Consider the following 40,510-nt stretch of genomic DNA (forward strand, 5'->3'; position numbering starts at 1 on the left):
AGGATCTCCAACAAAAGTTAAGAGATCAACAACAAAAGAAGCAAAGGGAAAAGGCGAAGTTATAAGCCTAACTCCAAAGGAAGCAGCACAATGTGCAGTAGCAAAACTAAAGGAAAAGCACTACATCTAATAAAATAGGAGGGATAAAGAATGAATATAGCAGATTACAAAGGTGTTTGGGTATTCGCTGAACAAAGAGATGGCGAACTTCAAAAAGTTTCACTTGAACTTTTAGGAAAAGGAAGAGAAATTGCAGACAAACTAGGAGTAGAGTTAACAGCTCTTCTTTTAGGAAATAAAATAGATAGCATAGCAGAAGAATTAGTAGCATATGGAGCTGACAAAGTAATATATGCACAAAATCCACTACTAAGTCACTATACAACAGACGGATATACAAAAGTTATATGTGATCTTGTAGCTGAAGAAAAACCTGAAATAATTCTTGTAGGGGCAACATATATAGGAAGAGATTTAGGACCAAGAGTTGCAGCAAGACTAAGAACAGGACTTACAGCAGATTGTACAGCACTTGACGTAGAAGAAGGAACTAACAATCTACTAATGACAAGACCAGCTTTTGGTGGAAATCTTATGGCCACAATAGTTTGTGGAGAACATAGACCACAAATGTCTACAGTTAGACCTGGGGTTTTTGAAAAACTTAAAAAGGATGCAGGAAGAAAAGGCGAAATCAAAAAGATAGAAGCTAAATTAGAAATGTCAGATATAAGAACAAAGGTAGAAGACGTTGTAAAAATAACTAAGAATGTTATGGATATAGGAGAAGCTGAATTCCTAGTAGCAGGTGGTAGAGGAATAGGTTCAAAAGAAAACTTTAAAATGTTAGAAGAACTTGCAGAACTTCTTGGGGGAAATGTAGCAGGATCAAGAGCTGCTATAGACAACGGATGGATAGATAAAGATTACCAAGTAGGACAAACAGGAAAAACTGTAAGACCAATGGTTTATATAGCAGTAGGTATATCTGGAGCAATCCAACATTTAGCTGGAATGCAAGACTCAGATTATATAATTGCTATAAACAAAGATGAATCTGCTCCAATAATGCAAATTGCTGATTTAGGATTGGTTGGGGATTATAACAAAATAATACCTGAATTAATAGCTAAGTTAAAAGCAGAAAAAGAAGAAAATTAATATACTTAATATCTTAGGAGGGGAATAGTATGAAAAAAATATGTGTACTTGGTGCTGGAACAATGGGAGCTGGTATAGCTCAAGCATTTGCAGCAAAAGGATATGAAGTAGTTTTAAGAGATATAAAAGACGAATTTGTTGAAAGAGGAATAAAAGGAATAGAAAAAGGATTATCTAAACTTGTGTCAAAAGGAAGAATGGCTCAAGAAGATATGGATTCAATTCTTGGTAGAATAGAAGGAACAGTTGATTTAAATAAAGCTGCTGACTGCGATTTAGTTGTAGAAGCTGCTATAGAAAACATGGAGATAAAAAGAGAAATATTCGCTGAATTAGATAGAATATGCAAACCAGAAACTATATTATCTTCAAACACTTCATCATTATCTATAACTGAAATAGCAACAGCTACTAATAGACCAGATAAAGTTATAGGAATGCACTTTTTCAATCCTGCTCCAGTAATGAAGCTTATTGAAATAATAAGAGGAATGGCTACATCACAAGAAACTTTTGATGCGGTTAAAGAAGTTTCAGTAGCAATTGGAAAGGACCCAGTAGAAGTAGCAGAAGCTCCAGGTTTTGTTGTAAATAGAATACTAATTCCAATGATAAACGAAGCTATAGGAATTTATGCTGAGGGTATAGCAACAGCAGAAGATATTGATAAAGCTATGATGCTTGGTGCAAATCACCCAATGGGACCATTAGCATTAGGAGATCTTATAGGTTTAGATGTATGCCTTGCTATAATGGATGTTTTATACACAGAAACAGGAGACACTAAATATAGAGCACACTCATTATTAAGAAAATATGTAAGAGCTGGATGGTTAGGAAGAAAGACTAAAAAGGGATTCCACGACTATTCTAAATAATATAATAAAAGCCATTGGACCATTCCAGTGGCTTTTAATTTAAACTTTATTTAAGTTAAGTTATTAACAATATAGTTAGTTTTAATCATAAAAATAATATGGAAATAAATCTATAATTATAAGACTTAGGTATAATTGGTATAAAAGTAATCTTGATATATGTTAAAAATATATCAAGACTGTAAAGATTATATAGGGAGGATAAAAATATGAAAAGATTTACAATTCCAAGAGATATTTATTATGGTAAAGGGTCATTAGAGGTAATAAAATCTATTAAGGGAAATAAAGCCGTTATAGTAATTGGTGGCGGATCAATGAAAAGATTTGGTTTTTTAGATAAGGTTGAAAATTATCTAAAGGAAGCAGGTATAGAAACTAAATTAATAGAAGGTGTAGAGCCAGATCCTTCAGTAGAAACAGTTATGAAGGGTGCAGAAATCATGAGGGAATTTAAGCCAGATTGGATAATATCTATAGGTGGCGGATCACCAATTGATGCAGCTAAAGCTATGTGGCTTTTCTATGAACATCCTGATTTAACTTTTGAAGAAGCTGCACAAAAAGTACTTTGTCTTCCAGAATTGAGAAGTAAAGCTAAATTTATGGCTATCCCATCTACCAGTGGAACAGCTTCAGAAGTAACTGCTTTTTCAGTAATAACAGACTACAAAAAACAAATAAAATATCCCCTAGCAGATTTTAATTTAACACCAGATATAGCTATAGTAGATCCAGAATTGGCAGAAACAATGCCAGCTAAACTTACCGCTCATACAGGTATGGATGCCTTAACTCATGCAATAGAAGCTTATGTGGCTACAGAAAACACTAGCTTTACAGATCCACTAGCATTACAGGCAATATTAATGGTTAAAGATTATTTAATTAAATCCTATGAAGAAGACAAAGAAGCAAGAGAAAGAATGCATGAAGCTCAATGTCTTGCAGGAATGGCTTTTTCTAATGCATTACTCGGAATAACTCATAGTATGGCTCATAAAATTGGTGCTGTATTTGATATAACTCATGGTTGTGCTAATGCAATATTCTTACCTTATGTTATACAATTTAATAGTAAGGTTTGTGAAGAAAGATATGCAAATATTGCAAAGTATTTAGGATTAGAAGGAGAATCAGATAAAGATTTAGTAAATTCATTGATAAATTTCATTAGGGATTTAAATAAAAAATTAAGCATAGATAATTCATTAAAAGAATATGGAATAGATGAAAATGAATTTAAAGAAAAGGTTGAATACATGGCTCACAATGCTGTATTAGATGCTTGCACAGGAGCAAACCCAAGAAAAATAAATGAAGAAGAAATGAAGAACATGTATACTTATGCATTTAATGGAAAAGATATAGATTTTTAAATAAATAACAAATTGAAGAAAAAACTCTCTTAATTAAGATTAGGGGAGTTTTTAAGGAATTTAATGACAATATTATTGATGAGTTGATTATGTGTATTAAAGTTTTATATAATAAATATAGATGTTATGAGAATAATAATGAATATGGAGGAAAATAAATGTATAAAATATTAGATAAAAAATTATTAGCTCCAAATATTTACCTTATGGATGTGCATGTGCCAAGAATTGCCAAATCAGCTAAGCCAGGACAATTTGTAATAGTAAGAGTAGACGAAAAAAGTGAGAGAATTCCTCTTACTATATGTGATTACGATAAAGAAAAAGAAACAGTTACTATAGTATTTCAAGTAGTAGGTAATTCTACAAAAAAGATGGAAGAATTAGAAGTAGGAGATCATTTTGAAGGATTTGCAGGACCATTAGGTCAACCTTCAGAGTTAGTATATGAAAAAGAAGAGGACTTAAGAAAAAAGAACATATTGTATATAGCTGGAGGAGTAGGGTCAGCTCCAGTATATCCTCAAGTTAAATGGTTAAACTCCATAGGAGTAAAAGTAGATGTAATAATTGGTGCAAAAACTAAAGAAATGATAATTTTAGAAGAAGAGATGGAAAAGGAAGCTGGCAATTTATATATAGCTACCGATGATGGTTCTTATGGATACAAAGGATTAGTAACAGGTTTACTTAAGGATTTAGTAGAAAATAAAAATAAAAAATATGATTTAGTAGTAACAATAGGACCTATGATAATGATGAAATTTGCAACAAAAGCTACAAAGGAATATGGAATAAAAACTATAGCCAGTTTAAATACTTTAATGGTAGATGGAACAGGTATGTGTGGAGCTTGTAGAGTAACTGTTGATGGTAAAACTAAATTTACCTGTGTAGATGGACCAGAATTTGATGGGCACTTAGTAGATTTTGATGAGGCCCTAAGAAGACAAGGTATGTATAAAACAGAAGAAGGCAAAGAATTATTAGAAAGACAAGAAAGAGAAGAAGGACACGTATGTCACGTAGGATTAGGGGGAGATCATTAATGGATAGATTCAAAAGAACTCCTATAAAAGTTCAAGATGCCAAAAAGAGAATAAAAAACTTTAAAGAGGTTTGTCTTGGATATACAGAAGAAGAAGCGATTAAAGAAGCTTCAAGATGTCTTAATTGTAAAAATCCAATTTGTGTGCCAAATTGTCCAGTGGCAATAAATATACCTAAATTTATACAACATGTTAAAAATAGGGAATTTGAGGAAGCTGCAAAAGTTATTAACGAAGCAAGTTCTCTACCAGCTATATGTGGAAGAGTATGTCCTCAAGAAACTCAATGTGAAGGTAAATGTGTTTTAGGTGTAAAAGGAGAGCCAATAGCCATTGGAAAGCTAGAAAGATTTGTAGGAGATTGGTCTAGGGAAAATAACGTAGATTTATCTTTTAAAGGAAAAAAGAAAGATAAAAAAATTGCAGTTATAGGAGCAGGTCCCGCAGGATTAACCTGTGCAGGGGATTTAGCTAAACTTGGATATAATGTTACTATATTTGAAGCTTTACATGAACCAGGAGGAGTTTTAGTATATGGTATACCAGAATTTAGATTGCCAAAGGATACTGTAGTAAAACATGAAATAGATAATGTTAAAAAACTAGGAGTAGAAATTGAAACAGATGTAATAGTTGGAAGAACAATTACAGTGGATGAACTTTTAAATGAAGAAGGGTTTCATGCAGTATTTATAGGTTCAGGAGCAGGGCTACCTAAGTTCATGGGAATACCTGGAGAAAACTTAAATGGTGTATTTTCATCAAATGAATTTTTAACTAGAAATAATCTTATGAAGGCCTATAGAGAAGATTATGATACTCCTATAAAAGTAGGTGAAAAGTTAGCAGTAGTAGGTGGTGGAAATGTTGCTATGGATGCTGCTAGAACCGCTAAAAGACTTGGGGCAGAAGTTCATATAGTGTATAGAAGGTCAGAAGAAGAAATACCAGCAAGAAGAGAAGAAGTAGAGCATGCAAAAGAAGAGGGAATAATATTTAATCTACTTACCAATCCAACAGAAATAATAGGTGGAGAAGATGGATGGGTAAAGGCAATGAAGTGTATAAAAATGGAGTTAGGAGAACCTGATAAATCTGGCAGAAGAAGACCAGTAGAAATTGAGGGATCTGAATTTATTTTAGATGTAGACACTGTAATAATGGCATTAGGAACTTCACCAAATCCACTAATATCTGGTACAACAAAAGGACTGGAAACGGACAAATGGGGCTGCTTAGTAGCTAAGGATGAAAATGGAGAAACTACTAAAAGAGCGGTATTTGCAGGAGGAGATGTGGTAACTGGTGCTGCAACTGTAATACTAGCTATGGAAGCAGGAAAAAAAGCTGCTAAAGGAATAGATGAATTTTTGAGTGATAGTGAAAAAAAATAAAAAGATGATATAATAAGTGTGGAATAAATATAATTATTTCACACTTATTATATATGGGAGGATTTATTGTGGATTTTAAATGTATAAATAATTTTAATAAAGATGGTATAGAGGGAATAATTTTAAAAGGGATAGAAAACTTTGAATTAAATCATATATTTGATTGTGGGCAATGTTTTAGATGGAATAGACAAGAAAATGGAAATTATATAGGTGTAGCTTATGGAAAAGTAATAGAAGTAGAAAAAAAACAAGATGAGATAATTTTATATAACACAAATGAGAAAGAGTTTGAAGAAATTTGGAAGAACTATTTTGATTTAAACAGGGAATATTCTAAAATTAAAACTATACTAAGTGAGGATAAATTATTAAAAGAAGCTATAGATTATGGTTATGGAATAAGAATATTACAACAAGAGCCTTTTGAAATAATAATTTCATTCATAATTTCTGCTAATAATAGAATACCAATGATAAAGAAGGCTATTGAAAAAATAAGTAGAAAATGGGGAAAAAAGTTGGAGTATAAAGGTAAGGAATATTATGGTTTTCCCTCCATAGAAAAATTATATAATGCTTCTATAGAAGAAGTAGAAGAATGTGGAACTGGTTTTAGAAGTAAATATATTGTAGATACTGTATCTAAAATATATGAAAATATTACAACAGATAGTTTGGAATATAATGAACAGTTCGACATAAATTATATAAAAACGCTACAAGATGATGAATGTCATAGTGCGTTACAAAATTTTAAAGGCATAGGACCTAAGGTGGCAGATTGTATAATGCTTTTTTCAATGGGAAAAGATTCTGCATTTCCTGTAGATGTTTGGGTTAAAAGGGCTATGCAACATTTTTATTTAGCACCAGATGTGTCTTTAAAGAAAATAAGAGATTTTGCTAGAGAAAAATTTGGAGAGTTTTCTGGATTATCTCAACAATATTTATTTTATTATGCTAGAGAAAACAATATAATACCGTAAATAGATATAAAAAAGCGATTGAATGATATAGGTAGAGATAATTAACTTTAAACGGCTAATTTGTACTCTGATATAGAAAAATGTGTATTAATTTTTTTCAGATATCTGTTATAATGTATCTGTTAATAAATTAACAAGTAATTTTTATGTTTTTATCATAAAAATATTTGCTTTGTTAATTATATTTAGGAGGATTATATAGAATGATTGTTTTTGAGAATCAATTAAAAAAATTAAAGTACTTAGTATTAAAAGAAGTAGCTAAAATGACTTTGGAAGATAGATTAGGAGAGGAAGATATAGAAAGAATATCTTTTGATATAATAAAAGGTGATAAAGCTGAGTATAGATGTTGTGTCTATAAAGAAAGAGCCATAGTTTATGAAAGGGCAAAACTTGCAACAGGATGTTTACCAAATGGACAGGTAGCAGAAGAATTTGTACATGTTGAAGATGATGATCAAATAATATATGTAATAGATGCAGCCTGTGATAAATGTCCTATAAATAAATATGTTGTAACAGAAGCATGTAGAGGATGTTTACAACATAAATGTATGGAAGTATGTCCAGCAGGTTCTATAAACAGAGCAGCAGGAAAAGCATATATAAATCATGAGACCTGTAAAGAATGTGGATTGTGTGAGTCAGCATGTCCTTATAATGCCATAGCAGAGGTTATGAGACCTTGTAGAAGGGCTTGTCCAACAGGAGCGTTACAAATGAATTTAGAAGATAATAAGGCTACAATAAATAAAGAGGATTGTATAAACTGCGGATCATGTATGTCAGCATGTCCTTTTGGAGCTATATCTGATAAAAGCTATATAGTAGATATAACGAAAGCTCTAAAAAATAATAAAAAAGTTTATGCAATGGTAGCCCCTGCTATAACCGGACAATTTGGTAAAGATGTATCTGTAGGTAAAATGAAAAATGCTTTCAAAGCAATGGGATTTGAAGATATGCTAGAAGTAGCTTGTGGTGCAGATGCAGTTGCAGCTCATGAAAGTGAAGAATTTATAGAAAGACTTGAAAGTGGAAAAAAATATATGACAACTTCTTGTTGTCCAGGATTTTTAGGGTATATAGAAAAGAAGTTTCCAGATCAATTGGAGAATGTATCTAATACAGTATCTCCAATGGTAGCTATAGGAAGAATGATAAAGAAGGAATATGAAGATTCTGTAGTTGTATTTGTAGGACCTTGTACTGCAAAAAAAGCTGAAATAAAGAGAAAAGGGATTAAAGATGCAGTAGATTATGTGATGACTTTTGAAGAAATAGCTGCACTTATGGGTGCCTTTGAAATAGATCCAGCAGAGTGCGAAGAAGAAGACATAAATGATGGATCTAATTATGGAAGAGGTTTTGCACAAGGTGGAGGAGTAGTTTCTGCTATACAAAATTGTATAAAGGATAAAGAAGGCATTAAATTTAATCCTTTAAGAGTTAGTGGACCAGATCAAATCAAAAGAGCTATGATAATGGCCAAGGTAGGTAAATTATCCGAAAACTTTATTGAGGGAATGATGTGTGAAGGTGGTTGTATAGGAGGACCAGCTACTATGGTATCAGCAGTAAAAGCTAAAGCACCGCTTATGAAGTTTAGTAAATCATCTACAATAAAGGACGTTAAAGATAATGAAGTTTTAGATAAATATAAAGACATTAATATGGAAAGATAGAAGTTTTAATATCCCTAAGGAGAGAAAGTCTCCTTAGGGATAAATTTTTATTGACATTATTTTATTTAAAATGCAAAATATAAATAAGTAAAAATAAACTCGAAAAAGTAAATAAAAATTTTAATAAGAACAATAATAATAGAAAGAACATGTTCTGAGGGTGAGTATATGAAAAATTTTAAAAAAGATATAAGAACATGGCTAAAAAACAATAAAAATAATATTATTTTGTCTATAATCGGTGCTATATTTCTATATGGAGCATATGAATATTATTCACAATACTTCGGAGTTCTAAAAAATCCAGAAGAAATAAAAAGAATAATTATGTCTTATGGACATAATAGTATTATTGCTTTTATAGCTTTACAAGTGATACAGGTTGTATTTTTCTTTATACCAGGTGAAATAATACAAATAGCAGGAGGATATATCTTTGATGCTTTCTATGGAAGCTTATTTTCTATAATAGGCATAACTATAGGAGGAGGTATAGTTTTTTCTATTTCCAGATTTTTTGGAAAACCTTTTGTGGAAAAAATAATATCTAACAAACATATAAAATTTTTTAGTAAAGTATTAAATTCAGATAAAATTAACTACATTGTATTTATATTGTATTTGATCCCTGGTATACCTAAGGATGTATTGGCATATATATGTGGAATATCTAATGTTAAATTTAAAGATTTTTTAATCTATTCTTCTTTAGGAAGGTTACCTGGTATAGTTATTTCAACCTATTTTGGACAGAATATAAGTTCTAAGAATATTCCTGTATTAGTAGGTGTATCCATAGTAACAGTTATACTTATTATAATAGGAGTGGTAAAGGGAAGAAGTATAATCAATAATCTAAATAAAGAATGCGAGAAAAATAAAAAAAAGTTCTAGGTTTTATATAAGACTAGAGCTTTTTTTATATATTTTTCTACAAGTTATAGCAAAAATTATAACCATTATATTTATAAATATAGCCATATGAAGAAAAAATTCTTCAGGTAATATATTAATAATTGGATCTTTATTAATATCAAAAATCCAGAAATCATTATTAAAAAATATCTTATGAAAATAAGTAAAAACTTTATTAAAATTTAATACAAATGTGGTAATAAGAAGCAATGGTATAGTCAATAGTATATGAGAACTGTAATAAAATATATGAAAATTAGTATTTTTAAAGGAATAATAGGCAATAAAAGTGGATATAATTGCAGTTATATAAAACAACAATTTTATATTAGTAAATATATCCCTTACTTCATAAAAGTGCAGTATACCTTCTGTAGATGAAGGAAAAGAGGGTATATTAAAATCTATATTTTCAGCAGATGTAATAAAATCTATAAGATAATCATAGTTTAGCTTTATTTCATAATATGAAAGATTACTTGCATGTTCTAAGTTTAAAAATTTTATGTCCAAATAATATAAGTATTTAAAATTTACTACTATTTCTATAGATAATAAAATAAAAAATAAAGATAGAATAAAAGAAAATAAAATTTCTTTAAGTGTCTTTAAATTATTCATAATTAATACCTCTAAAATTAAATAAATATTTGTTACATTAAAGTATAGGGTATGTTAATAAGCTTTGTAAATGTATATATTTTGTAAAATAAATAAAATACATAGAAAAACATAGAAACATAGTAAGAAACTTAGATATAATCATATAATTGTGAGTAATGATTAATTAATGCAAAATAAGTTGTGGTTTTAAACTTGATATTATAAATACTATTAATTATCATAATAATTGTATTAGCACTCAATATGAGTGAGTGCTAATAATCGAAGGAGAAGAATTTTAATATTTTAAAATATATTAAGGAGGGGTTTAAATGAATATTAGACCACTTGGAGACAGAGTTGTTATTAAGGGAATTGAAATTGAAGAAACTACAAAAAGCGGAATAGTTTTACCAGGAACTGCAAAAGAAAAACCTCAAGAAGCTGAGGTAATAGCTGTAGGACCAGGAGGAATTGTTGATGGTAAAGAAGTAAAAATGGAAGTTAAAGTAGGAGACAGAGTTCTGTTTTCAAAATATGCAGGTAATGAAGTTAAAGTAGATGATGTAGAATATACAATATTAAGACAAGATGATATTTTAGCAGTATTAGAATAAGGGTTAAAAATTTATAAGGATAGATTTAGGAGGTATGGAAATGGCAAAAAGTATAATGTTTGGTGAAGACGCAAGAAGATCCATGCAAAAGGGTGTAGACATTCTTGCTGATACAGTAAAAGTTACTATGGGACCAAAGGGAAGAAATGTTGTTCTAGATAAAAAGTTTGGAGCACCACTTATAACTAATGATGGTGTTACAATAGCAAGAGAAATAGAACTTGAAGATGCTTATGAAAATATGGGAGCACAATTAGTAAAAGAAGTTGCTACTAAAACTAATGATGTAGCAGGAGATGGAACAACTACAGCAACTTTATTAGCACAAGCAATTATAAGAGAAGGACTTAAAAACGTTACAGGTGGAGCAAATCCAATGCTTGTAAGACGTGGAATACAAATGGCTGTTGAAGAAGCAGTTAAGGGTATAAAAGAAATTTCAAAACCAGTTGAAGGAAAAGAAGACATAGCAAGAGTTGCTGCTATATCAGCTGATGATAAAGAAATTGGTAAGCTTATAGCAGATGCTATGGAGAAGGTTGGTAATGAAGGAGTTATCACTGTAGAAGAATCTAATACTATGGGAACAGAATTAGACGTTGTTGAAGGAATGCAATTTGACAGAGGATATGTTAGCCCATATATGGTTACTGATACAGAAAAAATGGAAGCTTCATTAGATGATGCATACATTTTAATTACAGATAAAAAGATAACTAATATACAAGAAATACTTCCAGTACTTGAACAAATAGTTCAACAAGGAAAGAGATTATTAATCATATCCGAAGACATAGAAGGAGAAGCATTAGCAACATTAGTTGTAAATAAATTAAGAGGAACATTTACATGTGTAGCAGTTAAGGCACCAGGATTTGGAGATAGAAGAAAAGAAATGCTAGAAGATATAGCTACATTAACTGGTGGTCAAGTAATATCTGAAGAAATAGGAAGAGATCTAAAAGATGTAACAGTAGATATGCTTGGAAGAGCTGAGTCAGTAAAAATAACTAAAGAAACTACTACTATAGTTAATGGAAAAGGAAATAAAAAAGAAATTGAAGATAGAGTAAATCAAATAAAAGCTCAAATCGAAGAAACAACATCAGAATTCGATAGAGAAAAATTACAAGAAAGACTTGCAAAACTTGCAGGTGGAGTAGCAGTAATAAAGGTTGGAGCAGCTACAGAAACTGAATTAAAAGAAAGAAAACTAAGAATAGAAGATGCTCTAGCGGCTACAAAAGCAGCTGTTGAAGAAGGAATAATTCCGGGTGGTGGAACAGCTTATGCTATGGTTATAAAAGAAGTAGAGAAATTAAATTCAGAAACTCATGACATAAAATTAGGTATTGACATAGTTAAAAAATCATTAGAAGAACCAGTAAGACAAATTGCATGCAATGCAGGGGTTGAAGGTTCAATAGTTATAGAAAAAGTTAAACATAGTGAAGCTGGAATAGGTTATGATGCTTTAAATAATGAATATGTTAATATGATAAAAGCAGGAATAGTAGATCCTACAAAAGTTTCAAGATCAGCATTACAAAATGCAGCGTCAGTAGCATCAACATTCTTAACAACAGAAGCTGCTATAGCTGATATTCCAGAAAAAAATGATACACCAATGCCAGGAGCTCCTGGAATGATGGATGGAATGTATTAATAGAAAAAATATAAATCTGATAAAACTGTCAACAAATTTTATTTGTTGGCAGTTTTATTTTGAACTTAAATATTAGTAATTAAAATGAGAAAGTGGATATAATTATAGAAAATAAAAAGTTGGAGGTTAAAGTGCTGATGTATGTATTTATGTTTATATATGGAACAATAATAGGCAGCTTCTTAAATGTTTGCATAAATAGAATACCTAAAGGTAAAAGTATAGTATATCCAGGATCTTATTGTGAGAACTGCAAAAATAAAATAAAAGCTAGAGATAATATTCCTATTATAAGCTATATAAAATTAAAGGGTAAATGTAGATATTGTAATATAAAAATATCTATACAATATTTACTTATAGAAACTTTTACAGGAATTATGTTTCTAGGTTTACATAGCAAATACCAATTATCTTTTGAATTTATTAAATACTCTATATTTATATGTTTTTTAATAATCGTTTCCGTTATAGATTTTAAAACAATGTATGTTTACTTTAGCATTATACTTATAACAATATTTTTAAGAATAGGTATATTCTTTTTGGAAGGAGATAAAATAAATTTCATATTTTATAATTATTTTTTAGCAGGCTTTATACCAGCGATGATAATATGTATAATAATATTATTAACTAATGGAATGGGTTGGGGAGATGTAGAGGTTATTTTTATAGCAGGTCTTTTTTTAGGAATAAAATTATGTTTTTTATTAACTTTCCTTAGTTTTTTTATAGGAGCTATTATATCTGTTGTTTTAATCCTTACAAAAATAAAAAGTAGGAAAGATGCCGTAGCATTTGTGCCATACATAGCTCTTTCATCTATTATATGTATGTTTTATGGGGAAAATATTATTCACAGTATTTTTAGAATTATTTAAATTTGCTAAAAATAGGTTTTATAATTGACAAAACCTATTTTAATAAATAAAATAGTGTAAATAAGCAAAAGTTTTAAATATATTTTGGTATAAATATATAGAACTTTAGAATGTAAAATTTAAAAAATGTTTTTAATTAAGCTCTATAATAAATTATTGACTCATATATCCCCTTAATAAGGTAGGGAGTATCTACCAGAAGCCTTAAACTTCTGACTATGAGTGAATAAAGCATTGTCATAGTTAAACGTGCTTATTCACTTATGTTCAAGAAGTAAGCATGTTTTTTTGTACTTTAAAATCATTAAATATAAAAAGGAGTTGGATTAAATGGCTATAATATTAAAGAAAGGATATACTTTTGATGATGTTTTATTATTACCTAATAAATCAGAAGTATTACCTAAAGATGTTCTTTTAAATACTAATTTAACAAAAAAAATAAAACTAAACATACCTTTAATAAGTGCAGGCATGGATACTGTTACAGAATCTAGAATGGCTATTGCAATGGCAAGAGAAGGTGGTATAGGAATAATACATAAAAATATGTCAATTGAAAAGCAAGCTGAAGAAGTAGATAGAGTAAAAAGACAGGAAAATGGAGTAATTACAGATCCATTTCATTTATCACCAGATAAAAAATTACAAGACGCTCTTGATTTAATGAGTAAATATAGAATATCTGGTGTACCTATAACAGTTGAAGGAAAATTAGTCGGAATAATAACCAATAGAGATATAGTTTTTGAAGATGATTATAGTAAAAAGATATCAGAATTAATGACTGATGAAGACTTAATAACAGCTCCAGAAAATACTACAATAGACCAAGCAAGAGAAATTCTTAAAAAACATAAAATAGAAAAGCTTCCTCTTGTAGATGAAAATTTCAATTTAAAGGGTTTAATAACAATAAAAGATATAGACAAAATAAAAATGTATCCTAATAGTGCTAAAGATGATAAAGGAAGATTATTATGTGGTGCGGCAGTTGGTGTAACTGCAGATATGATCGAAAGAGTAGATGCTTTAGTTAAAGCACAAGTAGATGTTATAACTATTGATACAGCTCATGGTCACTCTAGGGGTGTATTAGAGGGAGTAAGAAAAATAAAAGAACTGTATCCAGAACTTCAAATTATAGCAGGAAATGTTGCCACACCAGAAGCTACAAGAGACTTAATATTAGCTGGTGCTGATTGTGTAAAGGTAGGTATAGGACCTGGATCTATATGTACAACTAGAGTAGTTGCAGGAGTTGGAGTACCACAATTAACAGCAGTAATGGATTGTGTTGAGGAAGCACAAAAGCATGGAGTACCTGTTATCGCAGATGGAGGAATAAAATATTCAGGAGATATAGTAAAGGCATTAGCAGCTGGAGCAAGTGTTTGCATGATGGGATCATTACTTGCAGGTTGTGCTGAATCTCCAGGAGAAACTGAAATATATCAAGGAAGAAGCTATAAGGTTTATAGAGGAATGGGATCCCTTGCATCTATGGCATGTGGAAGTAAAGATAGATATTTCCAAGAAGATAATAAAAAATTAGTTCCAGAAGGTGTAGAAGGCAGGGTTCCGTACAAAGGATATTTATCAGATACAGTATATCAACTAGTTGGTGGAATACGTTCAGGTATGGGATATTTAGGATCTAAGACATTGAAAGATTTATACGAAAGTGCAAGATTTATAGTGCAAACATCTGCAGGACTTAGAGAAAGTCATCCACATGATATTTCAATAACAAAAGAAGCACCAAATTACAGTACTAATGCATAATTAAAAAGTTTGGAGGTAATTAATTATTATTATGAAAAAAGAATTAGTTTTTATAATAGATTTCGGAGGACAATATAGTCAACTTATAGCAAGACGTGTAAGAGAAAATAATGTGTATTGTGAGATAATTCCATACAGTACTTCAATAGAAAAAATAAAGGAAAAGAATCCAAAGGGTATAATATTTAGTGGTGGTCCTAATAGTGTTTATGGAGAAAATTCTCCTAGAATAAGCAAAGAAATTTTTGAAATAGATGTACCAGTTTTAGGCATATGTTATGGTCAACAACTAGCATCATTTATTTTAGGTGGCAAAGTTGAAAGTGCTAAGGTAAGGGAATATGGAAAGACTGCCGTAAATTTAGATAATAAATGTGCTTTATTTGAAGGTATAGATAAAGTACAAGAATGTTGGATGAGTCATACAGACTACGTTTCAGAGATACCTTCAGGGTTTAATATAGTAGCCTATACAGATGGATGCAAAGTGGCAGCTATGGCAAATGAAGATAAAAAAATATATGGAGTTCAATTCCATCCAGAAGTAGAACACACTCCTTTTGGAAAGAAAATGTTGAAAAATTTTCTTTTTAATATATGTGAATTAAAGGGAGATTGGTCTGTAACTTCTTTTGCAGAAGAAAAGATAAAAGAAATTAGAGAACTTGTTGGGGACAAAAAAGTAATTTGTGCATTATCTGGTGGAGTAGATTCTTCTGTAGCAGCTGTAATAGTTCATAAAGCAATAGGAGATCAACTTACATGCATATTTGTAGACCATGGTTTACTTAGAAAAGATGAAGGAGACCAAGTTGAAAGTATATTTAAAGAAAAATTCCAAATGAATTTAATAAGGGTAAATGCTCAAGATAGATTCCTAGGAAAATTAAAAGGTGTAACAGAACCAGAAAGAAAGAGAAAAATAATTGGTGAAGAATTTATAAGAGTTTTTGAAGAAGAAGCTAACAAACTAGGGAAGATAGATTATTTAGTACAAGGAACTATATATCCTGATGTAGTAGAAAGTGGTACAGATACTTCTGCAACTATAAAAAGTCACCATAATGTAGGTGGATTACCAGAAGATATAGAATTTGAACTTATAGAACCATTAAGAGAGTTATTTAAAGATGAGGTTAGAAGAGTTGGAGAAGAATTGGGAATACCTCATAAATTAGTTTGGAGACAGCCTTTCCCAGGACCAGGTTTAGGAATAAGAGTTTTAGGCGAAGTAACAGAAGAAAAATTAGAAATTGTTAGAGAAGCAGATGCTATTTTTAGAGAGGAAATCGCAAATGCAGGATTAGACGAAAAGATATGGCAATACTTTGCATGTCTACCTAATATAAGATCCGTTGGAGTAATGGGAGATGAAAGAACTTACTCTCATACAATTGGACTAAGAGCAGTAAACTCCTCTGATGGAATGACTTCAGATTGGGCTAAAATACCTTATGAAGTTTTAGACAAAGTAAGTATAAGAATAGTAAATGAAGTTAAGGGAGTTAACAGAATTGTTTATGATATAACTTCAAAACCACCTTCAACTATCGAATGGGAATAGTAAACATAAAGCTGTATAAGCTTTATAAATAAAGGGGTTCATGAGTTGTAAAAAGTAAAACGTACTAAAAACGTACTAATATAAATCATCGAGTTTATTTGCAACAACATCACCTTTATTAGGATATAGGTGTGAGTACGTATCAAGAGTGGTCTGTACTTTCTCATGTCCTAATCTTTCAGAAATTAAAAGTGGGGTAAAGCCAAGTTCGATTAATAATGATGCATGTGAATGTCTTAAATCATGTATTCGGATTTGTTTTACCCCACTTTTTTTACATACTCTTTGCATTTCATTTTTAAGGAAAAATTTTGTAAAATTAAAAATTCTATCACTGTCTTTATAATCATATAGTTTGTTAACATATCCAATATGCAATGGTAAATCAAAATAATGTTAAAATATCACATAGAAAGTATATTGGATAGCATTTATTGTATTTAACATTATGTTTTATTAACTTATAATATATAATATAAGAAAAAATAAATAATATATTTTGTGGGTAATAAGGAGTGGTGGTGTTATATGTTATATCATGCTTCAGGTGAAACAGTTGAATTCCCTGAAATTAGAAAAAGTAAATATACTAAAGATTTTTCATGGGGATTTTATTGCACAAACAATTTTGAACAGGCAAAAAAATGGGCTAAAAGAAATAGAAAGTGTCCTACAATTAATTATTATACATATGTAGAAAATAATGATTTGAAGATATTAAGATTTGAAAAAATGAATGATGAATGGTTAAATTTTATTGCAAAATGTAGAAAAGGATTTGTACATGATTATGATATTGTTGAAGGACCTATGGTTGATGATACAGTATGGAACTTTGTAAATGACTTTTTAGAAGGAGAAATTTCAAGAGATGTATTTTGGGAACTAGCAAAATTTAAATATCCTACGCATCAAATAAGTTTTCATACTTTAAAAGCTATTGACTGTCTTAAGTTTGAAAGAGGTGAAATTATTAATGAATGATACCCAAAAAAATGATTTGTTTTATGTATGTTGTCTTATAGAATTTATAGGTAGAAAAACTAAAAATAGAAGATCGATAATTGTTCAAAAATTAGGCAAGAAAGAGCTAATCAGACAATTAGATATCGCTGAGGCTAATCATTGCCTATCATTTGAGCAAGTTTCAGATGAAATAATAGAATATTTTAATATACAAGAAGGCGATTTTCATACCGTTGAATCATGTAAATATAATGTTCCAAGTGTTCAAGCAATAGGCAAAGTGTATCATAGGTTAATAATAAGTATAATTTCAGAACAAGATAATTTGGTGGATGTTTTATTTGAAGTGTTTAATTCATTTATAAGTGACGAAATATCAGATTTCAATTCATCTGTTTATTATAGTAATCCAGAGTATTTAAAGTATTCTTATTTAGAGGGAAGGTTATTGGACTAATATTTAAGAGAGATATTAACAGGTGCTCAAAAGTATAAAAAATGCAACTTAATTTCAAGTTGCATTTTTTATATACTTTTCTATTGAAATTCATTTATCTGTAGAAAGAGAGTAGAGGGGTGCTTCGAAAAATCTCTTAAATATTAGGAGATTAGTTGACTTTTAAACTAAATTTAAGATATACTAATACATATAGTTCAAAAGTAAACTAAATTGAAAGAAGGTTTTTAAATGTGTTTTTACGGGGAAGAATCTAATATTTTTTATATTTATTTTCAAATAATAAAAAAATATAAAAAATATATGGAAAAATCATTATCAGGCTTTAATTTAATACCAGCAGAAATAGATATATTAAGCTTTTTGGTCAACAATATAGAAAAGGATATTACTGCAAGTGAAATTAGCATGTGCAGGGGAATCTCTAAAGGATTAGTATCTCGAGCCGTTCATTCACTAAAAACAAAAAATGTAATTGAATTAAAAGAGAATCCCCAAGATGGTAGATCGGTATATATTAAAATTGTAGATGAAGAAGATAGTTTAATCAAAAAAGTAAAAGAAATAAATGAAAAGTTTAAAGAACAACTAATTAAAGATATGGATGATGCGGATTTAAAATTATTTTTAAAAATCAACAATAAAATGTTAAATAATATAAAAGATGTAGAAGTAGAATAAGAGGTGATTAGTTAAATGATACAAGAAAATCGTTTGGGAACAGAGAATGTAAAAAGTTTGTTATTTTCATTAGCAATGCCAGCTATTATAGGTCAGCTAGTAAGTTTACTTTATAATATGGTAGATAGAATGTATATAGGTCATATTCCTAAAATAGGAGGAGATGCCTTAACTGGTATAGGAGTTACAGCACCAATTTTGATTATTATATCAGCATTTTCTGTCTTGGTAGGTATGGGAGGAGCACCAATAGCTTCTATTAAAATGGGAGAAAAAGATGATAAAGGTGCAGAAAAGATTATAGGAAATTGTTTTGTAGCACTGATTATAATATCAGTTATATTAACAGGTTTTTTGATGATATTTAATGAAAAATTATTAATTATGTTTGGAGCAAGTGATAAAACTTTACCTTATGCATTAGAGTATATGAAAATATACACAATAGGAACAATTTTTGTTCAATTAGCAATTGGAATGAATCCCTTTATAAGTTCCCAAGGTTTTGCAAAAATTAGTATGATTACTGTATCAATTGGAGCTATTATAAATATAGTGTTAGATCCTATTTTTATATATGGATTTAAAATGAATGTAAAAGGTGCAGCTTTGGCAACAATTATATCTCAAGCAATATCAGCAATTTGGGTAATTTACTTTTTAAAAGGCAATAAGACTAATTTAAAATTAAGGAGGGAAAATTTAAAATTAGATAGAAATATAATGGGAGCCATATTATTGTTAGGATTGTCTCCTTTTGTAATGCAGATAACGGAAAGTTTTATTATTATAGCATTTAACTCTAGCTTGCAAAAATATGGTGGAGATGTGGCAGTAGGTGCAATGACAATATTATCGGCAGCTATGCAATTTACATTTTTACCATTGTCGGGATTAACTCAAGGTGCGCAACCAATAATGAGTTATAATTATGGCGCTGGGAATAAAGAAAGAATGAAAGATACATTTAAATATTTGTGTATCTCAACAGTAGTTTATAGTACATTGTTTTGGTTATTTATTATGATAGCCCCCCAAGTATTCTCACAATTATTTACAAATAATAAAGATATAATAGATATGGCTACACAGGGGCTTAGAATATATATGGGTGGAGCTTTTGCATTGGGAATACAAATAGCTTGCCAACAGACATTCATTGCATTAGGAAATGCTAAAACTTCATTATTTTTAGCATTACTTAGAAAGGTGTTTTTATTAATACCACTTGTCTTTATATTGCCTAAAATCATACCAAATAGGGTTTTTGCAGTATTTTTGTCAGAGCCAATATCAGATATAATAGCAGCAATAGTGACGGGAATATTATTTTATAGGCAATTTAATTTAACTCTAAGAGAAATGAAGGTATAAATATAACTTGAACCTATTATTTTACTATACTAAAATATAATAAGTAGTAAATAATAGAATAAGCGACGATAAGATATTAGACATAAAAATAAATTCGCAAGGAGGGGTATTATGAATAAAATTACTGTAGATTTAAACAATACAAAACCATATATAAAAGATGAAGAAATAAAGGCATTAGAACCTTTTATAAAAGAAGCACATAAGATGCTACATGAAGGAAGTGGGCTGGGTAATGACTTTATAGGGTGGTTGGACTTACCAATAAATTATGATAAGGATGAATTTCAAAGAATAAAAAAAGCTTCTAACAAAATAAAAGCTAATTCTGATATATTACTAGTTATAGGCATAGGAGGATCCTACCTAGGAGCTAGGGCGGCTATAGAAATGCTAAGCCATAACTTTAGAAGTTTATTAAAGAAAGAAGATAAAGAAGGAACGGATATAATATTTGTAGGAAATAGTATAAGTTCTACTTATATGGCTGAGTTATTAGAAGTTATAAAAGATAGGGATTTCTCTATTAATGTAATATCTAAATCTGGAACTACAACAGAACCTGCTATTGCCTTTAGAATTTTTAAAGAAATATTAGAAAATAAATATGGTATTGAAGAGGCTAAAAATAGAATTTTTGTAACTACTGATAAAAGCAAAGGGGCCTTAAAAACATCATCAGATAAACAAGGATATGAAACTTTTGTAATACCAGACAATGTTGGTGGAAGATATTCTGTATTAACAGCAGTAGGGTTATTGCCAATTTCAGTGGCAGGTATAAATATAGATGAAATGTTAAAGGGTGCCTATGATGCTAGAGAAGATTTTATGTATGATAATATAGAAGAAAATCAATGTTACAAATATGTAGCGGCTAGAAATGCATTATATAATAAAGGTAAAAATACAGAAATACTTGCAAATTTTGAACCATCCCTACATTACTTTGGAGAATGGTGGAAACAATTATATGGAGAAAGTGAAGGGAAAGAAGGAAAAGGTATATTCCCAGCTTCCGTAAGTTTTTCTACAGATCTTCATTCTATGGGACAGTATATACAAGAAGGACTTAGAATTATATTTGAAACCTTTATAAATATAGAAAAACCAAGAAAAGACTTAGAAATAAAAAGTGAGAAAGAAAATTTAGATGGATTAAATTTCTTATCTGGTAAAACAGTAGATTTTGTAAATAAGCAAGCTTTTAGGGGAACTGTTTTAGCACATAATGACGGAGAAGTTCCTTGTATAGTTATAAATGTTCCAGAAGTAAGTCCCTATTATTTTGGGTATTTAGTTTATTTCTTTGAAAAGGCTTGTGGCATAAGTGGATATATTTTAGGAGTAAATCCATTTGACCAACCAGGAGTAGAAGCTTATAAGAAGAATATGTTTGCTCTTTTAGGAAAAGAAGGATTTGAAGATAGAAAAAAAGAATTAGAAAAAAGAATGAATTAAAGGAGTAAATTATGAGAATATTAGTAGATGCAGATGCTTGTCCAGGGAAACATATGATAGAGAAAGCTGCATCAGAAAATAATGTAGAAGTTATTATGTATTGTGACATAAATCATAGATTAGAAAGTTCCTATAGTGAAATAAAATATGTAGAAAGTGGATTTCAAAGTGTAGATATGGTGATTGTAAATGAGGTAAAAAAGGGTGATATAGTAATAAGCCAAGATTATGGATTAGCTGCTTTAGTTTTAGGAAAAGGAGCTTATGCTATAAATCCAAAGGGATATATATATGATAATGACAATATAGATAGGCTTTTATTTGAAAGGCATATGAGCGGTAAAATACGAAGAAGTGGTGGAAAGACTTTTAATCCAAGGAAGAGAATGGAAGAGGATGATAAAAGGCTTTATGAAAATCTTATATTTTTAATAGGTAAGGCAAAGAAATAAGCAATATGAGGAAGTGTAGTAAACGCATCCTCATATTGCTTATTTTATGAGAAAAGAATAATAGTTTTTGTATAATAATATATTAATTTGTAAAGTAGAAGGATACTGTAGATAGAATGTAGTATATCTATAAGTATAGTCATATCGTACATTCCTGATTTATTACAGTTATTTATAAATACTAGGTGTGATTTAAAAACTAAGCCATGTGGGGTGAATTAATCATGAATGAAATTTTTATACATTTTAGTTTAGAAAGTCCTCAACAAAAAAATAAAAATATAAACATTAAGGTAGAGAACAAATTAAATGAAAGATTAATGTATAAATTCTTTATAGGATGCAATGGGATATGGAAACTTTTAAGAGAGTTTGATTATAATAATAGTTTTTTGTGGACACCAAAAGAAGATGGTAAATATACTATTATGGTTCAAGGAAAGTCTGAAAATAAAAAAAATGGCTTTGATTATATTGCTAGAAGTGATTTTATCATAGGAAAATCCGAGGAAAAGTTAATTGATTCTATACAATTAAATAAGCATTATTTTAAAGTTGGAGAAAAGCTTAATATAAAGGTAAAAGGAAAAAGTGAAATGCTTTTGTATAGATATTGGATTAGAGAAAACTTTAAATGGGCTATTATAAAAGACTATAGACCAGAGGAAAGTTTAAGTATACCTTTAGTAAAGGGAGGAAATAATGAAATCTTAGTAGAGTGTAAAAGAGTAGATTCAGATAAGGACTATGATGATTTTGCTAGAGTACAATTTAAGGTAGATAACCTTGAAAAAGTAGAGATTAAAGATTTTAGATTTTTATCAAGGGAACTGATCGCAGGGGAAGAATTGGTATTTCAAGTGGAAGTTACAAAAGAAGAAGATAGAATAGTATTATATAAATTTGTAAAAATACATGAAGACGGGTACAAGGAATGTATACAGGACTATTCTACTAAAAGAATGATAACCTATGTTGAAAATAAAGTAGGTAATTATAAATTGATGTGTTATGTAAAAGATATGTATTCTTTAGAAGAATTTGATGATAGGGCTATTTTAAATTTTACTGTTAGGAAATATAAAGAAGTTAAGATTAGAGAAATTATCACAGACAAACTATCTCCTCAGCAAATAAATAAAAAGATATTATTAAAACCTGTAGTATATGGAGGAGAGGATTTATTATATAAGTATGTTATATGTGGTCCAGAAGAAAAAAATACTGGATTCATTACAGATAATAATTTTCTATGGAGACCTACATTAGCAGGAGAATATAAAATAAAATTATATGTAAAGGATAAATCCTTTAAGGGAGAGTATGAAGCTAAAAAAGAGATAGACTTTGAAATACATGAGATTAGAACTAATATTATAAATATAGATAAAGTGGAGATGGATAAAGGTGAAAAGATATTAATAGGAGATGAAATTACCATAAAAGTAAAGGCATCTGGAGGAATTAATTTCAGATATTCATTTTCAATAAAAAGAGATGGAGTACAAGAAAAAAATATTAAATACTCTAAAGATAATAGTATTATTTTTACACCTGAGAAATGTGGAGAATATGAGATTGAAATAAGAGTTAAAGAAAAAAATTCTAATAATGAATATGATGCAATAAAAAATATAAATTTTAAAGTTTATGAATTTTTCCATGCGGAAATACAATGTATACTATATCCAATAAAAGATTTTTTTATATGTAAAGACAATATTCCAATAGAAGTTATAGCAACAAAGGGAAAAGATATTCTAATAAAATATATTATAAGAATAAATGATCAAAAAGTGGAGGAAACAGATTATATAAAAAGTTTTAAGTATGAGGTAGTGCCAAAATGTGCTGGACTATATAAAATTGAGATATATGCTAAGAATAAAAAAAGTAAAGAAAAATTTGATGATAAAAAAGAAATAAAAATAATGGTTAAGGATAGCTTACCAATAACTAATACTAAATTAAAGAGTAGTGAAAATTATGCTAGAGTAAATGAAGCCATTACATTTATTGCAGAAAGTAGTGGTGGAAAAGATAAAGTATATGAATTTTATGTTAAAGAGAAAGATGAATGGAGAAAGGTGCAAAATTATAGTAATAAAAATTATTACAGTTTTATTCCATTTTCTAAAGGAAATTATAATGTTTTAGTATTATGTAGAAGTTACCATAAAAAACGTGCCTATGAGGACTATGATATGTGCAAATTTGTAGTTGAATAGTATAAAGTTAATGTTTATATATACGATAATTCAAGAGAAGAATTATATAGTAATTGGTGGTGTATTATTAACATGAATGTAGATGAAAATAAAAAGATAGAACAATTACTTCAAATGCAATTGATGACACAAATTTTTAAATCTGTCAGTAAGGATTCAAGTGCTTTCGCCCTTGTGCTAGAAAGTATATCAAAAGAAATTAACAAAGATAATAAAGAAATATTACAAGGATTAGAAATAGAAAATAAAGAACAATTTATTAAAGAAGTAGCAAACTTGAAATCAGATTTAAAAAGTCCTAATAAGAAAATAGATGAAGCCGTTGAAAAGGCAGCAAGAAGATTTAATATAGACAAGGATTTAATATTATCAGTAATAAAACAGGAATCATCTTTCCAAACAGATTGCGTTTCATCCGCTGGTGCAATGGGACTTATGCAACTTATGCCAGGAACAGCAAAATATTTAGGTGTATCAAATCCATATGATATAGAGCAAAATATAAATGGAGGAACTAAATATTTAAAAGAAATGTTAAATATGTATGGAAATTCTAAAGAATTGGCATTAGCGGCTTACAATTCAGGGCCAGGAACTATGCAAAAAAGAGGAGTAAAATCAGTAGGAGATATTGAAAGACTTCCATATGAAACTAGAGATTATGTAAAAAAAGTAATGAATTATTATGGGAAAAAATAAACAGTCTAATTTAGACTGTTTATTTTTTCTTCAATTAAGTCTATTATAATAAATATAAAATATAAAAATGGAGGAATTCAAAATTGGAAAGAATAGATAAGATTTTAGCCAACATGGGGTATGGTAGCAGAAAAGAAGTAAAAAAGTTAATAAAAAACAATTTAGTAGAAGTGAATGGGGAAAAAGTAAAAGATCCTTCCATAAATATAGATCCAGAAAAGGATAAAATATTAGTGGGGGATAAGGTTGTAAATTATAGGAAGTTTATTTATATAATGATGAATAAACCAGAAGGAGTTGTAAGTGCTACATTTGATAATTATGATGAAACAGTTATAGATTTGTTAGAAGAAGAGTATCAAGTTTTTAACCCTTTTCCTGTAGGAAGATTAGATAAAGATACAGTAGGATTACTTTTAATTACAAATGATGGGGAATTAAATCATAAGCTTATATCACCAAAATGGAAAGTAGATAAGGTTTATTATGCTGAAATAAATAAAGAGGTAAATGAGAAGGATATAGAAGCTTTTCAAAATGGTATAGTCATTTCAGATGGATATAAATGTATGCCTGGAAAACTAGAAATTATAAAAAGTGATGAAAATGGAGCAGAGGTATACGTAACAATTCAAGAAGGAAAATTTCATCAAGTAAAAAGAATGTTTGAAGCACTAGATAAGAAAGTTGTATATCTTAAAAGGGTGAAATTTGGAAATATTAATTTAGATGAGACTTTGGAAGAAGGAGAATATAGAGAGCTAACGGAAGAGGAATTAGAGAATATATTAGAAAAATGAAGGAAAAGCTTCTTTAATCAATGTATATAAAATATATTAATCAATTTAATAAAAACTTCATAATTTGTTATGCAAAATAACTTGAAGTTTTTATGCTTATCTTATATAATGAGCTTATAATAAATAAAAGAATAAATAGCCCCCTTTTATTTATTAAAAACAACCCAAGCCCCAATGGGTTGTTTTATTTTTTTGAACAAAATTGAAAATTTAGTATAGAATAAATATACCTTTAATGGTAAAATTCAATATATAGTATTAAAGTATTAAAGTTAGGAGCTGAAAGGTATGAACAATTATGAGTCTAAGTTACAAAATGAAGAAATGGATTTTTTATTTGATGCAATTTTAACTTTAAAAGACAGAAGTGAATGTTATAAATTTTTTGAAGATATCTGTACTATTAATGAAATTCAGTCTCTTGGTCAGAGATTAGTAGTTGCAAAGATGCTTAAAGATAAAAAAACATACCAAGATATTTCAAGTATTACAGGTGCAAGTACTGCAACTATAAGTAGAGTTAATAGATGTTTGAATTATGGAAGTGACGGATATAACTTAGTATTAGAAAGATTAAACAATGAAGATTAAACATTTATTAATATGAAAACCTTTAACTCCTTTGATTATGTATACATGGGGGGATAGAATGTTTAAATGGAATTATATAAATAATTTTATTAATGATTCTTACGAGGAAGCTGTTGATATAAGAAGAGATATTCATAAATATGCAGAGTATGGATGGACTGAGTTCAGAACAGCTTCTAAAATAGCAGAATATTTGAAAAATATAGGTGTGAAGGTAGAAATAGGAGAGCAAAACTTTAACAAGGAATTTATGTTTGGTTTACCTAAAAAAGAAGAATTAGAAAGGCACAAAAATAGAGCAATAGAACAAGGGGCTTTAGAAAAGTATGTAAATAAAATGCAAGGTGGATTCACTGGAGTAGTTGGAATTGTAGAAACAGGAATTCCAGGTCCAACAACGGCATTTAGGTTTGATATAGATGCAAATGAAGGAATAGAAAGTAATTCTTTAGATCATAGACCAGTAAAAGAAGGATTTGCTTCAATTAATGATGGAGCTATGCATTCCTGTGGTCATGATGGACATATATCGATAGGTTTAATATTAGCTAAAACACTTATGAATATAAAAGATAATTTAAAAGGAACTATAAAGTTTATTTTTCAACCAGCTGAAGAAGGGGTAAGAGGGGCTTATTCTATGGTGAATAAAGGAGTAGTAGATAATATTGACTATTTTTTAACTGGTCATATAGGATTTACAGCTAATAAACTAGGACAAATAATTACTGATACAAAAGGATTTTTAGCTACTACAAAACTAGATGTGCATTTTAAAGGTAGAAGTTCTCATGCGGGAGCTTCACCTGAAAAAGGGAAGAATGCACTTTTAGCAGCGGCTACAGCGGCATTAAATTTACAAAGCTTTTCTCAGCATGGAGAAGGAGCAAGTAGAGTAAATGTTGGAGTTTTAAATGCAGGCACAGGAAGAAATGTTATACCAGAACAAGCAGAAATGAAAATTGAAACTAGAGGAGAAAATAATAATATAAATAATTACCTAGAAAATAAAGCTAGAGAAGTGATAAAAGGTGCTGCTACTATGTATGATTTAGATTATGAGATAATTGTAGCAGGATCGGCAGACAGCGCTAAAAGCGATGAAGATTTTTCAAAAATTATAAACAAGCAGTTAGAGAGGATAGAAGAAGTAAAGGAAATAATAAATTCAAATAGATTTTCAGGTTCAGAGGATGCAACTTATATGATGAATAGGGTTCAAGAAAATGGTGGCAAAGCTGTTTACATGATATTTGGCACAGAAAAATCAGCAGATCATCATAATAATTCTTTTGATTTTGATGAAAGGGTATTAAGGATAGCAATAAAAGTATATGCTTTTATTACAATATATTTAAATGGAATGGAGTGAAATCTATAATTTATAAACTTGGGGGGAATGATTATATGGTAAGAAATCAAATTAACGAACTTACACACAAATACTTAAAAGAAATAATATATATAAGAAGGGATATACATGCATATCCAGAATTAGGTATGAATGAGTATAGGACAAGTGAATTAATATATAATGAATTAAATAAACTAGATTTAGAAGTAGAAAAAGGTATAGGAAAAACAGGAGTGGTAGCTCTTTTAGAAGGAGAAAAACCAGGAAAAACATTGTTATTAAGAGCAGACATGGATGCTTTGCCTATAGAAGAAACTACAGATTTACCTTTTAAATCTAAAAATAAAGGAGTTATGCATGCTTGTGGTCATGATGTTCATACTTCCATATTATTGGGAGCGGCAAAAGTTTTAGTACAATTGAAAAGTGAGATTAAAGGAAATGTAAAATTTATATTTCAACCAGCAGAGGAATGTAACCCTATTGGAGGAGCTAATCTCATGATAGAAGATGGTGTATTAGAAAATCCTAAAGTAGATGCAGCTGTAGCCCTTCATGTATGGGATTTACCTTTAGGCAAAATAGGAATAAGGCATGGAGCCATGATGGCTCAATCTGACAGAATATTCATAAAAATAAAAGGAAAGAGCGCTCATGGGTCAGCACCTCATCAGGGAACAGATACTATACTAACTGCGGGATATGTAATAACAGCATTGCAAAGTATAGTTAGTAGAAATGTAAATCCATTGGAAAGTGCAGTGATAACATTAGGAATAGTTAATGGAGGATATAGATACAATGTAATAGCAGATGAAGTGAGCCTTGAAGGTACTGTGAGAACTTTTGACAAAAATGTAGCGGAAATTGTACCTATAAGGATAAAAGAAGTAGTAGAAGGTATAAGTAACTCAATGGGATGCCAATGTGAAGTAGAATATGTAAAAGGATACCCCCTAACATATAATGATAAAGAATTAACGGATATTATTATAAAAGGATTAGAGAATACTTTAGGAGAAGATAATGTAATTATGCCTGAAAAACCAGCTACAGGAGCAGAGGATTTTTCTTTTTTTAACAAACATGTTCCATGTACTTTTATGTGGATTGGGTGTAAATCAGAGGAGAATAAAGATAATTGTATAGTTCATAATCCTAATTTTATATGCGATGAAAGATCCATTGAAATAGGAATAAAAGCTTTATGTGCATCAGCCTTAGAATACCTTAAATAAAATTATTTAAGTGAATAGAGATAACTTTATATGAGTTATCTCTATTTTTATGGAGTTAGAAATAAGTATGATTAAAGATTAATTTAAATGATATAATATTATAATATAGGCTGATTTAATAAATGAGGTTATAAAACAAGGAGTGAAAAATTTGGATTTAAAAAATTTATTGAATAAAGAGCAGTATGAAGCGGCAACCACAGCAGAGGGGCCACTGTTAATACTTGCAGGTGCAGGATCAGGTAAAACTAGGGTTCTTACATATAGAATAGCTAATCTTATTAATAATCTTAATGTATATCCATCTAGGATACTAGCTATTACTTTTACTAATAAAGCAGCTGAAGAAATGAGAGAAAGAGTTAGAGGAATAGTTGGAAAAGAAGCTGATAGTATGTGGATAACTACTTTCCACTCTATGTGTGTAAGAATTCTTAGAAGAGAAATTGATAAATTGGGATATAATAAAAATTTTGCCATATACGATAGCTATGATCAAAAAGTTTTAATTAAAGAATGTATAAAAGAGTTAAGTTTAAACGAAAAGGATTTTGATGATAGAAGTTTAATAAATAAAATAGGACAACAAAAGGATAACTTAATATCCCCAGAAAAATTTAGAAGAGAAATTGGAGATAATTATAGATTAGGAAAAATAGCAAATGTATATGAATTATATCAAAAAAAATTAAAGAACAATAATGCTCTGGACTTTGATGATTTAATATATAAAACTGTGGAATTATTTAAGAAAAATGAAGAGATCTTAGAATTTTATCAAGATAAATTCAAATACATAATGGTTGATGAATATCAGGACACTAATAAATCACAATATGAATTAGTAAAATTACTAGCGTTGAAACATAAAAACATCTGTGTTGTAGGTGATGATGATCAATGTATATATGCTTGGAGAGGAGCAGATATAAGAAATATATTGGATTTTGAAAAAGATTATCCACAAGTAAAAACAATAAAATTAGAAGAAAACTATAGATCCATGAGTAATATTTTAAGTGCAGCAAATGATGTAATAAAAAATAATTCTAATAGAAAAGTTAAAAAGTTAAGAACTAGTAATAGTCAAGGAGAAAAAGTTAAAGTATACAGAGCTAACTCTGATATTGAAGAAGCTCAATTTGTAATAAATGAAATTAAAAAATTAATTAAAGAAGAGAATAGAACTCCTAAGGATTTTTCTATATTGTATAGAACTAATGCTCAATCACGTATTTTTGAAGAGGTGTTTATGAGAAATAAAATACCTTATAAAATAGTTGGTGGACTTAAATTCTATGATAGAAAAGAAATCAAAGATATAATGGCATATTTAAAACTTATAAATAATCCATTAGATGATGTTAGTTTAAAAAGAATTATTAATGTTCCTAAGCGTGGTATAGGAAAAAGCAGTATAGAAAAAATAGAGAATTTTTCAAGAGAAATGGAGGAGTGTATATATAGTACTTTATTAGATATAGACTCTATAGGCATAGCTAATAGAGCTGCATCCTCTGTAAATAAATTTGTAAGTTTAATAAACAGCTTTATAAGAAAAAAAGATGAAGTGAAAGTATCTGTGTTAATTCAAGAAATAATAGAATACACAGGATATATGAAAGAATTGCAAGATTCTAAAAATATAGAGGATTTAAGTAGAATAGAAAATTTAAAGGAGCTTGTGTCTGCAGCGGTAGATTTTGAAATATCCTCAGAAGACAAAACATTATCAGCTTTTTTAGAGCAAATAGCTCTTGTGTCAGATATAGATAATTATGATGAACAATCAGATGCTGTAGTTCTTATGACAGTTCATAGTGCAAAAGGTTTAGAATTTCCAGCTGTGTTTATGGTTGGTATGGAAAATGGAATATTTCCAGGAACACAATCTTTAGATGATATAGATGAGATGGAAGAATCTAGACGTTTATGTTATGTGGGAATTACTAGAGCAAAAGAAAAACTGTATATGACATCAGCGGAAAGAAGAATGGTGTTTGGACGAACTGTTTTTTATCCTGAATCAGACTTTATAGATGAAATATCTAGAGAATTAAAAGAGAATCTATGCGAAAGAAAAAGTGTGAAAAATAATTTTGTGTCTGAGAAATCAAGATATTTTAATGATAATTTAAAGAATTTCAACAACAATATTAAATTACAAGGCATAATAGAAAGTAAGAAAGAAGAAAAAAATATATTAAGAGAAGAAGAAATAAAATTGGGAACAAAAGTTAAACACAGCAAATTTGGTTTAGGAACTATAGTTAGTATAAGTAAAGTTGCAAATGATGTAAAATTAACCATTGCTTTTGATAAAATGGGTGTTAAAATATTAATGTTAAGTGTTGCTCCTTTAGAAGCAGTATAAGCATTGTAACAAGGAGGCTTAAATTGAAATGGACATTTCTGAAGAAAAGAAAAGAAGGATACATGAGTTAATTGAAGAATTAAACAAATATGCTTATGAATATTATGTTTTAGATAATCCAACTGTTTCAGATAAGGAGTATGATAAAAGATATGATGAATTAGTTAACTTAGAAAAAGAGACAGGATTCGTATTATCTTATTCTCCCACACAAAGAGTTGGAGATACTGTATTAACACAGTTTGATAAATATACTCACAAAAGTAGGTTATGGAGTTTAGATAAAGCCCAAAATATTGAACAGTTAAAAGAATGGATTAATAGAAATGAAAAAATAATAATGGAATATAACCGTTTGAATGAAGAAACTTTACCTATGCCTACATATATTTTAACTAAGAAATTTGATGGATTAACTGTAAATTGTACCTATGATGAAAGTGGAATTTTAGTAAAAGGTGCTACAAGAGGTACTGGGATTATAGGAGAGGATATAACATCTCAAGTAAAAACTATAAAATGTCTACCTTTAAGGATAGCTAATAATAATCTCATAGAAGTTCGTGGAGAAGCTATAATGACAAAGGAAGCTTTTGATAAATATAATGAAAAGGCAGAGATTCCACTTAAAAATTTAAGAAATGGTGCAGCGGGAGCACTTAGAAATCTAGATGTAAGGGAAACAGCTAAGAGAAATTTATCAGCTTTTTTCTATGATATAGGGTACAGTGAAGGAAATGAGTTTAAAACTTATATGGAGATGATAGGCTTTTTAATCAGTATGGGGTTTCCAGTAGATCCATATATAAAAGAATGTAAGGATATTGTAGAAATTAAAGATGAAATTAAATATATTGAAGATATAAGGAATGAATTAAACTATGATATTGATGGAATTGTAATTGCAATAAACCATATTAAAACAAGAGAAGTTTTAGGATATACTGTAAAGTTTCCAAGATGGGCTATAGCTTATAAATTTGAAGCAGAAGAAGCTACTACGAAATTAATAGATGTAGAATGGAATGTAGGAAGAAGTGGTAGAGTAACACCTACAGCTCTTTTGGAATCTGTAGAATTAGGAGGAGCTACTATTAAAAGGGCTACCTTGAACAATATGGATGATATAATTAGAAAGAAAGTTAGATTAGGAGCAGAAGTTTTTATAAGGCGTTCTAACGATGTAATACCTGAAATAATGGGAGTTGTGGAAAGTTCTTTAGAGAATACTGAAGAAATAAAGGCACCTTTAAAATGTCCTTATTGTGAAAGTAAGCTTATAAATGAAGGTGTTCATCTGTTTTGTGAAAATACCCTATCTTGTAAACCACAGCTAGTAAAAAGCCTAGTACATTTTGCTAGTAGAGAGGCTATGAATATAGAAGGATTTAGTGAAAAAACTGCAGAACAATTTTATGAAGAATTGAATATAAAATCCATAGGAGACTTATATAGAGTAAAAAAGGAAGATTTATTAACTTTAGATAAATTCAAAGAGAAAAAAGCAGATAATATAATGAATGCCATAGAGAATAGTAAAAAACCTAAATTATCATCCTTTATATATGCATTAAGTATACCTAATGTAGGGGTTAAAACTGCTAGGGATTTAGTAAAGTCTTTTAAGACTTTAGATAATATAAAAAATGCTACTATTGAGGAACTAACTTCCGTAAAGGATATCGGCGAAATAGTTGCAAATAGTGTTATAGAATTCTTTAAACAGGAGAACATAAACGAAAGTATAAAAGAGCTTTTAGAATTAGGGGTTACGCCTATAATGGATATTACAGAAATTAAAAAGGATAATAAATTCAATGGAAAGACTATAGTTGTAACAGGAACATTAGAAGGATATACAAGAAATGAAATAAAAGAAAAATTAGAGGCTTTAGGAGCTAAAGTTAGTGGTAGTGTAAGTAAAAAAACTGACTTTGTATTAGCAGGAGAAGAAGCTGGTTCTAAGTATAATAAGGCTATGGAATTAGGTATTAGAATAATAACAGAAGAGGAATTTAACGAGATGATAAACTAATATAATCTCTTGGAGGTAGAAAATAATGAAAAAAACCATAGGTTTTTTAGGATGGGTTTCAGTTTTCGTAACAACAATGGCTTTAATATTAACCATATTAACAACATATCAGTTTGTATACGTTAAATATTTTAATAGTTATTACACATTACAGTGGTGTATATCGTTAACTATGTTTATTTGGGGTATAAAATTAATAGACTTTAGAAATAAAACCTTTAATAAGATGTATCCTATAATCTGTATGTTTTTTGCAATGGGAACTATGTTTTTTATGTTTATGAAAGTATATTAAATTTATAAAATATCAGTGTTATTACATGTAATACTGATATTTTTTATTCTTTGTTTATATGTAAAATAACAATTATATGATACAATATAATTGTTATTTTACAGAAATAATAACAATTATTAAAAACAGTATAGAAAGTGAGGGAGTAATATGTCAGTTACAAAAAAAGATGTGGAACATGTAGCGGAATTAGCAAGAATAGAATTAAGTGAAACAGAAAAAGAAAATATGATAGAAGATTTAAATAAAGTTTTGGATTATGTTAAAAAACTAGAAGAGTTAGATACAGAAAGCGAAGACATAATAGTTAATCCTTATTACATTGAAAACAAATTTAGGAGTGATGAAATAAAAGAATCCATGAGCATAGATGAAGTTATGGTAAATGCTCCTGAGAGATTAGAAGAATACATACTTGTTCCGAGAATAATAGAAGACTAACTTTATCAGTTAAAAAGGAGGAAGAGCAATATGGAGCTATATAACCTTACAGCCCATGAGTTAAAGACCAAAATAGATAATAAAGAAGTCAAAGTAGAAGAAGTTGTACAAAGTTATTTAAATAGAATAGAGAAAGTAGATTCCAAAGTAGGAGCTTTTTTATATACAGGTTCAGAAGAAGCTATTAAAAAAGCTAAAGAATTAGATAATAAAATTTCTAAGGGAGAAAGCCTAAAAGCATTAGGAGGAATTCCTGTTTCTATAAAGGACAATATAAGTGTAAAAGGTATGCAAAATACTTGTGCATCAAAAATGTTAGAAGGATATAAATCACCTTATGACGCTCATGTAATAGAAAAAATTAAAAACGAAGATGGAATAATATTAGGAAAAGTAAACATGGATGAGTTTGCTATGGGTTCTTCTACAGAAAATAGTGCATATAAAAAAACAAGAAATCCTTGGGATTTAGATAGAGTACCTGGAGGTTCTTCTGGTGGATCAGCGGCAGCGGTAGCAGCTATGGAAACTCCATTAGCACTAGGTACAGATACAGGTGGATCAGTAAGACAACCAGCTGCATTTTGTGGTCTAGTTGGATTAAAACCTACATATGGAAGAACTTCAAGATATGGTGCAATAGCTTTTGGATCTACTTTAGATCAAGTAGGCATGTTATCAAAAGATGTTGAAGATTGTGCATTGTTAACAAAAAATATAGCAGGATTGGATCATAGAGATTTTACTACTGCAGATATAAAAGTACCAGATTATACACAATTTTTAAAGAAAGATCTTAAAGGTAAAAAGATAGGTATTCCTAGAGAATGCTTTGGTGAAGGATTAGATGAAAGTGTACGTAAAGCTATTAATGAAGCACTACAAGTTTTAAAGGAAAATGGTGCTGAAATAGAAGAGTTTTCATTGCCATCATTAGATTATGCATTAGCAGCATATTACATAATATCAAGCGCAGAGGCATCTTCAAATTTAGCAAGATTTGATGGAATAAGATATGGACATAGAACTAAAGACTATACAGATGCTGTAGATATTTACTTTAAATCTAGAGATGAAGGCTTCGGAAAAGAAGCAAAAAGAAGAATAATGTTAGGAACCTATGTATTATCAGAAGGATATTATGACGCATACTATAAAAAGGCATTAAAAGTTAGAAACCTAATAAAAAAGGAATACGAAAATGTATTTAAAAGATATCATGCAATAATATCACCAACTTCTCCTACACCAGCTTTCAAAATAGGAGAAAAAATTAATGATATATTAGCAATGTATCTTATTGATGCATACACAGTACCTGTTAGCGTAGCAGGGTTACCAGCTATGTCAATACCTTGCGGAATGGTAGATGGTCTTCCAATAGGGTTACAAATTATTGGAAACTACTATAAAGAAGATGATATATTTAATATTGCATATAGTTATGAGCAATCTACTGAATGGCATAAAATGAAGCCACAGTTATAAAATTATAGTAGTTTAAGGAGTTGAATAAAAATGGATTTTGAATCAGTTATAGGTCTTGAAGTTCACGCTGAACTTTCCACAAAAACTAAAATATACTGTGGATGTACTACAGAATTTGGTGGAAAACCTAATACACATGTATGTCCTGTATGTTTAGGATTACCAGGTTCATTACCTCAATTAAATAAAAAGGTAGTAGACTATGCAATAAAGGCGGGGCTTGCATTAAATTGTGAAATAAATAAATCAAGTAGATTAGATAGAAAAAATTATTTCTATCCAGATTGTCCTAAAAACTATCAAATTACTCAAGATGAACTACCTATATGTAAAAATGGATACATAGAAATAGAACTTGAAAATGGAGAAAAGAAAAGGGTAGGAATAGAAAGAATACACATAGAAGAAGATGCTGGTAAATTACTACATACAAAGGCTGGAACGTTAGTAGACTTTAACAGAGCAGGGGTTCCGTTAATAGAGATAGTTTCTAGACCTGATATGAGTTCTCCAGAAGAAGCGTCACAATATTTACAAAAACTTAGAAGTATTTTAGCTTCAATAGAAGTTTCTGATTGTAAAATGGAAGAAGGTTCATTAAGATGTGATGCTAATATTTCCGTTAAACCTAAGGGAGATACAAAATTAGGTGTAAGAGCTGAAATTAAAAATATGAACTCTTTTAAATCCCTTGAAAAAGCTGTAGCGTATGAAACAAAAAGACATATAGAACTTATACAAAAAGGTGAAAAATTACAACAAGAAACAAGAAGATGGGATGAAGCAAATAACATAACCATAGCAATGAGAAGTAAGGAAGCAGCAAATGACTATAGATATTTTCCAGAAGGAGATTCAGTTGCTATTACAATAAATGATAAATATATAGATGAAATAAGAGCTACAATTCCAGAACTTCCACATGAGAAGGCAGAAAGATTTGTAGAAGAATTTAAAATACCTAAGTATGATGCTTCAGTTTTAACTTTAACTATGGAGATGGCTAATTTCTTTGAAGAAACGGCAAAACTTAGTGGGGATGCAAAGGCATCTTCAAACTGGTTAATGGGGGATATATCTAGACTATTAAATGAGCAAAACATGGCAGTAGAAGAACTTAAATTTAATCCAACTCAGTTATCTGAATTAATAAAATTAATTTCTTCTGGAACTATATCAAATAATATAGGTAAAAAAGTTGTAGAAGAAATGTTCAATACAGGTAAAAGTCCAAAGGTAATAGTTGAAGAAAAAGGACTTGTACAAAATAATGATGAAGGTGCAATATTAGAGGTTGTTAAAAGGATTATAGATGAAAATCCTCAAAGTATCGAAGACTATAGAAATGGTAAAAACAGAGTTTTAGGATTCTTAGTAGGGCTTGTAATGAAAGAAACTAGAGGAAAAGCAAATCCTCAAATAGTAAACAAACTAATAAATGAAGAAGTAAATAAACTAGCATAAAAATCAGAAGAGGATGCCTATGGTTAATTTAAGGCATCCTCTTGTGACTTTACATCTTTAGAAAAAGATTGAGAAAGGTTAAAAATATGTAAATTAAGTTTTTCTAATAAGTAATTTTTATATTTTAACTGATTAAATATTTGTTTAAGGATAATAAAACTCCAAATACTAACAATACCAAAAATTATCATAGTTATTATACTTAGAATCTCTATAGTTAATATCATCTTTTAACCTCCATAAAATTATTAGTATAAGTTCAGTATATAATATATGTATAAATAAGTAAATTAATTATTTGCAAATAAAAAAACTTCCCATTTATATATGAAGGGAAGTTTTTTTTATGTTTTTTTTAGGGGTGAAATAAGCACAATTACTATCATTTCCTAAGCTATAAGAAGTATTACTAATTTTATCTAAAGTACATATACCATTGTTATTGTAAATACATTTTTCGGAGCAGTTTATATACATCATAAGTATTACCTCCTACAGATCTTTAGCATGATAAGCATTGTGTTTATTATGTGCAGAAAAATAATAAATATTTTATAACATATTTCATTTATAGGTAATTATTGTACAAATAAATAATTATAAAAAATATTGGTATATTTCTATTACTATAAAAAGAGTCTTTACCCTGTTTAAAAGTATTCTTCTTTTCGTCATATTTAACACTTCTTATGAATACAGGAGCTAATTCAGAAACATTAGGTGAAATAATAGAAGATAATTTAAAATTCTTTTCATCTAAAAGATCCTCTGACTTTAAGGAAAAATTAATGTATCTTTCTCTATCATCTAAATTAGGAGCTTCAGGCCAGCTCAATATAATACCGGACTCTATAAGCTGTTTTTTATATATATTTGTTAATATTACTATGTTTTTAGTATCCTCTTTTTCAAAGCAATTTATTAAAAGGCAACTAATATATAGACATATATCTAATGGAGTATAATTAAAAGGTTTTTTATCATTGGATTTTACAAACATTCCAAAATCATTGTTGTAAAAGTTTAAAATCTCTATGAATAACTTATCCTGAATATCTTTATATCTTAAAAATAATGTATTTTTGTATAAAAGGTAGGAATTTATATAATAAAGACATAAATATTCTAATTCTATACTACTAGATATATTAAAATGACTAAAATATTTTTCATATAGTAATTCAAATAAATCTATTAAAAGTAGTTTTGCAGATTCTTCCCTAGAATATGAGTAAAATATATTTAATGCTAATGTTGTTTTAACTAAGTCTTCTAAAGAGGTTGAATACAACTCATCTTTAAATTCAATTAACATATTTAATATATCTAATGAAAAGTCTTTATATATATCATTATCAGATTTTGTGTGGCTTAAACAAGATTTATAAAAAGCGCACATTAATAAAGCCTGATCAGAAAAATTAAAATCAGGATTTTTAATTTCTAGCTTTAGATCTTTTAGTGGTGTTTCAGATACATCTTTTTTATCTATAAAAACTCCTTCTTCAGTTCTCATATAAGTAGCGTAAAACTGAAGTTGTTTTCTTGCTAGTGCTCTATACATATTTGAAAAATTATACTTTTCTTCATCTAAATTTTTAAAGTTAAAGTAATAATCACTTAATTCCAATAGTGAAAGTGTCATAAAAGCATTGCTAGATATAATAATATCTTTTTTTACTTTTTCAGCAGACCAATAATAATTATTATTAATATTTTTAAGTTTAGGAGATGCTTTCCTGTATACTGATAACATTGGATAAGGATGTTTTAGTGAATTTACGCCATAATCTTTAACTTTTAATTCTTGAGAGTTTAAAAGAATTCCACATTTAGAATAAAAAGATATATGTTTTATAGATTCTTTAGATAGATGAAATAATTGATTTTTTATGTTTGTTTTATCCAAATTGTTTAATCTTAAAAAGGGACCTATATATTTCAATACTATACACCTACTTAAAATTATTTCTTGTTAATTATATGTTTGATAAACTATAAATAATACAAAACTCAATTAATTAAATAATAAAACAATATAAAATGTGCGTAGTTTTGTTATATAATATTATTAGAAGGGAATTAGGAATGAAGCCAAAATTTTTAAGGATGGTGTATTTAAATGAAAACAGTTCTATTAGCAACTAATAATGAAAATAAAGTAAATGAAATTAAGGATATACTTTGTGAATTAAACTTAAAGGTTGTATCATTAAAAGAAGTAGGTATTAATGTTGAAGTAGAAGAAGATGAGCTTACTTTTATGGGAAATGCATTGAAGAAAGCATTAACTTTATATAATATGATAGATGATAAAAAATACATGGTATTAGCAGATGATTCAGGATTGAGTGTGGATGTTTTAGGGGGAGCACCTGGAGTTTTTTCTGCTAGATATGCAGGAGAACATGGAAATTCTAAAGCAAATAATGAAAAGTTATTGGAAGATATGAAGGGCTTGAAAAATAGAAAAGGTAAATTTATATGTGCCATGGCTTTAGTTATAGACAAGGATAATATTATAAAAGTTCAAGGAGAAGTTGAGGGAAGTATTGGTTACGAGGAAAAAGGAGATAACGGTTTTGGATATGATCCACTATTTTTCGTATCTAAATATAATATGACTTTTGCAGAAATGGACAAGGATATTAAAAATTCTATAAGTCATAGAAGAGATGCTTTAAACAAAATAAAAGAGAAGTTGAAAAGTTATATAGAAGACAAATAAATTTATTACATATATATGTAATAAAATTCTAATCAAAGAAAGGTAGGTGAAAATCGTTATAGGTTTACTAAAATTTTAAATATAATGATATTAAAACATCTTGTTAAATTAATATAATAATTTAGTAATACTGTATAACGATTAATAGTGCTAATTGGAGTTGTAAGTGATACTCATAGACATATATGGATAATAGATAAGGTAATGGAAGTCTTAGGCGATATAGATATGTTGATACATTTAGGAGATAATATACAAGATATAAGGGAATTTAAAAAAGTTTATAAAGGTAAAATATTAAACGTAAAAGGAAATTGCGATTATTCTAATTCCATTCCATCTGATATAGTAGATGACATAGAAGGATATAAATTTTTAATAACTCATGGACACAATTATGATGTGAAATATAATTTAACTAGATTAAAAGATAAAGCTTTTGAAGAAAAAGCTAATGTTGTGTTATATGGACATACCCATATATCCCAAATAATATATGAAGAAGGTGTATGGTTTATAAATCCAGGAAGTCCTGTATTATCAAGGGATGGTATAAATAGTGTAGCCTTAATAGAAATAAAAAATGGCAATATAAATTCCAGTATAAAACCTATTAGATAAAAAAATATAAAAAAATTTAAAAATACTATTGACGAAATTAAATATATCGTGTAGAATAGTTAATGTCGTTGGGAGTTGAAAAACAAATCCAAAGACATCGGGGTGTGGCGCAGATGGGAGCGCGCGTGGTTTGGGACCATGAGGTCGCAGGTTCAAGCCCTGTCACCCCGACCACATACACTATGCGGGTG

37 protein-coding genes, 1 tRNA gene, 2 pseudogenes and 1 riboswitch are annotated in these 40,510 nt (G+C 29.0%); of the genes and pseudogenes, 35 read left to right on the plus strand and 5 right to left on the minus strand.

All coding sequences use genetic code 11. The features are described from left to right. From B5D21_RS14325 to B5D21_RS12770, 9 genes and pseudogenes are all read left to right on the plus strand, one after another. Positions 1–130: pseudogene (locus B5D21_RS14325) on the plus strand (electron transfer flavoprotein subunit beta); the annotation flags it as partial. Positions 131–150: 20 nt separating this feature from the next. Further along, on the plus strand, positions 151–1,161 hold the full coding sequence (locus B5D21_RS12735; RefSeq protein WP_011100551.1) for an electron transfer flavoprotein subunit alpha/FixB family protein: 1,011 nt from the start codon (positions 151–153) through the stop codon (positions 1,159–1,161). A gap of 29 nt (positions 1,162–1,190) precedes the next feature. Next, the gene (locus B5D21_RS12740; protein ID WP_011100550.1) at positions 1,191–2,039 is read left to right on the plus strand and encodes a 3-hydroxybutyryl-CoA dehydrogenase; all 849 of its coding nucleotides are present in this window, start codon (positions 1,191–1,193) and stop codon (positions 2,037–2,039) included. Between the two features lie 209 nt (positions 2,040–2,248). After that, entirely contained in the window at positions 2,249–3,418 is a 1,170-nt protein-coding gene (locus tag B5D21_RS12745) for an iron-containing alcohol dehydrogenase (protein WP_011100549.1), read from the plus strand. A gap of 158 nt (positions 3,419–3,576) precedes the next feature. Next, positions 3,577–4,467, plus strand: coding sequence for a sulfide/dihydroorotate dehydrogenase-like FAD/NAD-binding protein (locus B5D21_RS12750; protein WP_011100548.1), 891 nt, complete (start codon positions 3,577–3,579; stop codon positions 4,465–4,467). Beyond that, on the plus strand, positions 4,467–5,861 hold the full coding sequence (gltA, locus tag B5D21_RS12755) for an NADPH-dependent glutamate synthase (protein ID WP_035111901.1): 1,395 nt from the start codon (positions 4,467–4,469) through the stop codon (positions 5,859–5,861). Before B5D21_RS12750 ends, gltA begins: the two co-directional genes overlap by 1 nt. A gap of 68 nt (positions 5,862–5,929) precedes the next feature. Beyond that, positions 5,930–6,850: a DNA-3-methyladenine glycosylase family protein gene (locus B5D21_RS12760; RefSeq protein ID WP_035124401.1), complete on the plus strand. Its 921-nt coding sequence runs from the start codon at positions 5,930–5,932 to the stop codon at positions 6,848–6,850. Positions 6,851–7,053: 203 nt separating this feature from the next. Further along, positions 7,054–8,538: a 4Fe-4S dicluster domain-containing protein gene (locus tag B5D21_RS12765; RefSeq protein ID WP_035111896.1), complete on the plus strand. Its 1,485-nt coding sequence runs from the start codon at positions 7,054–7,056 to the stop codon at positions 8,536–8,538. Positions 8,539–8,706: 168 nt separating this feature from the next. After that, positions 8,707–9,432 carry a TVP38/TMEM64 family protein gene (locus B5D21_RS12770; protein ID WP_011100544.1) on the plus strand — a complete coding sequence of 242 codons (726 nt, stop codon included), beginning with the start codon at positions 8,707–8,709 and terminating at the stop codon, positions 9,430–9,432. A 3-nt stretch (positions 9,433–9,435) separates the two neighbouring features. On the opposite strand, the gene B5D21_RS12775 is transcribed toward B5D21_RS12770, so the two are convergent. Then, positions 9,436–10,074 (minus strand): TIGR01906 family membrane protein, encoded by a 639-nt coding sequence (locus tag B5D21_RS12775; protein ID WP_011100543.1) that lies wholly within the window; start codon positions 10,072–10,074, stop codon positions 9,436–9,438. A gap of 314 nt (positions 10,075–10,388) precedes the next feature. Between B5D21_RS12775 and groES the strand changes: the two genes are divergently transcribed. The 5 genes from groES (at position 10,389) to guaA (ending at position 16,572) form a co-directional block, all read left to right on the plus strand. Continuing rightward, entirely contained in the window at positions 10,389–10,673 is a 285-nt protein-coding gene (groES, locus tag B5D21_RS12780; protein ID WP_035111892.1) for a co-chaperone GroES, read from the plus strand. 40 nt (positions 10,674–10,713) lie between these two features. Next, complete coding sequence (groL, locus tag B5D21_RS12785) at positions 10,714–12,339, plus strand: chaperonin GroEL (protein WP_011100542.1); 1,626 nt, start codon at positions 10,714–10,716, stop codon at positions 12,337–12,339. A gap of 149 nt (positions 12,340–12,488) precedes the next feature. Next, positions 12,489–13,223, plus strand: a complete 735-nt coding sequence (locus B5D21_RS12790) for a prepilin peptidase (protein ID WP_242942730.1) — start codon at positions 12,489–12,491, stop codon at positions 13,221–13,223. A 141-nt stretch (positions 13,224–13,364) separates the two neighbouring features. After that, positions 13,365–13,462, plus strand: a riboswitch (purine riboswitch). A gap of 91 nt (positions 13,463–13,553) precedes the next feature. After that, positions 13,554–15,008 carry an IMP dehydrogenase gene (gene guaB / locus B5D21_RS12795; protein ID WP_011100540.1) on the plus strand — a complete coding sequence of 485 codons (1,455 nt, stop codon included), beginning with the start codon at positions 13,554–13,556 and terminating at the stop codon, positions 15,006–15,008. Positions 15,009–15,039: 31 nt separating this feature from the next. Continuing rightward, entirely contained in the window at positions 15,040–16,572 is a 1,533-nt protein-coding gene (guaA, locus tag B5D21_RS12800) for a glutamine-hydrolyzing GMP synthase (RefSeq protein WP_011100539.1), read from the plus strand. Between the two features lie 75 nt (positions 16,573–16,647). Here the strand turns inward: guaA and B5D21_RS12805 are convergent. Continuing rightward, a pseudogene (locus B5D21_RS12805) lies at positions 16,648–16,938 on the minus strand (tyrosine-type recombinase/integrase); the annotation flags it as partial. A 162-nt stretch (positions 16,939–17,100) separates the two neighbouring features. Here B5D21_RS12805 and B5D21_RS12810 point away from each other — a divergent pair. The 18 genes from B5D21_RS12810 (at position 17,101) to gatB (ending at position 36,970) form a co-directional block, all read left to right on the plus strand. Beyond that, positions 17,101–17,556 carry a DUF3990 domain-containing protein gene (locus tag B5D21_RS12810; protein ID WP_035124397.1) on the plus strand — a complete coding sequence of 152 codons (456 nt, stop codon included), beginning with the start codon at positions 17,101–17,103 and terminating at the stop codon, positions 17,554–17,556. Further along, a complete protein-coding gene (locus tag B5D21_RS12815; RefSeq protein ID WP_035124395.1) occupies positions 17,549–17,995 on the plus strand; it encodes a hypothetical protein in 447 nt (148 codons plus the stop codon). Before B5D21_RS12810 ends, B5D21_RS12815 begins: the two co-directional genes overlap by 8 nt. Positions 17,996–18,226: 231 nt before the next feature. Continuing rightward, a complete protein-coding gene (locus tag B5D21_RS12820; RefSeq protein ID WP_011100536.1) occupies positions 18,227–18,676 on the plus strand; it encodes a MarR family winged helix-turn-helix transcriptional regulator in 450 nt (149 codons plus the stop codon). Between the two features lie 15 nt (positions 18,677–18,691). Next, entirely contained in the window at positions 18,692–20,050 is a 1,359-nt protein-coding gene (locus B5D21_RS12825) for an MATE family efflux transporter (protein WP_011100535.1), read from the plus strand. 111 nt (positions 20,051–20,161) lie between these two features. Continuing rightward, entirely contained in the window at positions 20,162–21,511 is a 1,350-nt protein-coding gene (locus tag B5D21_RS12830; RefSeq protein WP_011100534.1) for a glucose-6-phosphate isomerase, read from the plus strand. Between the two features lie 11 nt (positions 21,512–21,522). Continuing rightward, positions 21,523–21,963 carry a YaiI/YqxD family protein gene (locus tag B5D21_RS12835; protein WP_011100533.1) on the plus strand — a complete coding sequence of 147 codons (441 nt, stop codon included), beginning with the start codon at positions 21,523–21,525 and terminating at the stop codon, positions 21,961–21,963. A 224-nt stretch (positions 21,964–22,187) separates the two neighbouring features. After that, positions 22,188–24,191 (plus strand): triple tyrosine motif-containing protein, encoded by a 2,004-nt coding sequence (locus B5D21_RS12840; RefSeq protein ID WP_035111875.1) that lies wholly within the window; start codon positions 22,188–22,190, stop codon positions 24,189–24,191. A gap of 72 nt (positions 24,192–24,263) precedes the next feature. Then, positions 24,264–24,890, plus strand: a complete 627-nt coding sequence (locus B5D21_RS12845; RefSeq protein WP_011100531.1) for a transglycosylase SLT domain-containing protein — start codon at positions 24,264–24,266, stop codon at positions 24,888–24,890. 83 nt (positions 24,891–24,973) lie between these two features. After that, positions 24,974–25,690 (plus strand): pseudouridine synthase, encoded by a 717-nt coding sequence (locus B5D21_RS12850; RefSeq protein ID WP_011100530.1) that lies wholly within the window; start codon positions 24,974–24,976, stop codon positions 25,688–25,690. A gap of 288 nt (positions 25,691–25,978) precedes the next feature. Next, a complete protein-coding gene (locus B5D21_RS12855; RefSeq protein ID WP_035111871.1) occupies positions 25,979–26,281 on the plus strand; it encodes a YerC/YecD family TrpR-related protein in 303 nt (100 codons plus the stop codon). 58 nt (positions 26,282–26,339) lie between these two features. Beyond that, positions 26,340–27,653 (plus strand): M20 family metallo-hydrolase, encoded by a 1,314-nt coding sequence (locus tag B5D21_RS12860; protein ID WP_052040448.1) that lies wholly within the window; start codon positions 26,340–26,342, stop codon positions 27,651–27,653. Positions 27,654–27,688: 35 nt separating this feature from the next. Continuing rightward, entirely contained in the window at positions 27,689–28,873 is a 1,185-nt protein-coding gene (locus tag B5D21_RS12865; RefSeq protein ID WP_035124394.1) for a M20 family metallopeptidase, read from the plus strand. Positions 28,874–29,024: 151 nt separating this feature from the next. Beyond that, positions 29,025–31,247, plus strand: a complete 2,223-nt coding sequence (pcrA, locus tag B5D21_RS12870) for a DNA helicase PcrA (RefSeq protein ID WP_035111866.1) — start codon at positions 29,025–29,027, stop codon at positions 31,245–31,247. A 28-nt stretch (positions 31,248–31,275) separates the two neighbouring features. Beyond that, positions 31,276–33,282, plus strand: a complete 2,007-nt coding sequence (ligA, locus tag B5D21_RS12875; protein WP_011100526.1) for an NAD-dependent DNA ligase LigA — start codon at positions 31,276–31,278, stop codon at positions 33,280–33,282. 25 nt (positions 33,283–33,307) lie between these two features. Then, positions 33,308–33,577, plus strand: coding sequence for a hypothetical protein (locus tag B5D21_RS12880; RefSeq protein ID WP_035111861.1), 270 nt, complete (start codon positions 33,308–33,310; stop codon positions 33,575–33,577). 150 nt (positions 33,578–33,727) lie between these two features. Then, a complete protein-coding gene (gene gatC, locus B5D21_RS12885) occupies positions 33,728–34,018 on the plus strand; it encodes an Asp-tRNA(Asn)/Glu-tRNA(Gln) amidotransferase subunit GatC (protein ID WP_035111858.1) in 291 nt (96 codons plus the stop codon). Positions 34,019–34,048: 30 nt separating this feature from the next. Beyond that, on the plus strand, positions 34,049–35,506 hold the full coding sequence (gene gatA, locus B5D21_RS12890; RefSeq protein ID WP_011100525.1) for an Asp-tRNA(Asn)/Glu-tRNA(Gln) amidotransferase subunit GatA: 1,458 nt from the start codon (positions 34,049–34,051) through the stop codon (positions 35,504–35,506). A 30-nt stretch (positions 35,507–35,536) separates the two neighbouring features. Further along, positions 35,537–36,970, plus strand: a complete 1,434-nt coding sequence (gene gatB, locus B5D21_RS12895; protein WP_011100524.1) for an Asp-tRNA(Asn)/Glu-tRNA(Gln) amidotransferase subunit GatB — start codon at positions 35,537–35,539, stop codon at positions 36,968–36,970. Positions 36,971–36,993: 23 nt separating this feature from the next. Here the strand turns inward: gatB and B5D21_RS12900 are convergent, their stop codons facing one another. The 3 genes from B5D21_RS12900 to B5D21_RS12905 all read right to left on the minus strand — a co-directional run bounded on the left by B5D21_RS12900 (position 36,994) and on the right by B5D21_RS12905 (position 38,915). Then, positions 36,994–37,197, minus strand: coding sequence for a hypothetical protein (locus B5D21_RS12900; RefSeq protein WP_035124393.1), 204 nt, complete (start codon positions 37,195–37,197; stop codon positions 36,994–36,996). 94 nt (positions 37,198–37,291) lie between these two features. Further along, positions 37,292–37,450 carry a hypothetical protein gene (locus B5D21_RS13985; RefSeq protein WP_023439377.1) on the minus strand — a complete coding sequence of 53 codons (159 nt, stop codon included), beginning with the start codon at positions 37,448–37,450 and terminating at the stop codon, positions 37,292–37,294. A gap of 88 nt (positions 37,451–37,538) precedes the next feature. After that, positions 37,539–38,915, minus strand: a complete 1,377-nt coding sequence (locus tag B5D21_RS12905) for a hypothetical protein (RefSeq protein WP_011100523.1) — start codon at positions 38,913–38,915, stop codon at positions 37,539–37,541. Positions 38,916–39,092: 177 nt separating this feature from the next. Between B5D21_RS12905 and rdgB the strand changes: the two genes are divergently transcribed. The 3 genes from rdgB to B5D21_RS12920 all read left to right on the plus strand — a co-directional run bounded on the left by rdgB (position 39,093) and on the right by B5D21_RS12920 (position 40,493). Then, entirely contained in the window at positions 39,093–39,698 is a 606-nt protein-coding gene (gene rdgB, locus B5D21_RS12910) for an RdgB/HAM1 family non-canonical purine NTP pyrophosphatase (RefSeq protein ID WP_011100522.1), read from the plus strand. A gap of 147 nt (positions 39,699–39,845) precedes the next feature. Then, positions 39,846–40,319 (plus strand): metallophosphoesterase family protein, encoded by a 474-nt coding sequence (locus tag B5D21_RS12915; RefSeq protein ID WP_011100521.1) that lies wholly within the window; start codon positions 39,846–39,848, stop codon positions 40,317–40,319. Between the two features lie 98 nt (positions 40,320–40,417). Continuing rightward, positions 40,418–40,493: transfer RNA gene (locus B5D21_RS12920), tRNA-Pro, on the plus strand. Positions 40,494–40,510 lie beyond the last annotated feature (17 nt).

Source organism: Clostridium tetani (genome assembly GCF_900167265.1).
Classification (GTDB): Bacteria; Bacillota; Clostridia; order Clostridiales; family Clostridiaceae; genus Clostridium_G; species Clostridium_G tetani.

Bases quoted from the DNA above. Each gene is read 5' to 3' on its own strand.
- B5D21_RS12735 (WP_011100551.1), top strand. From the start codon at position 151: ATGAATATAGCAGATTACAAAGGTGTTTGGGTATTCGCTGAACAAAGA.
- B5D21_RS12740 (WP_011100550.1), top strand. From the start codon at position 1,191: ATGAAAAAAATATGTGTACTTGGTGCTGGAACAATGGGAGCTGGTATA.
- B5D21_RS12745 (WP_011100549.1), top strand. From the start codon at position 2,249: ATGAAAAGATTTACAATTCCAAGAGATATTTATTATGGTAAAGGGTCA.
- B5D21_RS12750 (WP_011100548.1), top strand. From the start codon at position 3,577: ATGTATAAAATATTAGATAAAAAATTATTAGCTCCAAATATTTACCTT.
- gltA (WP_035111901.1), top strand. From the start codon at position 4,467: ATGGATAGATTCAAAAGAACTCCTATAAAAGTTCAAGATGCCAAAAAG.
- B5D21_RS12765 (WP_035111896.1), top strand. From the start codon at position 7,054: ATGATTGTTTTTGAGAATCAATTAAAAAAATTAAAGTACTTAGTATTA.
- B5D21_RS12770 (WP_011100544.1), top strand. From the start codon at position 8,707: ATGAAAAATTTTAAAAAAGATATAAGAACATGGCTAAAAAACAATAAA.
- B5D21_RS12775 (WP_011100543.1), bottom strand. From the start codon at position 10,074: ATGAATAATTTAAAGACACTTAAAGAAATTTTATTTTCTTTTATTCTA.
- groES (WP_035111892.1), top strand. From the start codon at position 10,389: ATGAATATTAGACCACTTGGAGACAGAGTTGTTATTAAGGGAATTGAA.
- groL (WP_011100542.1), top strand. From the start codon at position 10,714: ATGGCAAAAAGTATAATGTTTGGTGAAGACGCAAGAAGATCCATGCAA.
- B5D21_RS12790 (WP_242942730.1), top strand. From the start codon at position 12,489: ATGTTTATATATGGAACAATAATAGGCAGCTTCTTAAATGTTTGCATA.
- guaB (WP_011100540.1), top strand. From the start codon at position 13,554: ATGGCTATAATATTAAAGAAAGGATATACTTTTGATGATGTTTTATTA.
- guaA (WP_011100539.1), top strand. From the start codon at position 15,040: ATGAAAAAAGAATTAGTTTTTATAATAGATTTCGGAGGACAATATAGT.
- B5D21_RS12810 (WP_035124397.1), top strand. From the start codon at position 17,101: ATGTTATATCATGCTTCAGGTGAAACAGTTGAATTCCCTGAAATTAGA.
- B5D21_RS12815 (WP_035124395.1), top strand. From the start codon at position 17,549: ATGAATGATACCCAAAAAAATGATTTGTTTTATGTATGTTGTCTTATA.
- B5D21_RS12820 (WP_011100536.1), top strand. From the start codon at position 18,227: ATGTGTTTTTACGGGGAAGAATCTAATATTTTTTATATTTATTTTCAA.
- B5D21_RS12825 (WP_011100535.1), top strand. From the start codon at position 18,692: ATGATACAAGAAAATCGTTTGGGAACAGAGAATGTAAAAAGTTTGTTA.
- B5D21_RS12830 (WP_011100534.1), top strand. From the start codon at position 20,162: ATGAATAAAATTACTGTAGATTTAAACAATACAAAACCATATATAAAA.
- B5D21_RS12835 (WP_011100533.1), top strand. From the start codon at position 21,523: ATGAGAATATTAGTAGATGCAGATGCTTGTCCAGGGAAACATATGATA.
- B5D21_RS12840 (WP_035111875.1), top strand. From the start codon at position 22,188: ATGAATGAAATTTTTATACATTTTAGTTTAGAAAGTCCTCAACAAAAA.
- B5D21_RS12845 (WP_011100531.1), top strand. From the start codon at position 24,264: ATGAATGTAGATGAAAATAAAAAGATAGAACAATTACTTCAAATGCAA.
- B5D21_RS12855 (WP_035111871.1), top strand. From the start codon at position 25,979: ATGAACAATTATGAGTCTAAGTTACAAAATGAAGAAATGGATTTTTTA.
- B5D21_RS12860 (WP_052040448.1), top strand. From the start codon at position 26,340: ATGTTTAAATGGAATTATATAAATAATTTTATTAATGATTCTTACGAG.
- B5D21_RS12865 (WP_035124394.1), top strand. From the start codon at position 27,689: ATGGTAAGAAATCAAATTAACGAACTTACACACAAATACTTAAAAGAA.
- ligA (WP_011100526.1), top strand. From the start codon at position 31,276: ATGGACATTTCTGAAGAAAAGAAAAGAAGGATACATGAGTTAATTGAA.
- B5D21_RS12880 (WP_035111861.1), top strand. From the start codon at position 33,308: ATGAAAAAAACCATAGGTTTTTTAGGATGGGTTTCAGTTTTCGTAACA.
- gatC (WP_035111858.1), top strand. From the start codon at position 33,728: ATGTCAGTTACAAAAAAAGATGTGGAACATGTAGCGGAATTAGCAAGA.
- gatA (WP_011100525.1), top strand. From the start codon at position 34,049: ATGGAGCTATATAACCTTACAGCCCATGAGTTAAAGACCAAAATAGAT.
- gatB (WP_011100524.1), top strand. From the start codon at position 35,537: ATGGATTTTGAATCAGTTATAGGTCTTGAAGTTCACGCTGAACTTTCC.
- B5D21_RS12900 (WP_035124393.1), bottom strand. From the start codon at position 37,197: ATGATATTAACTATAGAGATTCTAAGTATAATAACTATGATAATTTTT.
- B5D21_RS13985 (WP_023439377.1), bottom strand. From the start codon at position 37,450: ATGATGTATATAAACTGCTCCGAAAAATGTATTTACAATAACAATGGT.
- rdgB (WP_011100522.1), top strand. From the start codon at position 39,093: ATGAAAACAGTTCTATTAGCAACTAATAATGAAAATAAAGTAAATGAA.